Annotated in this window: 45 protein-coding genes; 19 read left to right on the top strand and 26 right to left on the bottom strand. The window is 42.7% G+C overall.

What is annotated here, in order from left to right; genetic code table 11:
* Positions 1-82 precede the first annotated feature (82 nt).
* From AB4180_RS07520 to AB4180_RS07510, 3 genes are all read right to left on the bottom strand, one after another.
* Positions 83-844 carry a hypothetical protein gene (locus AB4180_RS07520; protein WP_102249654.1) on the bottom strand — a complete coding sequence of 254 codons (762 nt, stop codon included), beginning with the start codon at positions 842-844 and terminating at the stop codon, positions 83-85.
* Between the two features lie 300 nt (positions 845-1,144).
* Positions 1,145-1,339: a hypothetical protein gene (locus tag AB4180_RS07515; protein WP_102249655.1), complete on the bottom strand. Its 195-nt coding sequence runs from the start codon at positions 1,337-1,339 to the stop codon at positions 1,145-1,147.
* Positions 1,339-1,698, bottom strand: a complete 360-nt coding sequence (locus tag AB4180_RS07510) for a hypothetical protein (RefSeq protein WP_050546904.1) — start codon at positions 1,696-1,698, stop codon at positions 1,339-1,341. The genes AB4180_RS07515 and AB4180_RS07510 overlap by 1 nt, the downstream gene beginning before the upstream one ends.
* A 220-nt stretch (positions 1,699-1,918) precedes the next feature.
* On the opposite strand from AB4180_RS07510, the gene AB4180_RS07505 reads away from it, so the two are divergent.
* Positions 1,919-2,518 (top strand): porin family protein, encoded by a 600-nt coding sequence (locus AB4180_RS07505; RefSeq protein WP_017101102.1) that lies wholly within the window; start codon positions 1,919-1,921, stop codon positions 2,516-2,518.
* 354 nt (positions 2,519-2,872) lie between these two features.
* A complete protein-coding gene (locus tag AB4180_RS07500) occupies positions 2,873-3,475 on the top strand; it encodes a DUF2971 domain-containing protein (protein WP_102249674.1) in 603 nt (200 codons plus the stop codon).
* Positions 3,476-3,635: 160 nt separating this feature from the next.
* On the opposite strand, the gene AB4180_RS07495 is transcribed toward AB4180_RS07500, so the two are convergent.
* The 3 genes from AB4180_RS07495 to matP form a co-directional block, all read right to left on the bottom strand.
* Positions 3,636-3,947 carry a hypothetical protein gene (locus AB4180_RS07495; protein ID WP_102249656.1) on the bottom strand — a complete coding sequence of 104 codons (312 nt, stop codon included), beginning with the start codon at positions 3,945-3,947 and terminating at the stop codon, positions 3,636-3,638.
* A gap of 104 nt (positions 3,948-4,051) precedes the next feature.
* The gene (locus tag AB4180_RS07490) at positions 4,052-4,360 is read right to left on the bottom strand and encodes a DUF3634 family protein (protein WP_012603889.1); all 309 of its coding nucleotides are present in this window, start codon (positions 4,358-4,360) and stop codon (positions 4,052-4,054) included.
* A 23-nt stretch (positions 4,361-4,383) separates the two neighbouring features.
* The gene (matP, locus tag AB4180_RS07485) at positions 4,384-4,839 is read right to left on the bottom strand and encodes a macrodomain Ter protein MatP (protein WP_009846670.1); all 456 of its coding nucleotides are present in this window, start codon (positions 4,837-4,839) and stop codon (positions 4,384-4,386) included.
* A 189-nt stretch (positions 4,840-5,028) separates the two neighbouring features.
* On the opposite strand from matP, the gene AB4180_RS07480 reads away from it, so the two are divergent.
* Together AB4180_RS07480 and fabA are read left to right on the top strand one after the other, a co-directional pair.
* On the top strand, positions 5,029-6,681 hold the full coding sequence (locus AB4180_RS07480; protein ID WP_102249657.1) for a Lon protease family protein: 1,653 nt from the start codon (positions 5,029-5,031) through the stop codon (positions 6,679-6,681).
* A gap of 70 nt (positions 6,682-6,751) precedes the next feature.
* Entirely contained in the window at positions 6,752-7,267 is a 516-nt protein-coding gene (fabA, locus tag AB4180_RS07475; RefSeq protein WP_010440782.1) for a bifunctional 3-hydroxydecanoyl-ACP dehydratase/trans-2-decenoyl-ACP isomerase, read from the top strand.
* Between the two features lie 368 nt (positions 7,268-7,635).
* Here the strand turns inward: fabA and rmf are convergent, their stop codons facing one another.
* The 14 genes from rmf to AB4180_RS07405 all read right to left on the bottom strand — a co-directional run bounded on the left by rmf (position 7,636) and on the right by AB4180_RS07405 (position 29,222).
* Positions 7,636-7,809 (bottom strand): ribosome modulation factor, encoded by a 174-nt coding sequence (gene rmf / locus AB4180_RS07470; RefSeq protein WP_009846667.1) that lies wholly within the window; start codon positions 7,807-7,809, stop codon positions 7,636-7,638.
* 162 nt (positions 7,810-7,971) lie between these two features.
* Positions 7,972-9,717: a DUF3466 family protein gene (locus AB4180_RS07465; protein ID WP_102249658.1), complete on the bottom strand. Its 1,746-nt coding sequence runs from the start codon at positions 9,715-9,717 to the stop codon at positions 7,972-7,974.
* 9 nt (positions 9,718-9,726) lie between these two features.
* Complete coding sequence (locus tag AB4180_RS07460; RefSeq protein ID WP_009846664.1) at positions 9,727-11,643, bottom strand: ABC transporter ATP-binding protein; 1,917 nt, start codon at positions 11,641-11,643, stop codon at positions 9,727-9,729.
* Entirely contained in the window at positions 11,621-11,881 is a 261-nt protein-coding gene (locus AB4180_RS07455; RefSeq protein WP_102249659.1) for a glutaredoxin family protein, read from the bottom strand. Before AB4180_RS07455 ends, AB4180_RS07460 begins: the two co-directional genes overlap by 23 nt.
* A gap of 25 nt (positions 11,882-11,906) precedes the next feature.
* A complete protein-coding gene (gene rlmKL / locus AB4180_RS07450) occupies positions 11,907-14,027 on the bottom strand; it encodes a bifunctional 23S rRNA (guanine(2069)-N(7))-methyltransferase RlmK/23S rRNA (guanine(2445)-N(2))-methyltransferase RlmL (RefSeq protein WP_102249660.1) in 2,121 nt (706 codons plus the stop codon).
* 509 nt (positions 14,028-14,536) lie between these two features.
* Positions 14,537-15,091, bottom strand: coding sequence for a cell division protein ZapC (locus AB4180_RS07445; RefSeq protein WP_017099303.1), 555 nt, complete (start codon positions 15,089-15,091; stop codon positions 14,537-14,539).
* Between the two features lie 256 nt (positions 15,092-15,347).
* Positions 15,348-16,358 (bottom strand): quinone-dependent dihydroorotate dehydrogenase, encoded by a 1,011-nt coding sequence (gene pyrD / locus AB4180_RS07440; protein WP_017099304.1) that lies wholly within the window; start codon positions 16,356-16,358, stop codon positions 15,348-15,350.
* 346 nt (positions 16,359-16,704) lie between these two features.
* The gene (locus AB4180_RS07435; protein ID WP_102249661.1) at positions 16,705-21,546 is read right to left on the bottom strand and encodes an NAD-glutamate dehydrogenase; all 4,842 of its coding nucleotides are present in this window, start codon (positions 21,544-21,546) and stop codon (positions 16,705-16,707) included.
* 228 nt (positions 21,547-21,774) lie between these two features.
* Complete coding sequence (locus tag AB4180_RS07430) at positions 21,775-21,993, bottom strand: DUF2835 domain-containing protein (RefSeq protein WP_004733645.1); 219 nt, start codon at positions 21,991-21,993, stop codon at positions 21,775-21,777.
* Between the two features lie 220 nt (positions 21,994-22,213).
* Entirely contained in the window at positions 22,214-24,820 is a 2,607-nt protein-coding gene (gene pepN, locus AB4180_RS07425; protein ID WP_102249662.1) for an aminopeptidase N, read from the bottom strand.
* Between the two features lie 218 nt (positions 24,821-25,038).
* Entirely contained in the window at positions 25,039-25,722 is a 684-nt protein-coding gene (locus AB4180_RS07420; RefSeq protein ID WP_009846656.1) for a hypothetical protein, read from the bottom strand.
* Positions 25,723-25,997: 275 nt separating this feature from the next.
* Positions 25,998-27,992: a carboxy terminal-processing peptidase gene (prc, locus tag AB4180_RS07415; RefSeq protein WP_102249663.1), complete on the bottom strand. Its 1,995-nt coding sequence runs from the start codon at positions 27,990-27,992 to the stop codon at positions 25,998-26,000.
* A gap of 17 nt (positions 27,993-28,009) precedes the next feature.
* The gene (gene proQ / locus AB4180_RS07410; RefSeq protein WP_009846654.1) at positions 28,010-28,633 is read right to left on the bottom strand and encodes an RNA chaperone ProQ; all 624 of its coding nucleotides are present in this window, start codon (positions 28,631-28,633) and stop codon (positions 28,010-28,012) included.
* A gap of 97 nt (positions 28,634-28,730) precedes the next feature.
* Positions 28,731-29,222, bottom strand: coding sequence for a GAF domain-containing protein (locus AB4180_RS07405; RefSeq protein ID WP_009846653.1), 492 nt, complete (start codon positions 29,220-29,222; stop codon positions 28,731-28,733).
* 89 nt (positions 29,223-29,311) lie between these two features.
* Here AB4180_RS07405 and AB4180_RS07400 point away from each other — a divergent pair, with 89 nt between their 5' ends.
* The 4 genes from AB4180_RS07400 to rsmF all read left to right on the top strand — a co-directional run bounded on the left by AB4180_RS07400 (position 29,312) and on the right by rsmF (position 36,724).
* Entirely contained in the window at positions 29,312-31,108 is a 1,797-nt protein-coding gene (locus AB4180_RS07400) for an ABC transporter ATP-binding protein (protein ID WP_102249664.1), read from the top strand.
* Positions 31,109-31,186: 78 nt separating this feature from the next.
* A complete protein-coding gene (locus AB4180_RS07395; protein ID WP_102249665.1) occupies positions 31,187-32,488 on the top strand; it encodes a paraquat-inducible protein A in 1,302 nt (433 codons plus the stop codon).
* Complete coding sequence (locus AB4180_RS07390) at positions 32,475-35,132, top strand: MlaD family protein (RefSeq protein WP_102249666.1); 2,658 nt, start codon at positions 32,475-32,477, stop codon at positions 35,130-35,132. The genes AB4180_RS07395 and AB4180_RS07390 overlap by 14 nt, the downstream gene beginning before the upstream one ends.
* Before the next feature lie 170 nt (positions 35,133-35,302).
* Entirely contained in the window at positions 35,303-36,724 is a 1,422-nt protein-coding gene (rsmF, locus tag AB4180_RS07385) for a 16S rRNA (cytosine(1407)-C(5))-methyltransferase RsmF (RefSeq protein ID WP_102249667.1), read from the top strand.
* Positions 36,725-37,063: 339 nt separating this feature from the next.
* Here rsmF and AB4180_RS07380 read toward each other — a convergent pair whose 3' ends face one another.
* Complete coding sequence (locus AB4180_RS07380; protein ID WP_009846647.1) at positions 37,064-37,972, bottom strand: S1 RNA-binding domain-containing protein; 909 nt, start codon at positions 37,970-37,972, stop codon at positions 37,064-37,066.
* Positions 37,973-38,000: 28 nt separating this feature from the next.
* On the opposite strand from AB4180_RS07380, the gene AB4180_RS07375 reads away from it, so the two are divergent.
* Positions 38,001-39,356, top strand: coding sequence for a hypothetical protein (locus AB4180_RS07375; RefSeq protein WP_012603874.1), 1,356 nt, complete (start codon positions 38,001-38,003; stop codon positions 39,354-39,356).
* 119 nt (positions 39,357-39,475) lie between these two features.
* On the opposite strand, the gene AB4180_RS07370 is transcribed toward AB4180_RS07375, so the two are convergent.
* Positions 39,476-39,961, bottom strand: coding sequence for a PaaI family thioesterase (locus tag AB4180_RS07370; protein WP_102249668.1), 486 nt, complete (start codon positions 39,959-39,961; stop codon positions 39,476-39,478).
* 176 nt (positions 39,962-40,137) lie between these two features.
* Entirely contained in the window at positions 40,138-41,025 is an 888-nt protein-coding gene (locus AB4180_RS07365; protein WP_102249669.1) for a putative PEP-binding protein, read from the bottom strand.
* A gap of 207 nt (positions 41,026-41,232) precedes the next feature.
* Here AB4180_RS07365 and AB4180_RS07360 point away from each other — a divergent pair, with 207 nt between their 5' ends.
* Complete coding sequence (locus AB4180_RS07360; RefSeq protein WP_009846643.1) at positions 41,233-42,291, top strand: 3-deoxy-7-phosphoheptulonate synthase; 1,059 nt, start codon at positions 41,233-41,235, stop codon at positions 42,289-42,291.
* Positions 42,292-42,303: 12 nt separating this feature from the next.
* A complete protein-coding gene (locus AB4180_RS07355; protein WP_004733632.1) occupies positions 42,304-42,786 on the top strand; it encodes a YajQ family cyclic di-GMP-binding protein in 483 nt (160 codons plus the stop codon).
* A gap of 188 nt (positions 42,787-42,974) precedes the next feature.
* Here AB4180_RS07355 and AB4180_RS07350 read toward each other — a convergent pair whose 3' ends face one another.
* Complete coding sequence (locus AB4180_RS07350) at positions 42,975-43,916, bottom strand: bifunctional precorrin-2 dehydrogenase/sirohydrochlorin ferrochelatase (protein ID WP_017101273.1); 942 nt, start codon at positions 43,914-43,916, stop codon at positions 42,975-42,977.
* A 480-nt stretch (positions 43,917-44,396) separates the two neighbouring features.
* Here AB4180_RS07350 and AB4180_RS07345 point away from each other — a divergent pair, with 480 nt between their 5' ends.
* The 6 genes from AB4180_RS07345 (at position 44,397) to AB4180_RS07320 (ending at position 50,035) form a co-directional block, all read left to right on the top strand.
* Complete coding sequence (locus AB4180_RS07345) at positions 44,397-45,425, top strand: amino acid ABC transporter substrate-binding protein (protein ID WP_004733634.1); 1,029 nt, start codon at positions 44,397-44,399, stop codon at positions 45,423-45,425.
* A 71-nt stretch (positions 45,426-45,496) separates the two neighbouring features.
* Positions 45,497-46,702 carry an amino acid ABC transporter permease gene (locus AB4180_RS07340; protein ID WP_009846641.1) on the top strand — a complete coding sequence of 402 codons (1,206 nt, stop codon included), beginning with the start codon at positions 45,497-45,499 and terminating at the stop codon, positions 46,700-46,702.
* 1 nt (position 46,703) lies between these two features.
* Positions 46,704-47,801 (top strand): amino acid ABC transporter permease, encoded by a 1,098-nt coding sequence (locus AB4180_RS07335; RefSeq protein WP_102249670.1) that lies wholly within the window; start codon positions 46,704-46,706, stop codon positions 47,799-47,801.
* Positions 47,802-47,823: 22 nt separating this feature from the next.
* Entirely contained in the window at positions 47,824-48,588 is a 765-nt protein-coding gene (locus AB4180_RS07330; protein ID WP_009846639.1) for an amino acid ABC transporter ATP-binding protein, read from the top strand.
* Between the two features lie 295 nt (positions 48,589-48,883).
* Positions 48,884-49,549 (top strand): Bax inhibitor-1/YccA family protein, encoded by a 666-nt coding sequence (locus tag AB4180_RS07325; RefSeq protein ID WP_017099314.1) that lies wholly within the window; start codon positions 48,884-48,886, stop codon positions 49,547-49,549.
* Between the two features lie 156 nt (positions 49,550-49,705).
* Positions 49,706-50,035: a TusE/DsrC/DsvC family sulfur relay protein gene (locus AB4180_RS07320; protein ID WP_004733621.1), complete on the top strand. Its 330-nt coding sequence runs from the start codon at positions 49,706-49,708 to the stop codon at positions 50,033-50,035.
* Positions 50,036-50,093: 58 nt separating this feature from the next.
* On the opposite strand, the gene yccX is transcribed toward AB4180_RS07320, so the two are convergent.
* Positions 50,094-50,381, bottom strand: coding sequence for an acylphosphatase (yccX, locus tag AB4180_RS07315; RefSeq protein ID WP_017077197.1), 288 nt, complete (start codon positions 50,379-50,381; stop codon positions 50,094-50,096).
* An 88-nt stretch (positions 50,382-50,469) separates the two neighbouring features.
* On the opposite strand from yccX, the gene AB4180_RS07310 reads away from it, so the two are divergent.
* On the top strand, positions 50,470-51,873 hold the full coding sequence (locus AB4180_RS07310) for a methyl-accepting chemotaxis protein (RefSeq protein ID WP_102249671.1): 1,404 nt from the start codon (positions 50,470-50,472) through the stop codon (positions 51,871-51,873).
* A 129-nt stretch (positions 51,874-52,002) separates the two neighbouring features.
* The gene (locus AB4180_RS07305) at positions 52,003-53,196 is read left to right on the top strand and encodes a class I SAM-dependent methyltransferase (protein ID WP_102249672.1); all 1,194 of its coding nucleotides are present in this window, start codon (positions 52,003-52,005) and stop codon (positions 53,194-53,196) included.
* 93 nt (positions 53,197-53,289) lie between these two features.
* Here the strand turns inward: AB4180_RS07305 and AB4180_RS07300 are convergent.
* Positions 53,290-56,997 (bottom strand): VWA domain-containing protein (locus AB4180_RS07300; protein ID WP_372081791.1); only part of this gene is annotated, 3,708 nt, incomplete at its 5' end.

The following is a 56,997-nucleotide window of genomic DNA, read 5'->3' as shown; positions in this document are numbered from 1 at the left end:
TTAATTACGCAACAAAGCCTCTAGGTAGCTAACAGATCGATAAATATGTTAGCTACTCCACCGTAAACTTAACGACTGTATATTAGTTCTGAACATCCATTTTTGACGATTCAATTAGCTTGAACTTGGTCTCCTCTGTAAATTCCATATTCATAATACGCTCTGTTGCCGAATGGCCTAGAATACCAACAGTGCTATGGATGAACTGTGTTGCCTCGTCATTTATACTATTTGCATATTGCATTATTCCCATATTGCCTTTGACGTAATCGATCGCGGATTCGATAGCAACCAGTTGCCATTTACGAGCTATTTTTCCAAAAATCTTTTCTTTTCTGCGGTCCTGAGGGTCATAGGAAACAGCTTCTAATGAAGCCTGCGGGTTCATTTGGTATGTGTGTAGGTTATGTTGATGCCGCTCTAAGGAATTCAGTAAGCTCGAAGTCCCTGAGTTGTATGTACTGCTAAAAGATTGCCCGCTTTTTGCTTGTCGTTTAGACCAACTGACATCTCCTACACCATACTCTCCGAAACTCGACACTGATAAAAAGTAACCTCCAGCTCTGCGAACAGTTACTTCACTAGGAGAAAGAATTCGGTTCGACGCTTGATGACATACGCCCGTTATTCCGTACACTAATCCAGCCCATGACCTAAAGCCCGCTATCTTTTCTGCAACAACTAGATCACCTATTCCTTGCTCAAGGTGGTCACCACCAGTAGCTGTCCCAAAACATCCCCAACGGTTCCCATTACTTGCAACCACGTACGTATGAGCAATGTCCTTTGAAACCTTACCGCTAAAAGCTGAAATACTATAACCTTCTAACTTTCCAATACTCATTGACTACTCCTAAAAAACAAGAACCACTAAAAAGAAAAAATTCTGCATTCGCATACAAATTTTCTCCTAGTCTGGTTTTAGGAAGGCAATTATACCCATTAACCCTATTTATAACAGTGATTTAAAACCTTACATATAAAACTAGATGCTAAAGTTGCAAGCTCTTATATAACGTATAAAAAAAGAGCCACTTTGATAAAAAGCAGCTCTTAGTATTGGTTACTTTATCGCCGTTTTTTATAGCATTTTCGCGTAGTATTCGCCCTTACAACACGCCCGTTCTTGAGTGTATATCCTTTCTTAAGTTGGCCGTTTGGTCGGCGGCCTTTGCACTTGTGTCCTTTCATTGGGTATCTCCAGTTTCCGTATCCGTTGCTCTTGGTCTTGCTGTACTCGTTTTATCCAGTTGACGTCCGTTTTCAAAGCCGCAATCGTGCCAAGGCTTGAGACTCCACCTGTAATTAGTGCAATGATTAACGCATCGAGGTACGCCATCACTTCGTTTTCCATCGAGATGCGTAGTATTCAAGTAGGTATCGCACCATGGCACGCATGCCTAGCGTATCGACCACAACAGCACCTAAGACAAACCAATAAGGGTTAGGGATGTTCTGCAGTGCATTGAAGCCTTGTTCGACATACGGCGCGTAATTGGGAATGAAAGACAAGATGAGTGGTACGAAGACGACGAGCAGGATAAATTCATCCTTAAATCCCCTATCTCTAATGCTTATGTCATCAAGGCTACTGGCCTGCTCTTCACCATTTTGTAATCGCCGTACCCTTGCCTGATGCTTCTCATTTTCGAGTTCATCTTTACGCTTTAACGCCTCAGCTTTGTTTTGATTAAGCAGTTTCCCTACCCGCCACCTTGTTGTGTTTGGCTAAGGGCATACTGATTGTGTAAATATAAAGCGATATGAGAAAAATCGAATCATGTTGCTTCGTATTGATGTTTATATCGATAATAAGTTCATAAAATCAGATGGTTACACAAAACCATTATTAGTTTAAAAGCTCTACATTTGGTAAGGTATTCAAGGAATCAATAACTTATTATATAAAAGGCTTAATATGAAAATCGGTATGGTTGCCCTATCACTATTCACCGCTTTTGGCATGAGTTCATACGCGCTTGCTAATGAAAATGACACAGCAGCTAAAGAGCTTGGTCATTTTTATGCAGGTGTAGATGTCGGATTTTATAATGAAACCGAATTAGAATACCGCGGTAGCAAAATTGAAGATTCTTCTGATCTAGCTGACTTGAGTTATAACTTAGTTGGCGGTTATGAGTTCAATACACACGATGTAGTAAAGCTGGGATTAGAAGCGGAGTACCGGAAAATTGGCAAAGTTAACTTTGCTCAAATGATGGATATGGAAGGCCAAGCCTTCTTCGTGAATGTTAAACCCAAATTCATCGTTAAAGGCGACGTATTGGATTTGTATGTCTCCCTGTTAGCAGGCGTTGGATCTATTGATACGGAAATCAAAGCCTTTGGGCTCTCAGCTTCTGAATCTGAGGCCGCTTACCAAATCGGTGGAGAATTTGGCGCAATAATTACCGATAACATCGACGTTCATATCGGTTACCGCTCTGCACATATTGAAATAGAATCCATCGATGTTTCATCCAAAACAGCATACATTGGTGCAAGATACCATTTCTAAAGTTCCTTCAATGACTAGACCAATTTATAGCGGTCAACTAGCCTAGCATTGCAAATAGTCCGATCTCTTTGAGGTCGGATTTATCATTATTGGTTCACTTAACTTCCTTTACATTGCCTCCAAATATAGGCCTATTCCTCCACCAATATAAAGTTACGTTGCAACTTATTAGAAAAACCAGCGCTACTGCAAGATAAATCACTCAAACAGGCTGCTATTTCGTGTTTAAATTTTGATCTATCAATCAGTTATATGATTAAACTTGGTGACTAAGCAAGCAAACACTATGCATTCACGCTTACATTATGAATTATAGTGTTAACATCAGACAATGTTGTAAACCAGGTGTTTGATATGTTGCCTAAACTTTATAAGTTCAGATCTCTTCACGATAGAAACATACAATCGATATCCGAGTGTTCGTTGTGGTTTGATTCCGCGAAGACCTTTAATAACCCTTTTGAATCTCATCACCTGTTCAACAAAGAACTTCAGAATGACTTCAAGGTTATGTGCTTCTCTCAATCGAATGACCATCCCATACTTTGGTCTCAGTATGGTGATAACTTTAAAGGTATGTGTATTGAGTATGATCTTAACTGTTATCACGGTGAGGCAGATCTCAATTGCTTTGAAGTTCAGTATGCTGACAACCCAAGCATGCTTAGTACTCCTTCGCTAGTTGACTTAAAAGCATCGAAATTAGCCGCGAGCGTACTTGGAATCAAACATTCAAACTGGCGTTACGAAAAAGAATATCGCTGGGTACTGCCCAATGAAGAGATTATTGGCAACAAGCTGTATCTGAATAAAGAGTGTATAAGCTCTGTGATTCTCTCAGAACACGCTCCTGCCGATAGAAAACTAAAGGTACTAATGACTTGCCAACACCTCGGCATCCCCGTTAAACACGCTGTCGCTAAACAAGATTCGTGTACATTTGGCACCTTCTGTTAAATAGATATCAGTAAAATGAACGCCCTACGAGACATATTTGCTTATATAAGGTGACAGTGCAACAAATTAACATCTTAGTCAGATCACCGTAATTCACTCGTATTCATTGGCGTTTTAGACAATCATATTAATATCATTTAGTTATAGTGCATTATAATGGTCAGTTTGTGATATGAAGTCGGATGAACTTTTCTGGAAAACTGTATTTGAAGTTTTTCTTGGTTGGTAAGTGCTGTTTCGCCTGTCTACAAGCTTTACTATCGCCGGACGTTCTCACTCTCTTGATTTTTGTGTAACCTTTGGAGTGCTTCATTTCAATCATCAGGTCACAATAACCATCAATTTCAACATTGCTCTTTTTTAGTCCTTTCATGACCGTGGCTTTGATTTTTTTGGCTACCGGATTAACCAATGCATCGTCGGGAAATACGACTGGGGATGAAAAAAACAACAAAAGGATTAGATATCTCATACTGTTCTCCTTTATTGGAACTGAGAACAGTATGACGATGGTTAAGGCAAGCGAAGAACTAACTTAGTATGAAGATTGACAAGATAAGACGTAATTCTTGACCATTACGCCTTCTTTGAGCCTTTAGATTTGAAGCCGTTATGCGGGAATACATTACGAATACGTTGTTGCACGTTCTTAGGTACATCCTTTGTGAACTTGAGATTATAACCAGAGCGCTTTGCGTACACTTTTAATTCACCTTTAAAAGTGTTGTTGTGGCCAATCTCTTGAAGGTTGTGCTTAAAGCTGGGTGGAAGATGACCTTTAACTTGTTCGATCGCCCCATCGTTAAATTTGATTTTCAATACCGGCCTATCAACCGCGACTAACCAAAAAACCAACGCTGCACCGATTAAGATTACATACATCATAATGTCACCACTACTGTTGATGATTATTTATCGTCAGAAAGGAGCTTGCTTAAATCTTCTTTAAGATTGGTTACTGTCTTGCTGGCCTGTTCACTACGAGATGCTTCGCTTACCAAATACTCGATGGCATCTGATAGCGTACAACCTAGCTCGTTCGCACGCTGGGATAGCTTTTCCCATACACGATAATCAAGGTCGATTGATTTTTTCTTAGTGTGAACTTGTTCAGCATTAAAGTGACGCTTTCGCTTAGCTCGAATCGCTTGCTTGAGCTTGTTATCGAGCTCAGGAGACATGTTGTCAGATATCCACTCAAGAACACCTGTTGGTTGGTGTTCAAGCTTCAATAAGGCTTGTACAGCAACGTCAGCTTCACTTGAATCAATATGGCAGGTGATCGACTCGCCTTCTTTCCATTTTTTGACCAGATAGTTCCATTTCCAACCACATTCCAAGTTTTCAAGTTGCTGATATTTCATGTCTAATCTCGAGAGTTAATCCTAGTGACAGCGTAACCCAAAATAGGCTATTTAACAATTGTTGTCTTGAAAGAATAGACCAAGATCATACTTATATTAGCTTAGTGATTAGTAACTACAACATAGAGCTACAAGCGAGATCGGTTTTTCTATATACTCCCTACCTCATTATCATAATCAGAAACTTAAATGACTCTAGTAGATTGGCGACATGTTACGCCTCAGTACGACGAATATAGCGCTCAATTAGAGCAATTCCCTGACATCTCGCCTTTCCCATTTTCAGACATTCAACATAGATTCAACGATGCGTTAACCCGCTTTGTCCGCTTGTCCAACCTTTCGCGTGTTTTACTTGTCAACGCTCCGGACAATTCGATCTATCGTCAAATGATTGTTGAATCTTTAGTTACTGCTCTAGATGATCACACGTTACCAGTAATAAAAACTGAGTCTTTAAATGCTGTCTCTCTGTTTGACCAAGTTCAATCAAAAGATGGCCAAGTCGTTGCGACAAAGCCTGGCTTACTGGCTAGAGCGAACAATGGTTATCTGATTGTTTCAGCCAACTTAATTCTAGCAAACCCGGGAAGCTGGTTACTGCTTAAGTCTGCACTTCTTGGTGAGGCCGTAGAGCCCATCAGTAGCAACCCAGAACACTTAAACCAATCTCCATCTTTACCGCTTACCTACAATATTAAGTTGATTGTGGTTGGAGACCGAGCTCAACTCGGCGATCTTGATTATCTAGACAGTGATATTCAAACTGGTTTCTGCCTATTCAGTGAAATTGAACAAGACATAAAGCTAACAGAAGAGACGTTGACGCAATATCTTGGTTACCTTAAATGGCTCCAACAACGTTATGAATTGCCAAACATCACGCGACAGGCGGTGACAGGCATTCTTACTGCTGGTGCGAGAGAAACTGAAGACCAAAGCTATATACCGTTATGCCCGATTTGGCACAATGCGTTATTGAACGAAGCTTTGATTGAAGCCGACCATGGTGAGATTGATGGTCACCATATTCAGCAAGCACAACAACACAAATACAACCGCGAATCGTACTTACCTGAACGTGCTCTTGATGATATTCGAGATGGCCAAGTTATTATCGAAACCGAGGGTGAACAAGTTGGACAAGTTAATGGTCTGACGGTTATCGATGTACCAGGACACCCTGTATCGTATGGTGAACCAGCCCGAATTTCATGTGTTATCCACTTTGGTGATGGTGATATTGCCGACGTTGAACGCAAAGCGGAACTCGGTGGTAACCTTCACGCCAAAGGCATGATGATCATGCAAGCATTTGTAAGCAGCGCATTAAACCTTGAAGATCCGTTGCCCTATGCTGCTTCTGTTGTGTTTGAGCAATCATACTGCGAAGTTGATGGCGATAGTGCTTCTCTTGCTGAGCTTTGCTCTTTGGTCAGTGCTTTGTCGGAATACCCTATCAATCAACAAATAGCGGTAACCGGTGCTGTCGACCAATTCGGTCGTGTACAAGCAGTTGGTGGGCTAAACGAGAAAATCGAAGGCTTCTATCATGTGTGTAAACACAACGGGTTAACTGGCGAACAAGGTGTGATCCTTCCAAGATCTAACTTACGACATCTTGCTCTGAAGCCAGACCTAATTGAAAGCATCAAAAACAAAGAATTCCATATTTGGTCTGTCTCTAATGTAGATGAAGCTATTCCTCTTATTATGAACAAACCATTTAGAGACGATGAACAAGAAAGCGTTCTGAGCAAAATTGCGGAACGTATTGAAAACTTTGAAAGACATGAGCACCCTATTGGAATTGTTGGACGCATTAAAAACTGGTTTGTCTAGTACTGATCGGACTTGTTTAGCGTACACCTGTTCACTAATATGCACCTATCAAAAATTGGAGTAATTGATAATGCAAAACAAACGTGATTCTTACACTCGCGAAGATCTTCTAGCATCAAGCCAAGGCGAATTATGGCCTGAAGGTCCTCAACTACCAGCACCGAACATGTTGATGATGGATCGCATCACTAAAATGTCTGAGACTGAAGGTGATTTCGGTAAAGGTTTGATTCTTGCTGAACTGGATATTACTCCTGACCTATGGTTCTTCGACTGCCACTTCCCTGGTGACCCAGTAATGCCTGGTTGTCTAGGACTTGATGCAATGTGGCAGCTTGTTGGCTTCTACCTTGGTTGGGTTGGCGGCAAAGGTAAAGGCCGTGCTTTAGGTGTAGGCGAAGTGAAATTCACTGGCCAAATCCTACCTACTGCGAAAAAAGTGACTTACGAAATCCACATGAAGCGTGTTGTTAACCGTCGCCTAGTTATGGGCCTTGCAGATGGTCGCGTACTTGTTGATGGCAAAGAGATTTATGTTGCTAAAGATTTGAAAGTTGGCCTTTTCCAAGATACGTCAGCATTCTAATCCAACTGTTTAATTAGAATAACGCAGTTAGATTTTAATAAAGCAGCCAATGGCTGCTTTATTTTCACTCCAATAAATTTAGTTATAGTGCACTAGAGTGTGCTGGTTAAACAAACTTTCTTATCCCGAAACTGTACTGTATTAGTCCACCAGCAACTATGTATTCCGCTATAAGTATCAGCTTAAGGTGTTAGCTCTCTGCGCCATTATTCTACAATCAAACATTCTAACGAAGTTATCGAGCTTTTTAGCAAGCTAGAGTGAAAAGTTATTTACTACGATTGGTATTATCGTCCCAATCAGAAACTAACAAGGCTCCACTGCTGTACAACAATGGAGCCTTGATCTTTGAATATGTTCCGCCCTATCTATTTATAGAGACCTGATTGCTTATCACCTTTGGCGTCACGCCAACCACCTAACCAATAAGACCGAGAATCCATTTGGCTATATGGGCAAGCTTCTTGTGACCTACCGTTTATACCAGCTTTGTAGCCTTGAGATTGTGCTCGCTCTAGTCGATCACGCTTTTGTCTCTTCATAGTGCAGTCCTCATACGGGTGTTCTATTTACTAACATACAATGATTACAACTTTGCGGAGTTTTTGTGACTCCAACTTTAAGAATCGACCAGTTTTTCACTTTTCTCAAGGCGAAAAAAAAGCCCGAATTCAGAATTGTGAACTCGGGCTCAAGAGATGAAATTATTTAAATTTTCTACGGAACCCTAATAAGCCGAGTACAGTCAAAGCGAACCAACCTAAGCTACCGCCTTTACGATCGACCTTTGCTGTATCAGTACTACGAGCTTGGATATCACTCTTACCTTTACCTTCGATAGGAATCAATTTAACCGCAACAACCTCTTCTACTGCATTAGACGCAGCACCAGCACAGTATGAGTTGTGAGACGTTGTATCGTAGGCTCGTTCATCGTTACCTCTACCGTCTCCATTTGTATCGATCATACATTTTATAGCTGTTGCAGAGATAACACCCGCATCGTTGATACCTGAAGCATCAATGATTCGGAACTTGTTGTTCTCTCCAGAAACGTTGCCATCGTTAGTTAGATCATCTAAAAACCAAGCTTTGTTCTGAAACAGATCAATTCTTGACGGGTCAGTACCCGTTGCTTGATATGGATAAATAAAGCCACGGTGTCTACGCTCACTGCCATCAACTTCACGCGTTGTTTCTGCGTCAACTTGACCAACAATTTCATTGAAGTTGTTAACGGCTCTAGCTTCACCACTCGAACCAGCAAAGAAGATACCACCCGTTAGGTATGTCGCTGTTGGAGTCGCAGCTGAAGCATCAGTAACAACGAACATCTTACTGCCTGCGCTACCATTTTCAGGCACTCGACCATTACGCTTAGAGTTACCAATAACAAACAAGTTTTTGTTGATATCGGTCGCTACAGAGTTACTGTATTTGTAATCATTAGACGAGTTAGAGTTGACCTTAGCCCCCTCAATTGATTTGGTCGTCCAAGTATTCGCGCTGTCAGCTAAGTCCAGAGATTTACTGATGAATACAGATGCATTCATATCTTGCAGATCACGACTACCATCAACAGTATTGTAGCCTACGCCATAAAACTTAGTATCCGATTCGGCAATTGAACGCATGCTACCTTGAGCATAGTAATCGCCTTGTCTAGCAGTTCCACCACGAGTCCAATCGATTTGCTTGGTATTCGTACCATCCCAAATAGCAGCTTTTGAACTAAATACAGGATCCGGCGTTGACGTCTCCGTAATGGTTTCACTAGTAGAAACACTACCTACATTGTAAACAATACCATTACTTGCTTTGATAGCTTTCCATGCACGAGTCTCAGAAGATCCTGCAGGCCCATTTGGTGACGTTGTAAAGATTGCGTTATTACGAATGCTACCTTCTGATTTGATACCTAAAGGCTTAACTTCTGATGCGTCGTTCACATAAAGGGAGTTGATCACTGTATTGCGAGTATCGAGTATTGCCCCGCCTTCTATAAATGCCTTTGCATTTACATAACTCAGGTTGTTTCTTTCCTTAAACCAAGTATCTTCCCAGCGAGTTTTCGCCCAGCTTTCACATGTGGAATATCTTAGTTCACGTTTACAATAGTTTTTGAAGTCATCGAACTCTTGTAAATATTGGAAGACAGCATCCATAGCGAAAGGAACTTCTTCACGGTAACTAATGGCTTCAAGCGAATTACGAGTTTCACCTGCTAGCTTAAAGCTATCACAAGCGACACCACCGATAGTACCAGCGGTAAAACAACTTTCAGTTCCGGTAACCGCCGCTGGTTGAATCGCGACACCAAACGTTTCAGAAGCTCCGACAATTGAGCTAGGAGTCGCGACTTCAACTACCTTGTACAGTGCAGCATTCGCGTTAGTTGCAGCCAAAACTAAGGCTGCAACTGTTGTTAATTTAAATTTATTACAAGTCATGATTACTTCTTAACTTTCCTGTTGTAGTGCCTCGAGCTCTTCCCAGCGCTCAAAAGCAACTTCAAGCTCCTGCTCTGCTGCAGATAGCTTATCTAATACTGGTTGTGTCTGCTCTACAGATTTTGAAAAGAAGCTAGGATCGTTGACTTCTTCCTGAAGAGTTTCAATTTGAGTTTCCAATTCTTCCAAACGCAAAGGTAGCGCTTCTAGTTCTCGTTGTAGCTTATACGATAACTTCTTAGCTTTAGCCTTAACTGGCGCAGTTTTGGGAGTTTCCTCAACTACTTTCTCTGGCTTTGATGGCTTTTCAACCTGTCGGTACTCTATAGCCTGCTTTCTTTGTTGCTGAGCATCGTGGTAACCACCAACAAATTCTTCAACAACGCCGTTGCCTTCAAATATCCAACTTGTCATAACCGTGTTATCAACAAACTGTCGATCGTGGCTCACTAAAAGAAGCGTACCCTGATAGTTGGCAAGCAAATCTTCTAAAAGTTCCAAAGTTTCGATATCTAGATCGTTGGTTGGCTCATCGAGAATCAATAAGTTATTCGACTTAAGGAAAATACGAGCTAATAACAGACGGTTTTTCTCACCACCAGACAGTGCTTTCACCGGAGTGCGAGCACGTTTAGGAGAGAACAAGAAATCTTGTAGGTAGCTCAGTGCATGGCGCTCACGGCCGCCTACTGTCACTTCTTGCTTACCATCCGCTAGATTGTCAATTACTGACTTCTCAGGGTCTAGGATTTCGCGGTATTGGTCGAAGTAAGCCACTTCAAGTTTAGTACCACAATGCAGACGGCCAGAATCAGGCTTCAGCTGATCAAGAAGCAGTTTAAGTACGGTACTCTTACCACAGCCATTAGGGCCGATCAGAGCAATACGATCACCACGCATAATATTGAAGCTGAAATCTTTAACGATCTCTTTGCCTTCAAAGCCAAAGTTAAGATTCTCTGCTTCGAATACAATCTTGCCTGAACGTTGACCATCATCGATCTGAATAACCGCTTTACCCTGCACTTCACGACGATTGATGCGCTCTTCACGCAACTTCTTAAGTGCACGTACACGGCCTTCGTTACGCGTTCGACGAGCTTTAATGCCCTGACGAATCCATACTTCTTCTTGAGCAAGCTTTTTATCGAATTCAGCGTTCTGCATCTCTTCGACACGTAACGCTTCTTCTTTCTCTAGCAAGTAGTTTTCGTAATCGCCAGGGAACGAGCTCAGCTTGCCGCGATCAAGATCAACAATGCGAGTTGCCATCGATTTGATGAAAGCACGGTCATGGGAGATAAAGATGATTGAACCACGGAAATCTTTCAGGAAGCCTTCTAACCATTCGATTGTCGCAACATCTAGGTGGTTAGTCGGTTCGTCGAGTAGAAGCACGTCTGGGTCACATACAAGCGCACGAGCAAGCGCCGCTTTACGTTGCCAACCACCAGACAAATCCGTCAGTTTTGTTTCAGCAGTGAGTTTAAGCGCCGCCATTACGTTACTTACGCGATCTTCGAAACGCCATGCGTTGGCATGATCCAACTGCTCTTGCACACGAGTAAGACGATTTAAGTTCTTTTCGCTAGGGTCAGTACCAATGAGATCCAAAAGATCATGATAGATCTTCAACTGTTCGCCGATTTCCGCTAGGCCACCAGCAACGTAATCATAAACGGTGCCTTCTTCATTACGCGGTGGATCTTGCTCAAGGCGAGACACAACCACATCTTGTGTGATTTGCATCTTGCCGTCGTCCATGATGATGTTCCCTGACAGGATTTTCATTAACGTAGACTTACCCGCGCCATTGCGCCCTACTAAACACACACGTTCGTTTTCTTGCAGTGCAAAGTCCGCACGATCTAATAACGGGTGATCGCCAAACGCTAATTGCCCGTTATGAATTGTAAGTAATGCCATTCTTTTTTAACCAATCATTAAGTTCTAACAAGCCAAATGGCCAGTTAAGCTCTGAGCTTTGAGAAAAGTCAGAGCTTTCAAATTTGAGCACCGGAATAGTGACCCCGTAACGGGAAAAGAGCTCATCATCAAATGCAATGTCGACAACGTTGACGTGATGGCTAATGTTTAACTGTTCCGTGAGTTTGAATGCCATCTCACATAGATGGCACCCTCCTGTACTGTAGAGAGTCAGCACGCTATATCCTTATACAATCTCTTAATTACTTATGTGTAATCAACCAGCAGTTATGAATGTGCTTGTTACGAGAGAAGTCCAATGGAAGCGTTTTAGATGAGATGTTCTGAGCTTTGAGACCTAACGCTTCTAGGCCTTCTACATCCATTTTGAAGTGACGCTTGTTGTTAGAGAACACAATCGTGCCTTCTTCACGAAGAAGACGCTTAAGGTTTTCCATCAATTGAATGTGATCACGCTGAACATCAAAAGATTGATCCATACGCTTAGAGTTTGAGAACGTTGGGGGATCAATGAAGATCAGGTCGTAAGAACCCTGCTCTTTAACCAACCACTGTAAGCAGTCAGCTTGAACAAACTGATGTTGACGACCAACACGGCCGTTAAGCTCCATGTTCTGTTTTGCCCACTCAAGGTAGGTATTAGACATATCAACGGTTGTTGTAGAGCGTGCGCCACCCACAGCAGCATGAACAGAGGCACTGCCTGTGTAAGCAAATAAGTTAAGGAAATCTTTACCTGCAGCCATTTCGCCGATACGACGACGAGTGATCTTATGATCTAAGAACAAGCCCGTATCTAAGTAGTCATGAAGATTAACAATCAGCTTAACGCCGTATTCGTTCACTTCTAGGTTAGAGGAGTCTTGAGCCATTTTTTGATATTGAGATCGGCCTTTCTGCTTCTGACGAACCTTAAGAACCACGTTGTTTGCTTCAACGCCAGTGACTTGAATAGAAGCACGGATGATATCGGTTAAGCGACGTTTTGCTTTCTCTTCCGGTACATCTTTAGGTGCTGCGTATTCTTGAATCACTAGGTGACCTGGGTATACGTCAATCGCTACATTGTATTCTGGTAAGTCCGCATCGTAGATTCGGTAACAATCTAATTGCTCTTTCTTAGCCCACTTGCCAATTTTTCCGATGTTCTTTTTAAGACGGTTTGCGAAGTCTGGGGCAATAAGTTGCTCTTGTTCACCCGTTGGACGCTCTGACATCGGACGGTCTGAAATTGAGTAGTTCTTTTGGTGACACGGTAACGCACCATTGTTCAATTTGAACTGTTTGTCTGCACGCATACGTAAGCAGCTAAGCAGTTCGTCAGAACTAGAGAAGATCGACGCGTTACAACCGCCAAATTCCGCTTTAAGTTGTGCACCGAATGCCGTGTAAAGTGCAATCAAACCCGGCTCTGTGCCAAGACGCTCACCATAAGGTGGGTTAGAAACAATCACACCATCAGCAAACTCTGTAGGACGCTTAAGCTTTGCAGCATCGCCTACTTCGAATTCAATCAGCTCTTCAACACCAGCACGACGAGCATTGTCACGCGCTGTTTTGATCATGCGCTCGTCATTGTCGTAGCCATAGAACTTACACTCTACTTTCTTAACGCCACGACGACCTTGAACGTTCGCTTCAGCTTTCACTTCAGCCCACAGTTCTGGTTCAAAATCTTCTAGTGATTCAAAACACCACTTCTGGCGTTTAACACCTGGAGCCATGTTCGCAGCCATCATTGCCGCTTCAATCACTAACGTACCTGAACCACACATTGGGTCTAGGAAAGGCTTAGTCGCATCCCAGCCACTACGAAGAAGAATCGCTGCAGCAAGGGTTTCACGCAATGGTGCGCGGCCTGATTCTGGACGATAACCACGTTGGTGAAGACCGCTACCTACCATATCAACACCAAGAATCGCTTTATCACGATGTAGACGAACGTGAATACGAATATCTGGATTTTCTTTGCTGATAGACGGACGAGGCAACGACTTTTTCTCAAAGCTATCAACAACGGCATCTTTTACTTTCATCGCACCGTATTGGCTATTACGGATTTCGTTGTTTGTACCGTTAAAGTCAACAACAAAACGCTTAGAGCTATGGAATTGATTTACCCAGTTAACCGCAGTGGTTGATAGGTACAAATCCATGTCGTCCATACAAGTGAATTCAGAAAGGACACGTACAAATCTAGAAGCCAAACGACTCCATAAACAACAACGATAAATTTGCTCATTGGTCGCTTTGAATTTAACACCTGCTTGAACAGGTTTTGCATTTGTAATCCCTAGTTGGGTTAGTTCTTCAACTAATAAATTCTCAAGGCCGTTTGAGGTAACCGCTAGATATTGATTCATAGTGTTCTTTTATTGATAAAAATTAGCTCGATTATACCTGAATTTGTTATTAGAGCATCACACTAAACTTGTCTTTTCATTGAATCTTTCGACTAACTGGCTAGCAAACACACAGTCATGAAGCGATCGCTTACCCACATCCCCTTAGAACATAAGACTTATCGAATCAGCACAATTTATGACCAAACATCGACCAATGCGGCGGTGTGAATTTATATTCACCCTGAAATTGGTATACACCAGAGTCAATTTAAGGCTGAAAGTTAGCTACAAAAGCACAAAAACAGGGAATAAAGGGAGGTAATTTACACTTCTGCCGATGAAAATAGGCAGAAATTAAGATGAAAAAACAGTCACAAGTTCACTAATTAAATAGTTAAGCGGTGATGTATTTATCTGGATGAGGTTTTTTAGGCACAAAAAAATCGGCTATTGAGCCGATTCTAAGGAAGGTTTGATAGGTTTATGCGTTGCAATGTGTGTTAGAAATGATGAACTAAACTGGGGAATTAACCGACCATTGCAATATGTGTATGGTGAAAATGAAGAATAGAGTTCGCGTCTACCATCCTATCGTGCATCACCTTAATCGAGTCTCCAAAGCTTAACCCTTTTGAAGGTGTGAGCAGAAACTCTTCTAAGTCGACAAATGCGCATAGGCTCGCACACTCTCCCACTTCCAATACAATGAAGTAACCTAGGCTATGCTCGTTATTCATTTGTACGATATCCCCTTCTTGAGGAGATTCGTGGCCAGCGCCTTGTGAATCGAAGAACCAGCTTTTAGGCTGTACTGGCTTGTGGAAGCGCTTTGCTGCCACACAATATAGTGCGAGTTCAGCTTGGCGAGGCTCAGACAGTTCTAAGCCAGAAATTTGTTCTTTGAAGGTTTGGTATGAAGATGCGTCATCAACGGTGAATTCATTATCTCTAAACGCGCAGTCCACCAGCTTATTGCGGACCAGATTCGTTTTGAAAATCATATCCTCTCCGAGGTTTAGCATTAATGAACATTGCTGCTCATCGTAATACCAACTCCATGTATCGCTAGGTTTAAGCATCATTTCGTCTCACACTGTTGAACCATTCCATTAGGTAAAACGCAAAATTACCTTCAATTACAGTAATTTTACTGAGCAATAGGCAAAAAAAAAGAGGAAATGAATTCCTCTTTCTTATCGCTTCTGTCTACAACTCAGTGAGTTACAGTGTCTCTTTTAGTAAGACGATGCCAAATTATAGCTTTCCTAAAATAACCAAATCTTTTTGATAACTCTGTTTATAAAAGCTCTGGGTTTATAAAAGTTCTGGTTTTCGGGACTATAAATTCTTAACGATGTCGCCTACAAGACCTGGGCCTTTGTAGATGAAACCAGAGTAAACTTGTACAAGCTTCGCGCCTGCCATCATTTTCTCTTTCGCAGCAACGTAAGAGTCAACGCCACCTACCCCGATGATCGGTAATTGGTCACCCAACTCTTCGTGAAGTTTACGAACCACTTCAGTACTGCGAGATTGAACCGGACGTCCACTTAGGCCACCCGCTTCATCGCAATGTTTCATGCCTTCAACGATTGAACGATCCAATGTTGTGTTTGTTGCGATCACACCATCGATCTTATTTTTGATCAATGATTCACAAATTTGGCTAATTTCGTCATCACTTAGATCCGGAGCAATCTTAAGAGCAAGAGGAACATATTTACCATGCTTCTCTTCTAGTTCAGATTGTTTTGTTTTAAGTTCAGACAATAGATCGTCTAGAGCTTCGCCGTATTGTAGAGAACGAAGTCCTGGAGTATTTGGTGAAGAGATATTCACAGCAATGTAACCAGCGTATTGATATACCTTCTCCATACAGATCAAGTAATCTTCAGCGCCCTTTTCAATTGGTGTGTCTTTGTTCTTACCGATGTTGATACCTAAGATGCCGTCGTAGTTCGACTTCTTAACGTTCTCAATAAGGTTGTCGACGCCTAAGTTATTGAACCCCATGCGGTTGATGATACCTTCAGCTTCAACAAGACGGAACAGACGTGGTTTGTCATTACCGGCTTGTGGACGAGGAGTTACCGTTCCTACTTCAACGAAACCAAAACCCATTGCGCCAAATGCATCAATACATTCGCCGTTTTTATCTAGGCCAGCCGCTAGGCCAACTGGGTTTTTAAAAGTAAGACCCATGCATTCTACAGGTCGATTAGGTAATTGTTGGCGATACAAAAGATCAATAGGAGTGCCTGTGAAGCGTTTGAAATTTTGAATTGCAAGATCATGTGCCTTTTCGGCATCAAGTTGGAAAAAGCCAGTTCTGGCTAGACGGTAGAGCATTGTGCCTCCGATAGAAAAAAGCCCCGTGTAAACGGGGCGATATTATTTACTTATTTACTCAACTATTCAATCTATTACTGTCTGTAAGGGTAAGATAATCGAGTTTGATAGCGAATGAGGTTCTTTATTAAGCAAACGTTATCGTTTCTGCAGTCAGTTTACTCATTTCTAGTCTCTACCATATTACAGCCACCCACTCTTTTAACAACAAGCAAGGTGTCCACGAAGTGGGTCCGTTAAAAGAAGTGGGTCCGTCAAAAATCGTTAGACCTATAGATGCCACTTTATAGAAACAAAAAAGGCAGACCTTATGGCCTGCCCTTGTGTCTTTCGTTTTATCTAATCACTAATCTGTCGACATGCAGTTTAGATTCAATAACATCAATTCACGCAATGCTACTGAGAACTTGGCAAACTCATGAACCGAACCCACTTTGAATTCATTGAGGATACTTTCCCAACGATGTAGAGAAACAGAGTTACTTTCCATCCAATCATCAAGCGCTTTAATCACATCGATGTCTGAAGCACAACCGCAGTTAAGCACTTGGCCAGTTAGCTGACGTTGCTGCCAATCCAGATCTTCTCTGAATGCTGCACGTGCCAGCGCTTGCCAGTTGTTATCTACAGCTTGACCATTGATTTGCTTCAAGAACCAGTGCAGAGACAAACGGTCGCCAAGGTTGAAGTAAAGCTTAGACGCTTGTTGTACTGTTTTACCCGTCTCACGAGCCACTGTGGATATATCCAGTGCTGAGTACAAGCTAGACAAACGCGCAACTGAATTAGCCAACTCAGCGTTTACGCCTTGGTCAATCCATAACTGTGCCATTGCGTTATGCTCTTCTACTTCAGAAGCCACTAGGTTTTCATCCAGTTTCTCTGTGATAGTAAGAACATCACCTTGGTAAAGTTCAATCAATGCTTTCACTGACTGTTTACCGGTACGGTTTCTTAGCAACCAACGAGCCAAGCGACGAAGTGTACGACGAACATGGTAGATCAATTCATATTGAGCTTCAGAACTTGAAACATTGTCCAGTTCACGGATGCTCTTCAGAACTTTGCCAAGACCATAGATTTCACGTGTTGCCGCGTAAGCATTGGCAATATCAACAATATTTGCGCCCGTCTCTTCTTGCAGACGAGTAACGAAGTTACAACCCATCTCGTTAACCATTTGGTTAGCCAGTGCCGTCGCAATGATTTCAGAACGTAGTGGATGATTATCCATGTGCTGAGAGTAGTTACGACGTAACGCTGTTGGGAAGTATTGCATAAGCTGTTGAGCATGGAATTCGTCATTAGCGATATCATCACTAACAAGATCTTCTTTAAGCACCATTTTACCGTAAGCGACAAGTACAGAAAGCTCAGGTCTTGTTAGGCCTTGGCCCTGCTTTTCACGCTCAAGCAGTGTTTCGTCATCTGGGATGTATTCCAACCCACGATCCAAGTACCCTGCTTTTTCCATTGTATGAATAAAGCGGATTTGCTCTTTTACTAAGCCAACACCTTGATGCTCAGTAACCGAAATAGACTCAGCTTGGCAATATGCGTCGTCTAGAACGATTTCGCCAACTTCATCTTCCATCGATTCAAGTACTTGGTTACGTTGCTTAACGGTTAGATCACCATTAGACACCAAACCATTCAAGAAGATCTTAATGTTTACTTCATTATCCGAACAGTCAACACCACCAACGTTATCAACAAAGTCGGTATTAACTCGGCCACCCGTCAGCGCGTATTCAATACGACCCAGTTGAGTCATACCCAAGTTACCGCCTTCACCAACAACTTTAGCTTTTAGGTCACGGCCATCGATACGCAGCACGTCATTTGCACGGTCACCTACATCTGTATGAGTCTCGTTTGAAGACTTAACGTAAGTACCGATACCACCATTCCAAAGAAGATCAACCTGCATAGACAAGATCGCTTTGATCAAATCATTCGGTGCCATTGATGCTTTCTTAGTACCCAGCATTTTCTGAATTTCAGGCGTCAGAGAGATAGACTTCGCTCGACGAGAGAAAATGCCACCACCTTGAGAAATCAGGTCTTTGTTGTAATCTTCCCAGCTTGAGCGAGGTAGATTAAACAAGCGCTCACGCTCTACCCAGCTTGATGCTGATTCTGGATTCGGGTCGATGAAAATATGCATGTGGTTAAACGCAGCTTGCATACGAATATGCTTAGACAACAGCATACCGTTACCAAATACATCGCCCGCCATATCACCTACACCGATAGCGGTAAAGTCCGTTGTTTGACAGTTGATGCCCATTTCACGGAAGTGACGTTTGACAGATTCCCAGCCACCTTTCGCCGTGATACCCATGGCTTTATGGTCATAACCGTTAGAGCCACCAGAGGCAAATGCATCGCCTAACCAGAAATTGTATTCAGCAGATACTGAGTTTGCTAGATCTGAGAACGTTGCGGTACCTTTATCGGCGGCAACAACCAAATACGGATCATCTTCATCGTGACGAACAACACTCTTAGGTGGAATAACCTCACCTTCAATGATGTTGTCTGATACGTCTAATAATGCACGGATGAAGCGCTTGTAACAACGTTGACCTTCAGCGAAAATTTCATCACGGCCAGACATAGTGTGTTGACGCTTACAAACGAAACCACCTTTTGCACCAACCGGTACAATTACTGTGTTCTTAACTTGCTGTGCTTTAACTAGGCCTAGAATCTCAGTACGGAAATCCTCTTGACGGTCTGACCAACGTAAACCACCACGAGCGACTTTACCGCCACGTAGATGCACACCTTCAATGTCTGGTGCGTAAACGAAAATCTCAAACGCAGGAACCGGTGCTGGGATATCTGGGATCTCGCTTGGTCTCATTTTCAGAGCCAACCAAGGTTTAGACTGTTTGTTGTCGTCTAACTGGTAGTAGTTAGTACGAAGCGTTGCTGTGATCATTTCCATGTAACGACGAATGATACGATCATCATCCAAGCTTTCTACATGATCCAACTGTTCAGTGATCTTCTTAATAAGATCTTGTTGGCCTTTCGCGCTGCCCTTTAATTTAGGATCAAAACGCTTGCCGAATAAGCTCACTAACCCTTTCGCTAGATCTGGGTAATGAGACAATGTGTCTTCAATGTATTGTTGGCTAAATGGGAAACCCACTTGGCGCATGTAACGCGCATACGCACGTAAGATTGAGATTTCACGGCCAGAAAGAGCAGCACCCAATACCAAGCGGTTAAAACCATCGCTGTCTAATTCACCTTCCCAAATCGCAGCAAAGGCTTGTTGGAATAGATCGCGCGCTTCACGAAGATCAATCGTCTTGTCACTCTTGTGCAGCATCGAGAAATCAAGGATCCAATAAGTCACTCCATTGGTCTTGCGTACTTCATAAGGTGATTCACCAATAACGCGCAGGCCAAAGTTTTCAAGCATTGGCATAACATCAGACAGGTGAATAGGCTCATCACTGTGATAGAACAACTTCAAACGAACAGCTTTAGAGTCTGCCGCTTCTTCTTGAGGGCGGTAGAAAAGCATGCCAAGTTTGTTGTCTTCACTCAGAGCTTCTAGACGTTCGATATCTGCAACCGCAGAACCAGGCATCATGTCTTCTTTGTACGAACGTGGGAATGCACGCATGTACTCTTTCGATAACGGAAGACCTTTGCTCTCACCGAAGTTAGCAACGATTGATTCAGACAGGCGGTCATCCCACGTAGACGATACTTCCATTAAATTTTGCTCAATTGTTTTCACGTCCACATCCATGTTGTTGTTATCAACACGAACAATATAGTGCGTTCTTGCCAGTGGGCTTTCAGAGAAGTATGTCGTGAATTCGACCTCTTCTTCGCAACCGAAATACTGCTTCAAGATACGTTGGGTTTGACGACGAAGTTCGGTGTTGTAACGATCTTTGGTAACGTAAACCATGCAGCTAAAGAAACGGCCAAACGGGTCTTTACGAACAAACAAACGCAGAAGATCGCGATCTTGCATTTGAACTACGCCAGTACCGACTTCTAGCAATTCTTCTTCACAAGCTTGAAGCAGTTCATCTCGCGGGTAGTTTTCTAGAATGTTGTGCAGAGCTTTGTAAGAGTATGAACCTTCACGGTAACCACTCGCGTCTAAGATACGCTCTACTTTCTCGCGAACAAGAGGAATCGTTTCAACGGTTTGGTTATAAACGGCAGAGGTGTAAAGACCAGTAAAGCGGTGTTCACCAATAACCTTACCGTTCTTATCGAACTTCTTAATACCAATGTAATCATTGTAAGCTGGGCGGTGAATGCGTGAAGCCGTGTTGCCCTTGGTTACGATAAGTACATAAGGCTTTTTAGCTTCAAGACGTGCCGAATCAGAAAACTCAGACAGCTTAACGTTACGCACACGATCTGAATTCGCAAACAAACCAAGACCTTGCTCCTTGGTCGGTTGTAGTTCTGTGTCGCCATTTACAGAAACAAGGTCATATTCCTTGTAGCCCATAAACGTAAAGTTGTGCTCGCCTAACCAACGAAGAAACGCCAACGTCTCATCAAAGCGTTGGCCGTCTACAGGAATGCTTTCTTTTTGCTTTTCAACTTGATTGGTTACTTCCTCTAGTTTTTCAACCATCTTCAGCCAATCGTTCACAACTAAACCAGTATCGGTAAAGATATCCAGTAGTTCCGTTTTGAGCGCTGTCATTTCAGCTTTGCTGCTAAGACGGTCTACTTCGATATGGAAAAGTGATTGGAATGCACCTTCGTTATTGCTAACGCCGACAACACTGCCCTTATCAGAGCGAGAGATTTGTGTTGGATTGTGAAGCATAAGGTGAGAAGAAAGGTCTAGGCGAGTCAGCGCCATTTTTACAGAGTCTACAAGGAATGGGCTATCTGGTACGACTATCTCTACGATAGTGTGAGTAGATTGCCAACCTTGACGACTTACTGTCGGGTTAAAAACACGAACAGAGATTTGGTCAGCTTTCTTTTCATTGATGTGATGCCATAAGCTAACTACAGCACCGTATAAATCGGATTCGTTTCTCTGAGTTAGATCGTCGTGAGAAACGTTACTAAACAAGTGTTGAGCAAGTTGAGTTACGAGAGGTCGATGAGCAAGGTCAAGTTTGTCTTGAATCAGTTTGTACACTTTTTCAAGTAAAACTGGAACCACAGTTTCACGTGCGGTCATAGTCACACTCCACAATTAGAATTTTATTTTATTATTAGGGGGCTTACTTAAGCTTGCGTTTGAATCAAGCCTTCAAGGCCAGTTCTACTAACGAGTTAAGCAAAGGTAATGCATTCATTTATTGTAAAAGCATTATTGATAAATAGTTAATTGTTTTAGAGGTGGTAAGAGGTGAAATGTTTGATTATGTGATTAAGATTCCCTTTAACTCACTAGGCACGCCAAGCTTTACAGAGCTTCCAACTTAATAAACTTATTTTTTTGGTCAGTTGTTAACCTAAACTGTCCTCTAACCCCTATTTGTGTAAGAAATGGTCTGAAGCGAGTTGCAGGTAGCTGTAAGCGTAACCCTGTTGTTGTTATCACTTGAACTTTACTTGCGGCACCCGAGTAGCTAGCCAAAAACTGCTGATATGAGATGTTAAGTTGGAAAATATAGCGATTCATACGATACCTGTATAAATATACAGTGCCGGTATTTTTGGCACTTAACGATGTCTGAAAGTGAAACTGAACTTGAAACTGCTCTAGCTTATCGAAAATTCGATAAGCTAGAAACAAAAAATCAGTGGCAGATATTCTCTACCACTGATGACTTTTCGTTACTAGTAAACTGTTTATTAGCAAACCGCTTATGATCAAACAGTTACCTGAATAAGCGGCTGACTTAAGCCTCTAGTGCTTTTGCCACTTTCTCGAATAAGTCTTTTGCAAGGTTGTCCATGTTCTTCAGCGTCTCAAGTTCTTTTTTGATTAGAGCTTGGCGTTCATCATCGTACTTACGGAACTTAAGTAGCGGGTCAATCAAACGTGAAGCCACTTGCGGGTTGCTGCTGTTCAGTTCACGTAGGATCTCGCCCGCAAACGCATAACCTTGTCCTGACTTGGCGTGGAATTGAACCGGGTTCATGTTTAAGAACGAACCTACCAAGTTACGAGTACGGTTCGGGTTCTTCAAGCTGAACGCTTGGTGCGACATCGACGCTTTAATCACTTCAAGTGCATTAGAGCTTGGGTTTGAACCTTGCAATGCAAACCACTTATCCATGACAAGACCATCGTGTTTCCACTTGTCGCTGTAATCCGCCATCAAGGTTTCACGACATGGTAGTTGCGCACTGTTCGCCGCGCCCATTGCAGCCATTGTATCTGTCATGTTGTTTGCTTGTTGGTACATAGCAACAACCAAGTCATTACCCTTTTCAGTATGCGCTAAGTAACTTAGACAGACTTTACGTAGAGTACGCTTACCAATCGAATCGTGATCGATCGTGTATTCTGTTAGTGCATGGCTGTGATAAACCGCCGCTAACTCGTCTTCAAGTTCTGCAGCTAGTGTTACTTTCATTGAGTTAAGAACAGATGCGACCGCATCAATATCAACGCGCTCATACCAACCCGACACTTCGTTATGACTTGGAAGAGAAAGCATTTCTGCAATAAACGCAGGTTCTAGTGAATCACTAAGCAGCACCCCGCGGAATGCATCAACAACAGAAGCAGAAAGTTCAAACGCTTGGCTCTTCTGAACCTTCTCAACATTACTGCGGATATATTTAGCGAGTAGCATTTGACCCGCATCCCAACGAGAAAATTCATTGCGAGCATTAACCATCAAGAAGATAAGTTCTTCATCTGAATAGTCGTACTCCAGTTTCACTGGCGCAGAAAATTCACGCAGTAGCGATGGGATCGGTTGCTCTGAAACGTTTTCAAACACGAACGTTTGTACCGCTTCTTTCACATCAAGTACGTTGTGAACTGGCTTTCCGTTACATTGTAACCCAACGACATCGCCAGCAGCGGTGTATAACTCGATATCAAAAGGAATATGCAGAGCTTGCTTTTCCGTTTGCTCATGAGTTGGAGCCGTTACTTGGCGAGTTGTTAACGTGTACTCTTTTTTGTCTGCGTCGTAGTGACTTTCAACAGACAGCGTCGGCGTGCCAGATTGGCTGTACCATAAACGGAACTGAGACAGGTCAACGCCCGACGCATCTTCCATTGCAGCAACGAAATCTTCGCAAGTTGCAGCGGTACCATCGTGACGTTCAAAGTAAAGCTTCATGCCTTTTTGGAAGCCGTCTTCACCCAACAATGTGTGGATCATTCGGATCACTTCGCTGCCCTTTTCGTATACCGTCAATGTGTAGAAGTTGTTCATTTCTATCACTTTTTCAGGGCGAATTGGGTGAGACATTGGACTTGCATCTTCAGCGAATTGTGGCCCGCGAATAATACGAACATTGTTGATTCGGTTTACTGCGCGAGAACCAAGATCAGATGAGAACTCTTGGTCACGGAATACGGTTAAACCTTCTTTCAAGCTTAACTGGAACCAATCGCGACATGTCACTCGGTTCCCCGTCCAGTTATGGAAATATTCATGACCGATTACCGCTTCGATGCCTAGGTAGTCGGTGTCGGTTGCTGTTTGGTCGTTCGCTAAAACAAACTTAGAGTTAAATACGTTCAGACCTTTGTTTTCCATCGCGCCCATGTTGAAGAAATCAACAGCTACGATCATGTAGATGTCTAAGTCATACTCAAGATTGAAACGCTCTTCGTCCCACTTCATTGAGTTAATCAAAGAAACCATCGCGTGGTTTGCGCGGTCTAGATTGCCTTTGTCGACAAAGATTTCCAGGTCAACTTTGCGGCCTGATTGTGTGGTGTAAGCGTCACGAAGTACATCAAAGTCACCGGCAACAAGAGCAAACAAGTAAGCAGGTTTTGGATGTGGGTCTTGCCACTTAACCCAGTGACGACCATTTTCAGCATCACCTTCATCTATACGGTTACCATTACTGAGTAAGAATGGATTTTCAGCTTTGTCTGCGATTACCGTTGTGGTGAATTTTGCCAATACATCAGGGCGGTCCATATAGTAAGTAATGCGGCGGAAACCTTCAGCTTCACACTGACTACAGAATGCGCCACCCGACTTATACAAACCTTCAAGTGCACTATTCCCTTCAGGATTTACTTCCGTCACGATCGTGAGTGTGAAATCTTTCGGTAGTCCGCTCAGTGTCAGTTGAGTTTCAGATTGCTCGAATTGCGTCCACTCTTGACCCTCTACTAAAACAGAAACCAACGTCAAACCTTCACCATCAAGTACTAAGGTCGAACTATCTTTCTCTTGCTTAACACTAGACACCGCCGTAATGATGGACGCTGAATCGTACAAATCGAAAGTAAGATCGATTTGAGAAATAGTGTGAGATGGTGATTGATAATCTTTACGATACTTGGCTTGAGGTGTATGTGCCATGACGGGTTCCTTTTGATCGTTATACGTAATTGTATTTTAACTGTATATATCTAAAGGTTGAGGGCCAAGAACACAAGGGGAATATTGAAAAAAGGAGGCATTGTAGTAAAACGCCTCCATGTTTTGCTATTTTATCAACCAAATAAGAAAGGAACGGCTAATAAATGAACTGTGAGCCATATTATCAACAAACATGACTTTGCGCATCCAACCCGTCATTATCGAATACGATTGAGTACTGCAAACATGTCGCCTTCTTCACCTTGAAGCGTCAAGACGTCGCTGTTTAATGTGTAACGAGTGCCGTGCTCGCCATTTTCATACAGAAGCACCAATTGATCGCCTTCTGTGTAATACACCCCACGACGAACAACCTCACTCCCCACTTCATCGGACACTCTGAACATAAATACAAAGTCAGGTTGAAGCACTAAATCCATTTTTTGAATGTTACTCGCGCGCAGGTCGCTACCTGAAAGCTCAGCACTCGACCAAATACCTGCCAGTGCATTCGGTAAGGCTTTGGTAAACATGACACCGTTGAGGTTCAACATATTATGGTTACTGCTATAGGCGTAAACTTGAGGTTCAGAGGTGTTTAAACCCAAAATAATGGTATCTTCATTGGCATTATACAAGCCTTCCCAATGGTCGACACTGTAGTCTTTCTTTTGAATATCAATGGAGAATGAATAATTTGAATCAAGGGTTAGCTTTATCGCTCTAAAATTTTCAGTACCTTGTTCAGGATCTGGGTTCATCAAATACCAATCACCAAGCAGTAAAGGAAGGTCAAAATGAGATAGATTGCTGTCACTTTTTGATTGCTGATCGCTTGAAGCGACCTCACTCCCAAAAGCAACAAAACTTAAACAAGATAAAAATAGTAGAATCCATTTCATACGCGCCCCCTCGTTTTCTTTAAGCTTAGGCACGTAATGAATAGAAAGCGAAAAAATTTGATCCAAGTCACTAAATTTTAAGTGCAAAGTAACTTAAATGTCATTATTCGACACAAAACAGAGCTAAATAACCCTGAACATTGAGTGTTCTTTGCGACAGTCTCAACGGTTACAATCAGGTATTCCTGTCAAATCATAGACACAAAAAAAGCGAGCCTAGGCTCGCTTTTTAAATTGTGCATCTTTAAACAATCACCTTTTAACAGGTATTTGCTCTATTTCTTGATCATATCCAGCATGATAGCGACAGATTCATCAAGATAAGCATCTGGGGCTTCGTAGTCTTTAGGGATATCATCCAACGTTTTAAATGCCTCTAACTTAGCGGCTTTTTGACGTTGATTGATACGCTCTAGACGAAGCACATCCCCATCATCACTCTCTTGTTGACGTACTTTTTCGTTCAAAGAAAGGTCGTTATCATCTTTATCAGCCTTATATTTTTCAATATCTTGCGCGATAAAGCCAAACTCCATGTCTGTCGCAATACGAGCTTGGTGTTGAGCGGTTAAGGCAGCAACTTGCCCATCGTTACGCTGTAACACTGAATAGTTAGCTTTATCTATGCTATCCCAAGGCAGAGCATTATCTTCAACACTTTCACCAGTATCTGCTGGATCAATTGCCGTTGGGTAAGCAATATCAGGCACTACACCTTTGTTTTGCGTACTTCCGCCATTGATTCGGTAGAATTTCTGGATGGTGTATTGAACGTAGCCTAACTCTTTATCGAACAAATCATAAATATGATTCAAAGAGCGGTGTTGTTGCACCGTTCCTTTACCGAAAGAGTTTTCACCAAGGATGATTGCACGACCATAATCTTGCATCGCTGCTGCAAAGATTTCAGATGCTGAAGCACTGTAGCGATTCACCAATACCGTTAATGGACCTTGGTAACTAATTTCGCCATCAGTATCACTGTTCACTTTTACACGACCGTAGCTATCACGAACTTGAACAACGGGCCCCTCTTTGATAAACAAACCAGAGAGTTCGGTTGCTTCCGTTAGTGCACCACCACCGTTGTTTCGCAGATCAACAATGATACCTTCGACACCTTGCTCTTTAAGTTCGGTGATCAGTTTATCAGTATCTTTAGAAAGGCCAACATAGAAGCTTGGTACTTCTAGTACGCCAATCTTCTTGCCATCTTTCTCGATAACTTCTGATTTAACAGCGCGGTCTTCTAAGCGAATCTTATCGCGTACAATTGTGACAACGTGACTTTTTGCATCTTTACCATCTGGCAAGATCTGTAGCTTAACTTTAGTCCCTTTCGGTCCTTTAATTAATTGCACTACATCGTCTAAACGCCAGCCGATAACATCAACAATATCTTCGCCATCTTGACCAACACCAACAATACGATCACCATCGCTCAATTGTTTGCTATTGGACGCAGGGCCACCAGCAACGAGAGATCGGATAACGGTGTAGTCGTCTGTCATTTGAAGTACAGCACCAATGCCTTCTAGAGATAGATTCATCTCAGACTGGAATTGCTCTGCATTTCTTGGAGAAAGGTAACTGGTATGAGGGTCAACTTCTCGCGCGAATGCGTTCATGTAGATCTGGAAAGCATCTTCGTTGTGCGATTGCGTAATACGCTTCATCGCATTGTTGTAACGCTTTTCCAAAACTTCTTGAATCTCTGGCCACTCTTTACCTGTAAGTTTTAGATTCAACGCATCATATTTAACGCGTTTTCTCCAAAGCTCATTTACTTCAGCGATATCTTTTGGCCATTCCGCTTCGCTACGATTGAGCTCAATACTTTCATCAGTATCAAACTTAATCTCAGTATCTAGTAAAGACAGCGCATATTGGAAACGTTCAAAACGCTTCTGCATGGACAAATTATAAACATCGAAGGCTATTTGGTTATTACCGGCTTTCAGTTGATCATCAATTTGTTTAGATGAAGTAGCGAAAGAATCAATATCAGCTTGAGTGAAGATATTACGGTTATAATCCAACATCTCTAAATAACGATTAAAGATAGCTTGGGAGAAATCATCGTTGAGATTGAAGTGTTTATAGTGGGAACGAGTAAATCGAGAAGTAACACGTTTACTAGCAGTTTCGTGTTGAACCTCAGGAGCGAGTAGAGGTAAATCGTCCTGATTTAATTTGGCTTCAAGAGCCTGAGCTGAAGCTGCTAGCAAAAAGCCAGCAGCAATCAGTGTCAATTTTGAACGGCATTTCATGCGTAGGAGTATCTCCTTTAAGCGCGCAAGTGCTCCGCTTTAACAACCATTTGTAGGCCGTTTGCTAACTGAACACGCACATCTTCCTTATTGATTTCAACAATGGTCGCAGCCATGTTTCCTGTACCCATGTTCACATTTACTTCTTTACCAGTGATAAATTCATCGGCGTTCAAAGCGCGTGTTTCTACAGGCTTTTCTACTTTCGGTGCTTTAGGCGCTTGACGACGAGGCTGTTGAGCTTTCTTCGCTTTAGCTTTCGCTTTGCCTTCGTCACGAGCTTTCTGTGCTTGTTCTTTACGACGAGCCTGAACTTTCGCTTTGCTTTCTGCAAGTGTCGCTTTAGCGTGCTCAACGTGCTCTTCTTCTAGTGTGCCACATACGTTGCCGTCTAGGTCAACACGTTCTGCGCCAGCTTTTACGCCGTGCAGGTAACGCCATGATGATGTGTACTGTCTTAACGCTGCACGAAGCTGAGTCTTACTTACTTTTTCGTCTTCATTTAGACGTTCAGCAAGATCTTGAAAAATACCAATTTTAAGTGGTTTCGCTTCACCTTCTAGAGTAAAGCATTTAGGGAAACATTCAGCAACATATGCGATAACTTCTTTGCTGTTTTTTAACTTTTCAGTGTTTTCCATGTGGGTTCCTGGTTTTTGCGGTTTTCCGCGAGCATTAAGAAAATATTTTTACGTATTATAGAGAGATGCTTGGGAAAAACCACAGTAAGAGAATAATTTATGCCTTGTTCGCGTGCGAATTAAGCAGCTTTTCCACTTCTGCCATGAAAAATGTTAATCCGTCCTCGTCAATTTGAGAAAAACGGCCAACATTTGGGCTATCGATATCAAGAACGCCCGCAATTTTCCCGTCAATCGAAAATGGTATAACGATTTCTGAGTTACTTGCAGCGTCACAAGCGATGTGTCCTTCGAATTCATGAACATCATGAATGCGCTGAACTGTATTCGTCGCGACCGCAGTTCCACACACACCACGCCCTACCGGAATTCGAACACAAGCTGGTTGACCTTGGAATGGGCCAAGCACAAGTTCGTCTTTTTCCTTAGATTGGTCCTGCTTCATTAAATAGAAGCCTGCCCAATTTAATTCATCCAACTCCATGAATAATAATGAGCTGATATTAGCTAGATTAGCAGTTAGATCGGGTTCTGATTCAATTAATGCAACGGCTTGTTTGGTTAAGCGTTGGTAATGTTCTATTTTCATATTAACTTCCAATTAAATTGAGACTTCCATTATCAAGAGAACGCAGTAAAATGCGGCCATCAAACTAAATAGGACTTATTCTCATTACAATGACCAATTCAGAAGACACTATTAGCCGTTCTTGGTTAATAACTCAAGTAAAAAAACACAAGTCCAAATTACTGTTTGCTAACATTATTGCCATACTTGCAACTCTCATTAGTGTCCCTATCCCGTTGCTCATGCCATTAATGCTTGATGAAGTATTACTTGATAAGCCGGCTTCTGGCTTAGAGATGATGAACCATCTACTTCCAACATCGTTGCAGACACCAACTGGCTATATTGCACTGACTTTGCTGTTAGTCATAATCATGCGGACTGTTAGCCAAGCGTTGAACATTCTACAAGGGCGTCAATTCACGCTTGTCTCAAAAACAATTACCTATCAAATGCGCAGTAAGATGATAGATAAGCTTGGCCGCATTAGTATTAGACAATACGAGACCAAAGGCAGTGGCGGTATTAATGCTCACCTGATAACAGACATAGAGACAATAGATAAGTTCATTGGTTCGACTCTATCTAAGTTCATAATTAGCTTCTTAACCGTTTTCGGTACCGCTATCGTGTTGCTATGGTTAGAGTGGCGTTTAGGACTGTTCATTTTACTGGTCAATCCTGTTGTGATTTATTTCTCCCGTAAACTAGGTAGCAGAGTCAAACACCTTAAAAAGTATGAGAACCAATCTTTAGAGCGCTTTCAAAACCGTTTAGTGGAAACCTTAGACGGCATTTACCAACTGCGTGCGGCAAACAAGGAACGTATCTTTCTCGATGAACTTAAGGTTCAAGCAAACCAAGTGAGAGTCGATGCAGACAAATACGCTTGGCAATCAGAAGCTGCTGGCCGTGTTTCGTTTCTGCTGTTCTTATTAGGTTTCGAGCTTTTCCGTGCCGTCGCGATGCTAATGGTGTTATTCAGTGACTTAACGATTGGTCAGATTTTCGCGGTATTTGGTTACTTGTGGTTCATGTTAGGCCCGGTACAAGAGTTGTTAGGGATTCAATTCTCTTGGTATAGCGCAAAAGCAGCACTTCAGCGCATCAACGACCTTCTTCAGTTAGAAGAAGAGAAGCGCCCTATCAGTAAAGTGAACCCATTTAATGAAGATCAAGAAGTGACAGTCGACATTGAAGACGTTACATTCTCTTACACATTAGAAAACACTGTTTTAAATAGGCTGTCGCTGCACATTCCAGCAGGTAAGAAAGTCGCTTTGGTGGGTGCGAGTGGTGGTGGTAAATCTACGTTAATCCAGTTACTGATTGGTGTTTATCAAGCGGATTCTGGATGCATTCGTTATAACGGTGAAACCACCGACGACATCAGTTTCGATGTAATACGCAGTCAAATTGCCGTTGTTTTACAACAACCTATACTTTTTAACGATACATTAAGGCATAATCTGACCCTTGGTGCTGAATACGATGAAATGTCGTTGTGGCGTGCACTTGAAGTCTCTCAAATGCAAGATGTCATCAAGCAACTGAGTAATGGCTTAGATACACAAATTGGTAGGAATGGCGTTCGACTGTCTGGCGGGCAACGACAACGCTTAGCTATAGCCCGAATGGTGCTGAGCAATCCTAAGTTTGTTATTCTAGATGAAGCGACATCAGCACTCGATACAGCAACAGAGTCAGCACTGCATAAAGCGCTGAGCGAGTTTTTGAAAGATCGCACAACTTTGATAGTGGCTCATCGATTATCAGCGGTGAAACAGGCCGATCTAATCTATGTTTTAGAAGATGGGCAAGTTACACAGACAGGAACACATGGTGAATTGGTTGAACAACAAGGATTATATCAAACACTCTATGGCAGTGTGCAATCGCACGCCTGATGTTTATTGTTCTATAGATTTAAATCAGTGTTGTTCTAGGCATTTAAATCAGGTTAAAAGTCTGATTAGTGTTTCAACTTGGGAGGTCGCGTGACCTCCCCATCCGTAACCAACTCTTTATCAACTAAGCAGCAGTTATCGACTCAGCACCAGTGCGATAGTAGCTCTGTACGTCTTTGTCAGGGCTGCGAACTTCCCGTTGATAAAATGGAAATCCCTTTGGGGAAATCCGCTTACTGCCCAAGATGCGGTACTCAGCTTTATAGAGGCGGCACCCCTAGCCTGTCTGGAAACCTTGCAATCGCTATTACCTGCTTATTGCTGTTTATCCCCTCACACTTTTTTGAATTCATCAGTATTCGCCTGATTGGTGTCATGATACCTGCGACGTTACCATCTGGCGTATTTACTTTAATGGGTGAAGGCTTCCCTCTACTTGGCTTGTTGATCTTATTCTGCAGTTCGATCGCCCCGTTACTTGTTTGTACCTCGGTACTCATCACCCATTTATCATTGCGCTTTAAGATTTTCACACCATTTCGTTATGCATTAGCTATCATTCAGACACTTAAGCACTGGATGATGTTGGATGTGTTTCTGGTGAGCGTGGCAATCTCGTGCTTCAAATTACAAGATTACTCAGATATTTTCGTCGGCCCTGGTTTAGTTGGTCTGATTCTACTGCAACTTTTCAGTGTGTTACTGGTAAGCCGAATCAGTGTGCGCCGCTACTGGGAAGCTTGGGCTAAAGAGTCTGACTACTCTTTCGATCAAAGTAAGAACGTACACTGTCATAACTGTCACCTGTCTCAGCCTGATGGGCACACTTGCGTGCGTTGTCACCATGACTTATATCATCGCAAACCCTACTCTGTACAAAAGACATGGGCTCTACTTTTTGCCGCCTCAGTGGCTATCGTGCCGGCCAACGTCATTCCAATTTCTATCGTGATAACAAACGGGCAAAGACTAGAAGACACCATCATCTCCGGTGTCGCTTCGCTAATTAATAGCGACATGTATGGCATCGCAGCAATCATTTTTATTGCCAGTATCGTCGTGCCTGTCGCGAAAATACTTGGTCTAACGTATATCTTAATTTGTATCAAAATGAAGCGTGCGGTTTACCATAGACAACGTATGACCATCTATTTCATTGTGAAATGGGTGGGAAAGTGGTCGGTAATGGATCTGTTCGTTATTTCGATCATGATGACCTTGGTCGACCGTGGACAAATTTTAAACTTTACACCAGGTTATGGTGCAGTCGCTTTTGGCGTCGTGGTTGTTCTCACGATGCTGGCGGCGGAAAGCTTAGATCCTAGGCTAATTTGGGATAACTACACCTCTAAAGATGAGTCAGTGAATGAACAACGATAACCAATCACAAACGTCATATTCACCAGAAGTCAGGAAAAACAAAGGTATTTCCCCTTTGTGGATCCTGCCGATACTAACCGTCGCATTAGCGGGTTGGTTGGTCATGAAATCGATACACGATGCAGGACAACGTGTGCAGATATATTTCTCAGATGCCGCAGGTTTAGTCGCAGGTCGAACGACAATTCGCTACCAAGGCTTAGAGGTGGGTATGGTGCGCGACATTACCTTGTCCAAAGATTTATCGAGCATCTATGTCGATGCTGACATCTACCCAGAAGCGAAAAAGCTACTCTCAAAAGGCACGCGTTTCTGGCTCGTAAAACCAACGGCAAGTTTATCTGGTATCTCAGGGTTAGATGCGCTTGTTTCAGGTAACTATATCGCTATCCATCCTAGCGAAACCAAGCAAGAACCAGAAACCGTTTTCCAAGCCTTAGAATCATCCCCTTCTGACTTATTGGCTTCGGAAGGCCTGAATATTTCATTGACGACCAAAGACCTGGGGGGGGTATCTGTTGGCTCTCAAATCGTTTATCGTAAAATTCCAATTGGTGAAGTTTACAACTACCAGCTAAACGACAACGCAAAATCCGTGACGATTCAAGCGGCGATTAAAGATGAATACAGCCATATCATTACCGACCAAAGCCGTTTTTGGAATGTCAGTGGCTTAGGTGCCAGTATCGGATTTTCTGGTGTCGACGTACGCTTAGAAAGCCTCAGTGCTCTGCTTGGCGGTTCAATTGCGGTCGACTCTCCGGGAGAAGGTCAGCCTGTCGAGATGAACACCAAATTCAAACTTTACCCAGATTTGAAAACAGCCGGTCGTGGTATCTCGATCAAGATAGCCGTACCCGACGACAACAAGATCAGTGCAACGGGCGCTCCGATCATGTATCGAGGCATCGAAATCGGTCAAATCACTGACCTATCTTTAAGCGAAGGGCGTGAAAACGTCGTTGCATCGGCTGCAATCCAACCGGCATTCAGTGACTTTTTAAATAGCGGCAGTCAATTCGTTTTAGAAGAGGCTGAACTATCACTTACTGGCATGAAAAACATTGCCAACTTAGTCACGGGCAACTTTCTAACCTTGGTTCCAGGCGAAGGTGAAAAAGCGCGTCGATTTACTGCGATTCGCAAAAATGAGTTCAGTCAGGAACAAGAAAAATCCGTTGCGATTCGCTTAACGTCGAACAATTCATTCGGGTTAGATGTCGGTACACAGCTACTCTACAAAGGCATTGCTGTTGGATCTATCATCCAAGTAGGTTTAGTCGATGGTGTGGGTACTGGCTCTGATAAGTACGAAGTGTTTATGGATGCACTTATCGATAACGAATATGCTCACCTAATCAAAAGCCATAACCGTTTCTTTGTGACAGGCAGTGCAACTGCAGAGCTAACCGAATCAGGCTTGAGTGTTACGGTCCCACCAGCAAAACAACTTCTTACTGGCTCAATTAGCTTTGTTAGCGAAGGTCAGTCGAAAGCACGAACTGACTATCAGCTTTTCCAAAGCAAATCGTTAGCAGAAATCGCCAAGTTTAATCAGTCTGGCTCAAAGACGCTTTCGTTGTTTGCGAGCGAGCTACCTTCAATTTCTAAAGGAAGCCCACTACTCTACCGCAACCTACAAGTGGGTAGCATTTCTGATTTTCAGCTTGTCGATGGTGGCGTGAGAATCAAAGTCACGATCGAAAATCGTTACACACACTTACTCAATGAACATACTGTTTTCTGGAACCGCTCAGGCGTTGAGATTGATGCGTCGCTATCGGGTATCAGTATTAAAGCAGCCCCCGTTAAAACGCTTATTCAAGGCGGTATTGCTTTTGACTCTCTTCCGGGAATAGACAACAAACTCGGTGATGTGTGGAAACTTTATAAAGATTCGAAATCTGCGCGAAAATTTGGTCGTGCGATTACGATTACCTCTTCAGGCGATCAAGAAGTCAGCAAAGGCATGGCGATCAAATATCAAGGCGTCACCGTCGGTGAGGTTACCTTGGTGGTTCCTAACTTCAATAAAGGCGGTATTGAAATTACTGCGCGTATTTTACCTGAGTACGTAGACAAGATTGCCGTTGCGAAGAGTCACTTCTGGTTAGCAGAACCTGAAATCGGCCTTAATGGCATCAAAAACGTCTCTGCACTGCTCTCTAAGCACATCAACGTAGACCCGGGCAATGGTGAAAGAAATACGAAATTTAAGCTTAGCAAGGGGCCAGTACAGCCTGAAGGCAAGATATTCCAGCTACAAAGCGAAACGCGAGGCTCGATATCTGAAGGCACACCTATCCTATTCCGTGAGCTAGAAATCGGCAGTGTTATTGATGTTCAGTTAGGCGAGTTTGCTGACCGCATCATCTCTACCATTCAAATAGAGCCTGATTACGCATATCTAATCCGCGCAAACACTGTGTTCTGGAACGTGTCGGGCGTCGATGTCTCTATCGGTCTCTCTGGTGCAAACATCAAAGCTGGAACGGTAGACAGCTTGTTAAGAGGTGGTATTACATTCTCAACGCCACCGACCAATGAGCTTCAGCCAGTGGCAAACGAAGATCAGTCTTTCTATCTCTATCCTAAAGCCGAAGATGAGTGGAAATCATGGAGAACCGCAATTCCTCGCCCATAGAGTGAATCCTCAGAAGCTCCATGTAAATTAATACCGCTTGACGAAGAATAATTCATCATCAAAATGCAGCCATTCGGCTGCATTTTTGTTGTTTACTATAAATATGGTTTAGGACGGCCTCATTTTGCTTTAAACTCCCCCGCATTAATGCAATAAATCGAGACACTCTTTTGCACGCTAACGTATATATTCCTGAAGAATTCCTAACGCACATCGAATCAATCATGCCTAGTCATCTAGATATGGCTTCTTTTGTCGCGTCATGCCAAAAACCACTTCGTAAAAGTATTCGAGTCAACACATTGAAAATCAGTGTTGAGGACTTCTTAGTACGAGCAAAAGAGAAAGGCTGGGAACTGGAACCTGTACCTTGGTGCGAAACGGGGTTTTGGATTACAGCTGATGAAAGTGAAGCGCCACTAGGTAATACGGCAGAACACATGTCTGGCCTTTTCTATATCCAAGAAGCCAGTTCTATGATGCCACCGTCGGCACTTTTCCAAGGTGAGGCAGACTACCAAGCCGTATTAGACACTGCGGCTGCACCCGGTTCTAAAACAACGCAAATCGCGGCGCTAATGAATAATCGCGGCGTATTGGTTGCCAATGAATACGCAGCAAGCCGCGTGAAAGTTCTTCATGCCAACATCGAACGTTGTGGCGTTCGTAATGCCGCACTCAGTAACTTCGATGGTCGAGTTTTCGGTGGGTGGTTACCAGAACAGTTTGATGCTGTGCTGCTAGACGCGCCCTGCTCTGGTGAAGGTACGATTCGCAAAGACGCTGATGCGATGAAGAACTGGACGTATCAATCTGTAGTCGATATTGCTGACACTCAAAAAGATCTGATCGAAAGTGCTTTTCATGCTCTCAAACCTAACGGCGTGCTGGTTTACTCAACCTGTACGTTAAGCACAGAAGAGAACCAACAAGTGTGTCATCACCTAAAAGAGACCTTTGGTGATGCGGTTGAGTTCGAATCTCTTGAATCACTATTCGACAATGCTAAAGCAACCACGACAGAAGAAGGCTTTCTACACATTTTCCCACAAGTGTATGATTCAGAAGGTTTCTTCGTTGCGCGCATCCGTAAATTAGCGTCTGTGACACCACCTGAAGTGAAAAAACGTCTGGGCAAATTTCCATTTGAAAAAGCGTCAAAGAAAGCTCAACAAGAAGTCGCTGAACAACTGCTGGGCGCACTCGATATCGAACTACCAAGTGATACTCAAGTTTGGATTCGTGACAAAGACGTTTGGCTATTCCCGGAAGCGCTAGAACCTATGATCGGTGAGTTCCGTTTCTCTCGCATGGGCATCAAGATCGCTGAAACCCATAAAAAAGGTTACCGCTGGCAGCACCAAGTCGCGACAACGCTCGCAACAGGCAATGAAGCCAACATTGTAGACCTTAGCATTGAAGATGCTCGTGAATGGTTCATGGGACGCGATGTTCGCCCTGAAGGCTTGTCAGGCAAAGGTGAAGTACTAGTGAAGTACAATGGTGCAATCATCGGCCTTGGTAAGTGGGTTGGCAACCGAGTGAAGAACGGTTTACCACGCGAACTCGTGCGCGATAAGAACCTATTCTAAATAGCTTTCGGGCTTAACGGCTTAACGGCTTAACGGCTTAACGGCTTAACGGCTTAAAGAATCGCATAAACAAAAAGCCCAAACAATGTTAATTGTTTGGGCTTTTTCTATTCTACCGGTCATGTAACTCTGTGTGCGAGCGCTTGTAAATCAACGACTAATTATACAAACATCAATTCAAGTCACTATTTAAAATAAGAAAAATCGCACTTTAGGAAATCTAAACTAGACTTCAATCTAATAGTCAAAAGATTGAAACGATTAGCGTAGGCTCTTCGGAGCCCTTTCCCCTAAGCCCAAACAGGAAGGTTTGGGCTTTTTTTTGACCGAAAGGATCGCTTATTTAACTAAGCTGATACCTTCTTTGTCGATAGTGATCTTGCCAGATTTGTACAAACCACCAATTGTCTTCTTGAACGTACCTTTACTTGTTCTGAATGCAGAGAAAATAGCTTCAGGAGAAGACTTATCATTCAAAGGCAGGTAACCGCCCTTCTTCTCAAGAAGATCCAGAACCTTAGTGCTTAGGTCATCCATCTTAGCGACACCAATTTTCTGAAGAGACAAATCAATCTTACCGTCTTCTTCACGAACGTTTTTAATGTAGCCTTTTAGTGTCTTACCAATAAACAGCTTACCGATGATGTCTGATGGGAAAATCATACCCCAGTGTTCACCGTTCACGATCGCTTTGTAACCAAGTTGGCTGCGCTCAGCGATAATGAGATCAACTTGTTCATTTTGCTTATAAGTCGCAGGCGTGTTGTCTAACCATTTGTTGAACTTCGTTGTACCAACGATACGGCTCGATGCTTTATCGATATACACATATACTAAGATTGACTGGCCTTCGTTTAAACGGCCGCGCTGCTCGCTGAAAGGAACAAGAAGGTCCTTACCTTTCACGCCCCAGCTCATGAATGCACCAGTGCTGTTAACACCTTCAACCGTCATCAAGCCAAACTGCCCTACTTGAGCGATTGGTTTTTCAGTTGTGGCAGCGATCTGGTTGTCAGAATCAATGTATAAGAAAACATCTAGCTTTTGACCAATTTCAACACCTTCAGGAGTAAATCGTTTCGGCAGCAACACCGTTCCATAGTCGCTCGCGTCAAGGAATACACCGAAGTCTGCTTGTTTTACTACTTCTAGGTTGTTTATTTGACCAATATTAATCATCAAGATTGTCTCTACTTTAAATTTGGCGGTGATTATACGTGATCTCTGATATGCTTTCGCTAGTTTCATTCATATTTTTATATTCTAGGAGACATCGTTGATCACCGTTGATAAACAAGATGCGATAACACTTAAAATTAACCATGCGATGGCGAAGACCAAAAAGCTCGATATGGACGTTTATCTATTCATTCCCGGTGAACTCGGACTGACTCCTGAAGTACTTTCTGAAAGTGCCTTCTTCTACAGTTCAATTACTCAAAAGCGCGCTTACTACAGTGATAAGACACTATTACCATTGGTACACAGCCGCTTGGCAAAACGCGGACGCTTATCGACGACACAGTATCGTGTGAGTTTGAGTTTGTTCGCCTATCAATACGTGATTGCTTTAGATAAAGCCGTGAGCAGCTTGAACAAGACAGATAGTGACGACGTAACGGCTGATGACGTCGATGAAGTCATCGAACTGGCTTTGGATATCCTCAAGAAGCTTCGTCGTAGTATTCCTTATGAAGAAAACCTAAAGCGCTATTATGCCAATATTGATAATTACCTTTCTTGGTACACGGAGCAAAAGTTCTTATCTTTGGTATCACATATGCCACGTGGCAGTGAATACTCGACGATAAAAGAGCGACTCTTGACGCTTTGTGAAAAAGAGACCGCCCATCGAAAACTTAATCGCTATAACTCAGCGAAGGTACGAGAAGACGTAACACGTTTGAGCAACAAGATGCGACTGTTGCGACGTTTGATCGAACACCCTATCGTCCTCAAAGAAAAGACGACATCAATGGGTAAGAACGTGAAGAGAGCTGTTAAAGGCATCGCCACAGGCTTGGTCATGGTGGTAGTTACCACAACCGTTATATTAGCTCGCGACTTTCTAGGAGAGATTACTGCATCTTTCATCGTATCGATGTCATTCATTTACGCTTTGCGTGAAATCTTCAAAGATGATTTAAGAGACATACTGTGGCGTTGGCTGCGTAAAGGCAAACCCAAGTGGAAGCGTCGCTACTTTGATCCAACAACCAATAAATCTGTCGGCCATAAGCTTGAATGGTTGGACTACGCGAATTTTTCTAAGTTAGCAGACCGTATTCAATCAATACGCAAGAAGCGTGTTGTTCAACGTGAAGAGCAAATTTTGCACTATCGTTCGCATACAGAAATGTCGACATCGACATTCATGAGTGGTTACGAAGAGACTCGTGAAACGGTATCGATCAGCCTCAGAGCACTGACACGCTTAATGGACAAGGGTTCGAATAACGTATATCGCATGAATGAAGGGCAAGTAAGCCGAGAATCAGTAGAAAAACGCCACCTGCTCAACCTGATCATTAAAGAGAACAATCACGATGATGAGCCTACCTATTACCGCTGGAAAATAGTCATGAACCGTTCAAAAATCGTTGATATCGAGCAAATCACTCAAGAATCATAACGTTGTTAGGATGTGCGGTACGGTATGTGGGTATTCAATTCACATACCGCTCTTCCACTTGTTCAACGACTTCTGTCGAACTATGATCTTCAGATTCAGCCCAACCTTATACTTACGAGCTATTGTCTAGCTGGGACTTTCTTAATCGAAAGTGTTAGCGTGAATTCCGCCATTGGTTCGTCGCCATGCAAAGACGGGCAGGTCGCTATGATGGTCACTGGTTGATTCACACGCTCGCCAGTAGACATGGTTTCTGCCAACATAGTGTTGATCAGCTCACCATCGTTACAAGTGAAGTGTACGTCACCTTCTGGACGCTTCAAGAAATTACCTGTCACCTCTTTAAATGCCAAAGAAATCTTTTCGCCCTGCAGCTGAGATTTACTCATAGCAAGGAAACCACCTGCTACGTCAGCTCCCACAGCTAACACACCAAAATACATGCTATTGAGGTGGTTCTTAGTTCGCCTTTTGAGAGGAATTTTCACTTCAACATGTTGATTATCCAGCGCGAGCAGTTTTGGTCGACATAGCCAGATCAGAGGTACTTTGAAAAAGCCAAACATGCTCAAGTAGAAATTTGCTTTTTGTAGAGGGGTCAGCATTCGGATTACCTAGTCAAATAAGTCATCAGACCAGTTAATCGATTAGCGATGTACATGTCAAAAAAATGTTACAAAAAAGAGATATCATCGCATAATGATATCTCCCTTTTTCTCTAAGCTTTAGTGACTTAGATAAACTCATACAGCAAGTTGATTTATCTAGACAATAAGCTGGTTTATGCAGTGATAACTGTTTCTACACCTTCGAGATCCGCAATGAACCCTTGTAAGCGCGGGTAGTCCACCAGGCCTTGAGTCACAAGCAGGACGGGCTTCTTCGCGTTCAGTGTTGCTTTAACAATCATACTCAACAAGGTAATAACTGCCTCGTTTTGAGGATCAAAAGCGTGTTGCTGAGCTTCATTGTGCTTGTCTACACCTAAAGTGAAAGACGCTAAGCTATCAACGTTTACCACAACACCATCAAAATAATGCAGTAATCTTTCGCTTAGTAGCACTGCAGACGGCACATCGCACGAGAACAGAACTTTCAAGCCATTCAGACCACGCGGTAAGCCTTGCTCTGCAAGCAAATCAATAATCTTAGCGGCATCGCTTAATGCTCGTACATACGGTACAACCACTTCAACGTTAATACCCTGCTCTCGCAGCGCTTTAATAATCTGACACTCTAAAGCGAAAGCCTTGCTGTACTCGGCTGTCGCATAACGCGCAACCCCACGAACACCTAAGGCCGGGTTTGTCTCTTCGGCTTCACAGCTACCACCAAGTAGCGAACGGAAGCCATAGCTATCAGCACTACTTAACGCAATACGAACAGTGGCGTGGTTTGGCTGAACGGCTGCTTGAATGGCAATCACTAAGGTCGAAACAAAATGCTCATCGACTGTTTTATCGCCAAGGATCGCATCTAAAGAGGTTTTTTCGATATCAGTCAGTGTTTCTAAATGACTTTCAATACTTGGATGATAGAAGACACGATCCATGACCAATTCAGATAATGAAACGTATAAGTGGTTGGAATTATTATTATCGTTGTAAGAAGGCAGCACATCACCTAAGACAAGTTCTGGGTGCAAAGTGCTTTGATTTTCTTGAGTCATTGCTGCTCCAGCATTTTTATGTTGTGTTCAAACGAAAATACCGATAGCTGCCTGTTAATACAAGTGAAAATCCCCCATTTGACGTTGGCCTGCTGATAAAAATGAGAATATTAGCAATAACAGAGATAACTTTGACTTAAGAGAGTTTATTCCTCTGTTCAATTCCGTTATCTTAACCACTTCGCAATAGAATAAAAAAGCTATCACATGCCATTAAAAACTGATGAGTTGAGAACCCAAGCTCTGGGTCCTATGCCAACTCCTGCCGAACTAGGCAATGCACACCCTATTACTGACGACGTTGCTGAGCGCATTAAGAATTCTCGCCGCCAAATCGAAGATATCCTAACGGGTCGTGATAATCGCCTATTAGTTATCGTTGGTCCTTGCTCTGTTCACGATACAGATGCGGCACTTGATTACGCTGAACGTCTAAGCCAGATTCAAGATCAATACAAAGATGAACTGTTCGTTGTCATGAGAACCTACTTCGAGAAGCCTCGTACGGTTGTAGGTTGGAAAGGTTTAATTACCGATCCGAATCTCGATGGTTCATACGCACTTGAAACAGGCTTGAATAAAGCACGTAAGCTATTGCTAGATATCAACAAGCTTGGCCTAGCTACCGCGACTGAATTCCTTGATATGATCACCGGCCAGTACATTGCAGACCTTATCACTTGGGGCGCAATTGGTGCTCGCACGACTGAATCTCAGATTCACCGTGAAATGGCTTCTGCACTGTCTTGCCCAGTTGGCTTCAAAAATGCAACTAACGGCAACATCAAAATTGCCATTGATGCGATTCGTGCTGCGCATGCTTCACACTACTTCTACTCGCCAGATAAGAACGGCCGCATGACGGTTTACCGTACTTCTGGTAACCCATACGGTCACGTAATTCTACGTGGTGGCGATAAAGGCCCTAACTTCGATGCTGAATCTGTAGATAACGCATGTAAGCAACTGGCTGAATTCGATCTACCTCAACGTTTGGTTGTAGACTTTAGCCACGCTAACTGTCAGAAACAGCACCGTAAACAGTTAGAAGTTGCACAAGACATTTGTGAGCAAATCAAATCTAACAAGAATCAAATTGCAGGCATCATGGCGGAAAGCTTCATTGTTGAAGGTAACCAGCCAATGACAGATATCAACAACCTAGAATACGGCAAGTCTATTACTGACCCATGCCTAAGCTGGGAAGATACTGCAACAATGCTCGATATGCTTGCAACAGCAATTAAAGATAGAAACTTAGCTTAAGGAAACAACACAATGCCATCATTTGACATTATCTCTGAAGTAGAAGCAGTAGAACTGCGTAACGCGGTAGACAACGCAAACCGTGAACTATCGACTCGTTTCGATTTTCGCGGCGTTGAAGCAAGCTTTGATTACAAAGATGAATCAGTAAAATTGACTGCTCAAGACGATTTTCAACTGAAGCAAATGCGCGATATCCTTCGTAGCAACCTAACAAAACGTAATGTTGATCCTAACGCGATGGAAGCGAAAGCAGCAGACCAAACAGGTCGCACTTGGCACCAAACGGTTATCTTTAAGCAAGGTATCGAAACGGATGTTGCTAAGAAGATCGTTAAGCTAATCAAAGACAACAAAGTTAAAGTTCAAGCTTCTATCCAAGGCGACAAAGTTCGTGTAACGGGTAAAAAGCGTGATGACCTACAAGCTGTTATGGCTCTAGTTCGCAGCGGTGAACTTGGTCAACCTTTCCAGTTTGACAACTTCCGCGACTAATTTTCGAGTTTGAGCGACTGCTTATTGTGGTTGCTCATTCATCAGCACAATGTCGTGTTTAAAATCACAAAAAGCCACTTCTTTTAGGAAGTGGCTTTTTATTTATCGGTCAGTCTTATTCAGGGTCTCTAGCCGATTTGCAAACAACTAAAAAGCGCTCACTTCAACTAAAATCTATCAACTACCACTCAACTGAGCACTTTTGCAGCAGACAGTTTCAGGTCTTTGCCAACCAATAGATTAAACTCTACGCTTGCTGGTGGAATAAACACACACACTCGTAATTTCTCAGCTCTGGCTTGCTCAAGCTTGGTTGATAGCTCTCCGCTATTAACATAGCTCTCTCTTTCTGCATCTCGACGGCATAAGTCTATAAATTCGAATGGACAATCGATTGGTGAAAGTACTAGCTCTGCCTCTTGCATCAGACGTAAAGCCTTCATAGAAAGTAGCTCAACATCTTCTTCAAATTCGATCCAAGTGACCTGCCCTTCACTATCAACTTGCTCAGTCAACGACTGTTGATAGTACGATTCAAGTTGATCCCTATCCGTCACTTGATTAATAAAACTGGACGACAAAAAGCGCTCCCAGAATTTTCGGCGTTCATCAACAGTAGGAAAGGACTCTTTAATTGAATTGCGTTTTGATGCACCGAAGTCCGCTATCAAACCTATATTCTGTGGCAATACAGTTTCGAGTTTTTCTCTAATATTTCTCACCAAAACAGGTGATGCTCCCCCACTTGAGATCGCTATTTGGATTCGTCCGCGATTTATCATTGAGGGTGTGATGAAATCACAATAGGGTAAGTCATCGACCACATTGACAAGAATACCCATTTTTTTTGCATCATTATGTACTTGATGGTTTAGGTTTGGATTGTCTGTGGTTGCCCACACTTGTAAGTAGTTTTTCGAGATAAGCTGTGACGAGTAAAAATTTTGAACCCAACGAAGTTTGTCTTCATCGGCTAGCTCTTTTAAGTAAGGTGCAACCTTAGGAGAAACCAAAGTTACATTAGCACCCGCTCGTAGCAAACTGTCGACTTTTCGGCAAGCAACCTCGCCCCCACCAACCACTAGAATTGGCTTATTCTCTACATCCAAAAACATTGGGAAATAACGCATGTTCTTCCTTGAGACTACTTCAATAACTATTCAGACATGCTACCAAATTTGGAGCATATTCATAACTATCCAAGCGTAATAAAAATATTTATTGACCAAATTTCCACCTTTCTTAAGGCTAATCCGCCATCAATACGACTTCAATTCAGAATATTTACCTAGACCACCATCAATATAAAAACCTAAATCTCGTTGCACCAACAGTGTGAACCGTTGCACTATTTACATTCAGTTAACATTTGGTCATTCTAATTGTGTTCGGATTTGTGATTTCATTCAAAATTCTTTTTAAATTATACATTTGTGAAACTACGGATCCTTTCCTAACCTTATAAACAGTTGTTTAAATCGCACACGGTTTCATTTGCAAAATGCAACTCGCGTAATTTGAGCAACAAGGTCATAGACAACGCAACACACAAGAGACACTCAAACGAGTATGAGTATCAGGTGTCACCTGGTTAACAAGGAAGGATACAAATGACAAATAAACTAACACTTCTTGCTTCAGTAGTAGCTGCATCAACTGCGATGATGGCAACATCAGCATCAGCGGCAGAAAGCACTCTGGACAAAGTCACATCTCAAGGTTTTCTAACTTGTGGTGTAAGTACAGGTCTTCCAGGGTTCTCTAACCCTAACTCAAAAGGTGAATGGGAAGGAATTGATGTTGAGTATTGTCAAGCTCTTGCAGCGGCTGTACTCGGTGACAAGACTAAAGTTAAGTATGTACCGCTAACAGCAAAAGAGCGTTTTACCGCGCTTCAATCTGGTGAAATAGACGTACTATCTCGTAACACAACATGGACGCTACATCGTGACACTGCTCTAGGTTTGAACTTCGTAGGCGTTAACTACTACGACGGTCAAGGCTTCATGGTTAAGAAAGAACTTGGACTAACAAGTGCTCAAGAACTAGATGGCGCTTCAGTGTGTGTTCAATCAGGTACAACGACTGAACTTAACCTAGCCGATTACTTCCGTAACAGTGGCATGTCTTACAAGCCAGTGGTATTTGATACGGCAGCACAAACATCAAAAGGTTTCGACGCGGGTCGTTGTGATGTTCTTACAACTGACCAATCTGGTCTATATGCACTTCGCCTAAATCTAGCTGATCCTAAATCTGCACAGGTACTTCCTGAAATCATCTCTAAAGAGCCACTAGGCCCTGTTGTTCGTCAAGATGATGACAAGTGGTTCAACGTAGCTAAATGGACCCTTTCTGCAATGATTAACGCAGAAGAATACGGCATCTCTTCTAAGAATGCTGACGAAATGCTTAAGTCAAAAGATCCAAACATCAAGCGTATTCTTGGTGTTGACGGTCCTAAAGGTAAAGGCCTTGGCATTCGTGACGATTGGGGTTACCAAGTCATTAAACAAGTTGGTAACTACGGTGAGAGCTTCGAACGTACTGTTGGTACAGGTTCACCACTACAGATCTCTCGTGGCGTAAACGCACTATGGAATGCGGGCGGCTTTATGTACGCTCCACCAATCCGTTAATAAATTTACAAGCATCAATTAGGGCGGACTTTTCCGCCCTATTTATTAAATGGATTTGAGGTTATAGCAGTATGAAACCTAATGAAACTATTTCTCCAACTCAAGAAAAACCACAGCCCAAAAGTGCCAACCTTTTTTACAACCCCACTTTTCGCTCAATTGTTTTCCAAATTCTCGCCGTCGCCGCGCTTTGTGCTTTCTTTTACACGATTGTAAATAATGCACTCACAAACTTAGACTCCCGTGGTATCGCCACTGGTTTTGATTTTCTCTCCCAAGAAGCTGGTTTTGGTATCGGCTTAACACTGATTGAATACGACGAAACATTCTCATACGGTCGTACATTCTTTATAGGTCTTCTCAATACCGCTTTAGTTTCAGTATTAGGCATCATGTTAGCCACAGTACTGGGCTTTAGTATGGGTATCGCTAGGCTATCTTCAAACTGGCTAGTTAGCCGATTTGCAGCTGTCTACATTGAGATATTCCGAAATATCCCTCTTCTTCTACAAATATTTTTTTGGTATTTCGCCGTTCTACAAGCATTGCCTTCCGCTCGTCAGAGTATGAGCCTTGGTGAAGCTATTTTCTTGAATGTACGTGGTTTGTACTTCCCAGCTCCAGTGTTAGAACAAGGCAGTAGCATTGTCATCGCATCATTGATTGTCGGTATCATCGCTACTTTTGTTATCAACATCTGGGCTAATAACAAACAAAAGCTAACCGGCCAACAAACACCAATGTTGCGAATTGCTGCAGCGCTGATTGTGGGCTTACCATTAGTCACTTACTTTGTTATGGGTATGCCTATCTCTGCGGAGTACCCTGTTCTGAAAGGGTTTAACTTCAAAGGTGGTATCAGCATCATTCCTGAATTGGCAGCATTGATGCTCGCTTTAAGTATCTACACAGCAGCATTCATCGCCGAGATTGTGCGTTCAGGTATTAATGCGGTAAACCATGGGCAAACAGAGGCTGCTATGTCTCTAGGGCTCCCGCGAACAAGAACTCTTAAGCTAGTCATTATACCGCAAGCATTAAGAATTATTATCCCACCACTAACCAGTCAGTATTTAAACCTGACCAAAAACTCATCACTTGCGATGGCCATTGGTTATCCTGATCTTGTGTCTGTATTTGCAGGAACAACATTGAACCAAACTGGACAAGCTATCGAAGTAATCGCGATGACAATGGGCGTCTACTTGACCCTAAGCCTATTAACATCGGCTCTAATGAACATATACAACCGCAAAGTAGCGTTGGTGGAGAGATAAGATGAGTACACATCAATTTCAACCTGATCTTCCGCCTCCAGCGAATACTGTTGGACCTGTCGGTTGGTTAAGAAAAAATCTATTTAATGGACCAATTAACAGTGTCGTCACTGTGGTGCTTGCTTACTTTGCTTTCAATTTATTATGGGCAATAGCTGACTGGGCATTCTTGAGCGCTGATTGGATAGGAACAACACGCGATGCCTGTACTAGCGAAGGCGCTTGTTGGGTTTTCATTAGCGTCCGTTGGGACCAATTCATGTACGGCTTCTACCCAGAAGCGGAACTGTGGCGTCCTCGTTTTTTCTACGCAACATTGGCTATTTTTGTTGCTTTGTTAGCTTACGAAAAAACACCTAAACGTACGTGGATTTGGTTATTCTTCGTAAACATCTACCCGTTTATCATTGCAGGCTTACTATACGGTGGTGTATTTGGACTAGAGGTTGTTGATACCCATAAATGGGGTGGCCTACTGGTTACACTGATCATCGCACTTGTTGGTATCGTTGTATCACTGCCTATCGGTGTCGCACTGGCGCTAGGGCGTCGTTCAGAGATGCCAATCATCCGCAGTATGTGTACCGTTTACATCGAAATCTGGCGTGGTGTACCACTGATTACGGTTCTATTCATGGCCTCGGTAATGCTTCCGCTCTTTTTATCAGAGGGGATGGAGACCGATAAACTGATACGTGCGCTTGTCGGGGTAGTACTGTTTAGTGCTGCTTATATGGCGGAAGTAATCCGTGGTGGTTTGCAAGCAATACCAAAAGGTCAATACGAAGCCGCTGACGCTCTAGGGTTGAGCTATTGGAAAAAAACGGGGCTTATCATTCTGCCTCAAGCTCTTAAAATCACGATTCCTTCAATTGTGAATACCTTTATTGGTTTGTTCAAAGATACCAGTCTAGTTTTGATTATCGGTATGTTTGATGTACTAGGGATTGGCCAAGCCGCGAATACCGACCCTGAGTGGCTTGGGTATTCAACAGAAAGTTATGTATTTGTCGCGTTAGTGTTCTGGGTGTTTTGTTTTGGCATGTCGAGATACTCGATTTGGCTAGAAAACAGACTTCACACCGGTCACAAACGATAATTAACAAGATCAAGGACGTATTATGACGCAGCAAACAGAAAACAACTCTCAAGGTCTTATGATCGAGTTAAAAGACATGAACAAATGGTACGGCGAATTCCACGTACTTAAAAACATCAATCTAGAGGTTAAGAAAGGCGAAAAAATCGTTATCTGTGGCCCTTCTGGCTCAGGAAAATCAACGATGATTCGCTGTATCAACCGATTAGAAGAACACCAAAAGGGTCATATCTTCGTTTCAGGTAATGAATTGACGGAAGACCTAAAAAACATTGAAGCCGTGCGCCGAGATGTTGGTATGTGTTTTCAACACTTCAACTTGTTTCCACATCTGACGGTATTAGAGAACTGTACTCTAGCCCCTATTTGGGTCAAAAAGATGCCGAAAGAAGAAGCCGAAGCCATCGCGATGAAATTCCTTGAGCGTGTAAAAATCCCTGAACAAGCGGATAAATTCCCAGGCCAGCTTTCAGGTGGCCAACAACAACGTGTAGCAATCGCTCGTTCTTTATGTATGAACCCTCAAGTCATGTTGTTTGACGAACCAACATCGGCACTCGACCCGGAAATGGTTCGTGAAGTACTAGACGTTATGGTTGAGCTTGCAGAAGAAGGCATGACGATGTTGTGTGTAACGCATGAGATGGGTTTTGCTAAAGAAGTTGCCGACCGCGTTATCTTTATGGATGCAGGTGAAATCATAGAAGAGAACAACCCTGTCGACTTCTTTGAAAACCCACAATCGGACAGAACGCAGAACTTCTTGAGCCAAATCTTGCACCATTAATGTGTTATGATGCATAAACTATAGAGGCGGCTTAGGTCGCCTCTTTATTTTTCAAGGTTATAGATAGTTTTTCAAAGGTTATAAATCATTAGCCAGTAACTATAAAAGTCTGAACATCGAGTATTAGCGACACGTTATACGTCATTAGAAACACTTTGTTACACCTTAAGAAACACTTAACCGACTATTTTGATTATTATTTTAGGTATACAAAAGGAATGAAAGACTTGATTTTTCGAACTTTCAGCCCCATAAATGTACTAATAACTATTGAAGTCACCTTACGAGGAAGATTATGAACAGCCCTATGTTTTCACGCACAGCAACTCAAGAGAATGCTCTGCAAACCAATAAAGTGTTGCGTAACACGTACGCACTACTGTCTATGACACTACTTTGGTCTGCTGTAGTAGCAGGCGTATCTATGGCGATGAACCTTCCTCGCCCTGGTCTTATCATTATGCTAGTTGGTTTCTACGGCCTACTGTTCCTAACAGAAAAGAACCGTGACAACAGCATGGGTCTAGTCTTCACATTCCTATTTACAGGTTTCTTAGGCTACACCATTGGTCCAATCTTAAACATGTACGTTGGCGCAGGCATGGGTGATGTCATCCTTACTGCACTTGGTGGTACAGCATTAGCATTTATGGGTGCATCAGCTTACGCACTGACGACTAAACGTGACCTTTCATTCCTTAACGGTATGCTAATGGCTGGTTTTGTTGTTCTGCTAGTGGGGATGGTTGCAAACATCTTCCTACAAATGCCTCTACTGTCTTTAGCAATGAGCGGTATGTTCATCCTATTCTCGACTGGTGTTATTTTGCTAACAACGCAAAGTATCATCCGCGGTGGTGAGACGAACTACATCTCAGCAACGATTAGCTTGTATGTTTCTATCTACAACATCTTCATCAGCCTATTAAGCATCTTAGGCATTATGAACAGCGACGACTAGTCTACCTGTCGCTGAAAATATAGCCCAAGAGCCTGTCTCTTGGGCTTTTTTGTATCTATCAGTGCAATAATTCTTTAGATAGCTACAATATCTATTGAGAAATGCAAACTTGGTCATGTACCCTATCTGCATAGTTAATTGGATTCTGGATTAAACATGTTTGAATATAATGGCAAGCAAATCGAAACCGACGCTCAAGGCTACCTATTGGATTACACACAATGGGAAGAAGGTATGATTGAGATTCTTGCTCAAGACGAGGCGATTGAACTGACTGATGCGCACTTAGAAGTGGTACATTTTGTAAGAAGCTTTTACGAAGAATTCAAAACCTCTCCGGCTGTTCGTATGCTCGTTAAAGCGATGGAAAAAGCGCACGGCCCAGAGAAAGGTAACAGCAAGTACCTATTCAAATTGTTCAAGAAAGGCCCCGCTAAACAAGCAACCAAGCTCGCGGGTTTACCTAAACCAGCAAAATGCTTGTAAAGCTTAAACAGCTTTAGGTTGCTCTCAAGGTAAAAAGGTAAATACTGTAGTGCGCTAGCTACAGTATTTTAAATTCCCCTATACGCACATCCTGCCGCTCACTTTCTTTAACTCGATGCATCACTACTTGGTCTACCGTCGCACTCGAAGGGCCAATATTAAGCCAAGCGTGGAACTTCTCTATTTCCTTACCCTTTCCGACAGCTAACACTTCAACTCGGCCATCATTTAGGTTCTTTGCATAGCCTGAAATGCCCAGAGCTTGTGCCTGCCTACTGGTGTGATAGCGAAAGCCAACACACTGAACCACGCCTGATACGACAAAAATATATTGTGAACTTTCCATAACGTTGCCTCATAAATTGTATGAATGATATAGTTGCGACTCTATTCATTCACCGCTTATTGGTGGACTTACTTCGAGTATAACGATTATGAAAGAAATCCCATTTCGTTGGATTGACAAATATCTCATTCACCTAAAAATCCAAGAAAAGTTCTATCTACTCTTCTTATTACCTCTTCTCGCCCTGGTTATATTAACTCTTGTTTTAGATAGCGCCGCAGACTCTTTACTTGCTCATCTTTATCAAGAAGAAATGCTCTTGATGAAAGGACTTATCGAAGCGGGTCAACTCACGAAAGATCAAGTTGCTCAACTTGTCAGTAGTTCTGAAACCATCTCTTTAGGTTACGGTGCTGGTTCTGTTTCAGTAATGAATGGTGCGTTCAGCCTAGTTGCCAGCCATGACCAAAACCTTTGGTCTGCTCTATCGACGACTCAGGTTTCGATTATTGCAGTAACTCTCACGCTTATAGCCCTGGGTGTTTACTACATCATGACTTTCATTGGTGGTGCTATGTTCTCGATGAACAAAGCACTCAGCACACTTGCGAGTGGCGATTTAACTTGTCGCATGAACTACTTTTTAGTTCGTGATGAGTTCAGTGAAATTGCTATTACTATCGATAAGGTAGCCGAGCGTGAACAAAACATGGTTCTCTCAATCCAAGAGTCCGTTGCGCTCATGCAGCAAATCAGTTCGGATTTGAACCAGTCAACACAACAAAGCTCAGATATCTCAAGTAATCAACAAGAACACTTGAATAGCCTCGCGAGCGCAACTGAACAAATGGCAGCAACAATTCGCGAAGTCGCTACCCTTGCCCATGATTCAAGCACTCAAACGATGGACGCTCGCGGTGTTGCACAAAGTGGTCAAGTTAAGGTTTCTAATACTTTGGAATCGATCTCTAGCTTATCCCAAGAGATTCAATCGGCTTCGCAAGCAGTAGAAGAACTCGATGCTAATGCGGCGCAGATCGATGAAGTAGTCGCTACCATCAATGGTATCTCTGAACAAACTAACCTGTTAGCGCTAAACGCTGCGATTGAAGCGGCTCGAGCTGGAGAGCAAGGGCGCGGTTTTGCAGTTGTTGCTGATGAAGTTCGTGCTCTTGCCGGACGAACTCAACAAGCGACAGTTGAAATTCAGAGCATGATCGAATCATTACAACGTAACAGCCAGTCGTTAACAAAACTGATGGAAGTGACAGTAAACAATGCCAATGAAGGCCAAACACTGATGTCGGAAGTGAACGTTGAGATCGGTTCTTTAGCTGAGAAAAACCAGTCTATTTCTGACAGTAGTACGCAAATTGCTACTGCTGCAGAAGAGCAAGGTGTCGTTGCGGATAACATTGCACAAAGTGTTGAAGAGATTCGTCATCAATCAGACGGCATCTGCGAGATGATCAGTAAGAGTAACTCTAACGTTGACCAACTTCGTAAGCAGAGCGATACGATGGAAGGTTTGCTGACAGGTCTTAAAGCTTAATACTGACATCTAACCACCATCTAATGATGGTTCAATACAAGGGCTGCTTTTGCAGCCCTTTCTTATTTGCTTTTCCCTTGTACTTCCCCGACAATACCCCTCCTTCAAATTCAACAAACAGAGTAAATTATGACTCCTTCAATTCATCTAGCTAAAGGCCGAGATAAATCACTACGCCGTAAACACCCTTGGGTATTTTCACGCGGTATCGATAAGGTCGAAGGCGAACCACAACAAGGTGAAACTGTAGACGTATATGCTCAAAATGGTCAATGGCTAGCAAAAGCGGCTTACTCACCAGAATCTCAAATTCGAGCTCGTGTTTGGACATTTGAAAAAGAAGAAATTAACAAAGCGTTCTTCGTAAAACGAATTCAAGACGCGCAATCACTGCGTGAAGACATCATTGAGCGTGATGGTTTAACTGGCTACCGCCTTACCGCTGCAGAGTCTGATGGACTGCCAGGTATCACTATCGACAAATATCAAGACTTCCTAGTTTGCCAACTACTAAGTGCGGGCGCTGAATTCAATAAGAGCGTATTGGTTGAAGCTTTAATTGAATGCTTCCCAGACTGTAATATTTACGAGCGTTCAGACGTAGCAGTTCGTAAAAAAGAAGGCCTAGAACAAGTTGTTGGTGTACTTCACGGTGAAGAGCCACCAAAATCTATCGTCATTGAAGAAAACGGCGTCAAAATCAGCGTAAACATCATGGAAGGCCACAAAACTGGCTTCTACATGGACCAACGTGATAGCCGTAAAGAGTCAATGAAGTATGTTAAAGGCAAAGATGTGCTTAACTGTTTCTCATACACTGGCGGCTTTGGTCTTTACGCACTGAAAGGCGACGCAAAACGTGTAATCAACGCAGATGTGTCTCAATTAGCTCTTGATACAGCTAAGTTCAACGCTGAACTCAATGAATTTGATATCTCGAAAAAACGTGCGGTATTCCTAAACGCAGACGTATTTAAACTGCTTCGTGAATACCGAGATCAAGGCACTAAGTTTGATGTTGTTATCATGGATCCGCCGAAGTTTGTTTCGAGCAAAAATAACCTAACATCAGGTGCTAACGGCTACAAAGATGTAAACATGCTTGCAATGCAAATCCTAAATCCTGGTGGCACTCTACTCACCTACTCTTGCTCTGGCTTGATGGGCACTGATTTATTCCAAAAAATCATCGCTGACGCAGCTCTAGATGCAGGAAGAACCGTTAAATTTGTCGAGCGCTTCGAGCAAGCCGCTGACCACCTAACAGATACAGCGTACCCAGAAGGCTTCTACCTAAAAGGTTTTGCCTGTAAAGTGTTGTAACTGTAGGGTGTTGCAACCTCAACGTAAGGTTTCTTAAGCGCGATTACTTTACTAAATTAAGATATAAAAAAAGGGCCTTTCGGCCCTTTTTGTTTAGTTGCTTGTTGTATCGTATATCTTCAGTAAATCACTTAGGATTGCACTCTCAGATAGCCCCGCGTACTGGCCAGCAGCACCTTCAAGAACAATTTGTTGACTATTCTCACCAACCGAAGTCCCTGCTTGAGAGATTGTAACAGTTAAATCACCGTTACCTTCAACAACACCAATTTGATTACTCTTAAGTAAACTGTCTATAGTATCATTCGCATCTGTGTGCAGTAGTTCTGATAAATCTATCTTATCCTGTCCCTTTGTAAAGTCAGTAATAACATCTCTTTCACCATCTCTAATGTCATTCCGAGAACTAGTCGTGTCTTGATCCACAAACTTAAAGATATCGTCATCACTGCCGCCAGTTAATATATCGTTACCAAGACCACCGATAAGAATATCTTCACCAGCACCACCTTTAACTGTATCGTTGCCCGTTCCACCTCGGAGGCCATCATTACCTTGTCCGCCATCTAGGTAATCATTACCAGCACTACCGAAAATGACATCTATACCTTTTTCACCGTATACATAATCATCGCCAGCACCACTATGAGCAATATCTAAATACGCGTTACTTTGACTCGGCATAGAGTTATTAAAGGCTGCACCTTCACCATTACTGTTTGATGCTAACAAGCTACTGTCTGAACCGTTAGTAAATGATTCTAATGTCGCTTGAGCGTTAGCCTGCTTAGATGCACTATCACCCGCTGTATCATCTAACTTTGAATGACTGTCACCAAGCCAAATGATATCGTCGCCTTTTCCAAGGTGTACATGATCTCCTCCAGCACCAACATTTACTTTAAATCCATTAGCCACTTCTGATTTCGTGAAATACTCTGTTGTTGAATCCGTTCCAACAGAGCTCCATTGAAGCTTAGCATCACCATTTTGATGATGGTATAGCTTAAGAGTATCGACCGCATCACCTGGCGCACTAATATCTAAACCGGATTTACTAGCAGGAACATTAAACACCAACTTATTACTACTAGTATCACCATCACCGTCTTTCAGTGTGTAATCAAAATCAAGTGTTGAAGGCCTATCTTGAGGTTTACCACTAAACTCATACGCTCCGGTGTCAAGGTCAATTACAAATACGAACTTACCATCGACGGTTATGGTTAATTTGTTGGTTGCTTCATCCTTAGAATAGCTAATATTCGAAGGCAAAGTTCCCGATGTTGAGATAGTCGAACCATTAAAGTTAAATGAGCCAGTTCCAAATTTTATCTGACTTACGTAACCACCATCTGCCCCAAAACCAGAACCAGAACCAGAACCGCTACCTGAGATTGAACCTGTTACGTTTTGTACGATTGAGTTAATAAGTGCATCACTCAGCTGAGATTCATCATCAATCAACTCCGCGTTTTTATCTTTGGGACCTGTTCCATCATATGCAACTTTGTTGATCTGAGTTCTGTTACCTTTTAGATCAATTCCAACTGCGTGCGCGGTAATATTGTTAGTAGTTAAATGCTGCTTCCATGAAGCCTCTTCATATCTATCTATTTTATCATTTTCATGTGTTGCACCATCGCTGATGAAATAACTGACGTTATTTGCGTTAGGTATACGTAAACTGGAGTCCGTATTCCAATAATTCTTACCACCTTGTATCGCGTCATCATAAGCGGTACCACCACCGGCCTGTAGTGCGTTGATATAACCCTTCACTTCGTCGACAGTCATCCATGCTTTGTTATTATGCTCAACTAGAGAAACGTTATAGTTGAATGTTATAAGCTGAACACGAACATTATCTGATGCTCCCGCATATTGATTAAGCATTTGCAGTACGGATGCTTTAAGAACATCGAAACGATCTCCTTTCATTGATCCAGAAACATCCAAAATAAGCTGAACATTAGTGCCTACAGTATGAATAGTCGTATCAATTTCTTCATATTTAGCATCTGGCTGGTCGTCTTCAATTGAAACCGTAATCTGACCTCCAGAGCTAGACAACCCGGAAGTATCCTTAGCAATCACGGGAATATGAATCGATAAGTTATCTTCTCCACTGGTATTAGGGTGATCAACAGGAGCTTTAAGTTGTACCTCATAATGTCCACTACTATTTAAAGTCGCTTCAATAACAGGTTTACCGTTAGCTTCGCCAAGAAGTGTGTGACCATTATTTGATACACTCCAAGTAATTGTATGCCCTTCAGATGTCAGAGGTTGGCCAGTTGATGTTGTTACTGTAATTGAACTTGATTCACTAAATACAGTGTCAGACCAGTTACCATTGGCATCGGTAATAGACAAATCCCCCTGAACAGAGTGTCCATCAGTAGAATCACTCGGCAAACCTATCGTATCCGTAATACCCCCACTAAGAGCTTCTTCAGACACACTGACTGACTGATTCCTGATGACAGGTGCAACTTCATTGTCGAGTATCGAGCCAGTACCTGTGTCGCCACCAATAGTAATCGTGTAATTTTCAGTATTTTCTACAAGAACGTCATCTAATGTCGGAACAATAACTTTAAAGTAAGATACGCCTTTAGGCACAATAATAGATTGCTTATCTGCACTCAGTTTAACGCCATCCGTAAACGAAATGTCTGCTTTTCTAACATCACTACTATTCGGGAAGTTAAATGAATATTTAACTTCTATATCAGAAGAACCTGTAAGTGCAACACTGTACTCCAACACTCCACCTTCTTTAACAGCAAGAGCATCGGACACACTTATTGCGGGTTTATCAGAAGCATCTTCATTTATAGAGCCCGTAGCTGATACACCGTGCTGACCGCTATTGATGATTACATCTTTACTAGCATCAGTTGAAGATTGGAAAGGTATCTCACTCAACTTAATTCCAAAGTCTTCTGATGTTTCGAAACGGTTATCATTTACTGTATCTACATTAACTTTGAAATCCGTAACTTTCGCAGGAAGTGTGAATGTTCCATTCACTTCATTTACCGAAATAGTCTTAATCACTCCGCCAGAAACATAAGTGACTGTAACCCCAGCAAACGGCTTACTACTGTCTGCGGCTAAATCCTCAAGGTTTGCTTTGCCAACGCCATTAGAAAATTCAAACTCGACTTTCATCTCAATCGACGCTTCAGACACCTTCGATAGTTGCCCATCAAATACGGCCGTGCTTCCTTCATCAACAGCATTAGCATTCGTCAATGTAAGCGTAGGGTTATCTGAATGATCTAACTTGATTGTACCTTGACCTTTCAGATCAGAATTCGCTTCATCAATACTTGACGTTCCACCTACCTGAGATTTTGTATCTACAATGTGAAGTCCAAAACGTTCAGTCCATTCAAACTTATCGTCTTGTACGGTTTGAACTGTTACACGAAGTTCAGTTCTTCCTGCCGGAATTTCTACATAACCGTTAACGACATTTGCAACTTGGAAATCGCCGTTAGCATCTTTGTATTCGTAAGTTAGGCTATTGGTATCGATGTCATCAAATTCAGTATCGTAACCATTCGTTGTCGCTTCAAATTTAACATACTGTTTTTCAGAAGAGGCTTCATTTAATGTCACTTTAAAGGATGCTTTATCTCCTTCATTCACAGGCACAGCATCGTGGACTTTGATAGTTACGTCGTTGTCTTTGATGCTCGCGTCGCCCGTCGCCGTGTTGTTCGTCGTCGTGCCCGCCGCCGCCGTCACTTTCAGGCCGAAGGTTTCATCGCCTTCGTACACGCCGTCTTG

This window comes from Vibrio sp. 10N.286.49.C3 (genome assembly GCF_041469545.1).
Taxonomy (GTDB): Bacteria; Pseudomonadota; Gammaproteobacteria; order Enterobacterales; family Vibrionaceae; genus Vibrio; species Vibrio tasmaniensis_A.
This window is presented reverse-complemented; position numbering and strand designations above follow the sequence as displayed.

Bases quoted from the DNA above. Each gene is read 5' to 3' on its own strand.
- AB4180_RS07360 (WP_009846643.1), top strand. From the start codon at position 41,233: ATGCCATTAAAAACTGATGAGTTGAGAACCCAAGCTCTGGGTCCTATG.
- AB4180_RS07330 (WP_009846639.1), top strand. From the start codon at position 47,824: ATGACGCAGCAAACAGAAAACAACTCTCAAGGTCTTATGATCGAGTTA.
- AB4180_RS07335 (WP_102249670.1), top strand. From the start codon at position 46,704: ATGAGTACACATCAATTTCAACCTGATCTTCCGCCTCCAGCGAATACT.
- AB4180_RS07420 (WP_009846656.1), bottom strand. From the start codon at position 25,722: ATGAAATGGATTCTACTATTTTTATCTTGTTTAAGTTTTGTTGCTTTT.
- AB4180_RS07380 (WP_009846647.1), bottom strand. From the start codon at position 37,972: ATGAAACTAGCGAAAGCATATCAGAGATCACGTATAATCACCGCCAAA.
- AB4180_RS07495 (WP_102249656.1), bottom strand. From the start codon at position 3,947: ATGAGATATCTAATCCTTTTGTTGTTTTTTTCATCCCCAGTCGTATTT.
- AB4180_RS07310 (WP_102249671.1), top strand. From the start codon at position 50,470: ATGAAAGAAATCCCATTTCGTTGGATTGACAAATATCTCATTCACCTA.
- AB4180_RS07505 (WP_017101102.1), top strand. From the start codon at position 1,919: ATGAAAATCGGTATGGTTGCCCTATCACTATTCACCGCTTTTGGCATG.
- AB4180_RS07350 (WP_017101273.1), bottom strand. From the start codon at position 43,916: ATGCGTTATTTCCCAATGTTTTTGGATGTAGAGAATAAGCCAATTCTA.
- AB4180_RS07490 (WP_012603889.1), bottom strand. From the start codon at position 4,360: ATGATGTATGTAATCTTAATCGGTGCAGCGTTGGTTTTTTGGTTAGTC.
- AB4180_RS07520 (WP_102249654.1), bottom strand. From the start codon at position 844: ATGAGTATTGGAAAGTTAGAAGGTTATAGTATTTCAGCTTTTAGCGGT.
- AB4180_RS07370 (WP_102249668.1), bottom strand. From the start codon at position 39,961: ATGCTGACCCCTCTACAAAAAGCAAATTTCTACTTGAGCATGTTTGGC.
- AB4180_RS07365 (WP_102249669.1), bottom strand. From the start codon at position 41,025: ATGACTCAAGAAAATCAAAGCACTTTGCACCCAGAACTTGTCTTAGGT.
- AB4180_RS07515 (WP_102249655.1), bottom strand. From the start codon at position 1,339: ATGGCGTACCTCGATGCGTTAATCATTGCACTAATTACAGGTGGAGTC.
- yccX (WP_017077197.1), bottom strand. From the start codon at position 50,381: ATGGAAAGTTCACAATATATTTTTGTCGTATCAGGCGTGGTTCAGTGT.
- AB4180_RS07465 (WP_102249658.1), bottom strand. From the start codon at position 9,717: ATGACTTGTAATAAATTTAAATTAACAACAGTTGCAGCCTTAGTTTTG.
- AB4180_RS07430 (WP_004733645.1), bottom strand. From the start codon at position 21,993: ATGAATCGCTATATTTTCCAACTTAACATCTCATATCAGCAGTTTTTG.
- AB4180_RS07340 (WP_009846641.1), top strand. From the start codon at position 45,497: ATGAAACCTAATGAAACTATTTCTCCAACTCAAGAAAAACCACAGCCC.
- prc (WP_102249663.1), bottom strand. From the start codon at position 27,992: ATGAAATGCCGTTCAAAATTGACACTGATTGCTGCTGGCTTTTTGCTA.
- proQ (WP_009846654.1), bottom strand. From the start codon at position 28,633: ATGGAAAACACTGAAAAGTTAAAAAACAGCAAAGAAGTTATCGCATAT.
- AB4180_RS07390 (WP_102249666.1), top strand. From the start codon at position 32,475: ATGAACAACGATAACCAATCACAAACGTCATATTCACCAGAAGTCAGG.
- AB4180_RS07345 (WP_004733634.1), top strand. From the start codon at position 44,397: ATGACAAATAAACTAACACTTCTTGCTTCAGTAGTAGCTGCATCAACT.
- AB4180_RS07355 (WP_004733632.1), top strand. From the start codon at position 42,304: ATGCCATCATTTGACATTATCTCTGAAGTAGAAGCAGTAGAACTGCGT.
- AB4180_RS07320 (WP_004733621.1), top strand. From the start codon at position 49,706: ATGTTTGAATATAATGGCAAGCAAATCGAAACCGACGCTCAAGGCTAC.
- AB4180_RS07445 (WP_017099303.1), bottom strand. From the start codon at position 15,091: ATGATGCTTAAACCTAGCGATACATGGAGTTGGTATTACGATGAGCAG.
- AB4180_RS07405 (WP_009846653.1), bottom strand. From the start codon at position 29,222: ATGAAAATAGAACATTACCAACGCTTAACCAAACAAGCCGTTGCATTA.
- pepN (WP_102249662.1), bottom strand. From the start codon at position 24,820: ATGGCACATACACCTCAAGCCAAGTATCGTAAAGATTATCAATCACCA.
- AB4180_RS07435 (WP_102249661.1), bottom strand. From the start codon at position 21,546: ATGACCGCACGTGAAACTGTGGTTCCAGTTTTACTTGAAAAAGTGTAC.
- matP (WP_009846670.1), bottom strand. From the start codon at position 4,839: ATGAAATATCAGCAACTTGAAAACTTGGAATGTGGTTGGAAATGGAAC.
- rlmKL (WP_102249660.1), bottom strand. From the start codon at position 14,027: ATGAATCAATATCTAGCGGTTACCTCAAACGGCCTTGAGAATTTATTA.
- pyrD (WP_017099304.1), bottom strand. From the start codon at position 16,358: ATGCTCTACCGTCTAGCCAGAACTGGCTTTTTCCAACTTGATGCCGAA.
- AB4180_RS07325 (WP_017099314.1), top strand. From the start codon at position 48,884: ATGAACAGCCCTATGTTTTCACGCACAGCAACTCAAGAGAATGCTCTG.
- AB4180_RS07480 (WP_102249657.1), top strand. From the start codon at position 5,029: ATGACTCTAGTAGATTGGCGACATGTTACGCCTCAGTACGACGAATAT.
- AB4180_RS07460 (WP_009846664.1), bottom strand. From the start codon at position 11,643: ATGGCATTACTTACAATTCATAACGGGCAATTAGCGTTTGGCGATCAC.
- AB4180_RS07500 (WP_102249674.1), top strand. From the start codon at position 2,873: ATGTTGCCTAAACTTTATAAGTTCAGATCTCTTCACGATAGAAACATA.
- AB4180_RS07305 (WP_102249672.1), top strand. From the start codon at position 52,003: ATGACTCCTTCAATTCATCTAGCTAAAGGCCGAGATAAATCACTACGC.
- fabA (WP_010440782.1), top strand. From the start codon at position 6,752: ATGCAAAACAAACGTGATTCTTACACTCGCGAAGATCTTCTAGCATCA.
- rmf (WP_009846667.1), bottom strand. From the start codon at position 7,809: ATGAAGAGACAAAAGCGTGATCGACTAGAGCGAGCACAATCTCAAGGC.
- AB4180_RS07400 (WP_102249664.1), top strand. From the start codon at position 29,312: ATGACCAATTCAGAAGACACTATTAGCCGTTCTTGGTTAATAACTCAA.